The organism is Ohtaekwangia kribbensis, assembly GCF_042676245.1.
Classification (GTDB): Bacteria; Bacteroidota; Bacteroidia; order Cytophagales; family Cyclobacteriaceae; genus Ohtaekwangia; species Ohtaekwangia kribbensis.
On record NZ_JBHTKA010000015.1, the window covers coordinates 173,015 to 230,685 of the forward strand.

Here is a 57,671-nt window from a genome sequence, read left to right on the forward strand (position 1 = left end):
AAATGGAATTGCCCCTATTAATTGGAGGAGCGACTACATCGCGCATTCATACGGCAGTAAAGATCGACCCGGTATATGATGGTCCAGTGGTACACGTCCTTGATGCTTCACGTTCTGTACCTGTGGCGAGTGAGCTGATCAGTGTCGATACACGTGCAGGCTTCAAACTGAAAGTAAAGAATGAATATCAGCAGCTTCGTACCGATCATGAAAACAGAAAAGGTACGAAGAACTATATATCACTGGAAGATGCCCGCAAGAACAAAACCAATATAGATTGGTCGAAGACGATATATACCAGGCCTGCTTTTACCGGTAGAAAAGAGTTTGTGAATTTTCCGCTGGAAGAGTTACGAAAGTACATAGATTGGACTCCGTTCTTCCAGACGTGGATGCTGGCTGGTCGCTATCCGGGTATATTTAAGGATGCTGTTGTAGGTGCCGAGGCTAAGAAACTTTTTGATGACGCCAATAAGATGTTGGACGATATCATCCGGGATAAAAGTCTGCAGGCGAGCGGTGTTATAGCATTCTATCCCGCAGTAAATGCCGGTGATGATGTTGCACTATATGCAGATGAGAAGCAAGCTACACCTTTTGCAACGTTTCATTTTCTGCGGCAGCAAAACAAGAAAGCGCAGAACCTTCCAAACTTTTGTCTTGCAGATTTTATATCTCCGGAGCAGGGTAAAGATTACTTTGGCCTGTTTGCTGTAACCGCAGGACTTGGTCTTGAGAAATTGGTTGACTTCCATAAAGCCAACCAGGATGATTACTCGGAGATCATGGCGAAAGCACTTGCCGACCGACTTGCTGAAGCCTTCGCTGAGTGCTTGCATCAAAAAGTTCGTAAAGAAATTTGGGGTTACGCAAGTGATGAACACTATACGAACGATCAGCTCATTGATGAAGTATACCAGGGTATACGTCCGGCACCAGGCTATCCTGCATGTCCGGATCATACCGAAAAGAAATTACTCTTCGAACTTCTCGATGCAGGTAAAGTAGGCATTCAGCTTACCGAGTCATACGCCATGTACCCGGGCGCAGCCGTAAGCGGATTCTACTTCTCCCATCCCGACTCCAAATATTTCGGTCTCGGCAAAATCGAAAAAGACCAGGTCGAAGACTACGCCAAACGGAAGAACATGCCGCTCCCGGAAGTGGAGAAGTGGCTGGCCCCGAACTTGAGCTACGATGTTTAGTTGTGTTGATGTGTTGAGGTGAAGGAAGGTACTTGATGTTGTGTCTAAATAAATAATAAACGTTATGGGGAAGATTGAAAGGTTTGAGGATTTGAAATGTTGGAAGGCTGCACGGGAGCTGGTAAAGGAAGTATATACTTTGTCGGATACGGGTAAACTTTCAAAGGATTTTGATACGCGAAGTCAATTCAGAAAAGCTGCATTGTCTTCTATGAATAATATAGCAGAGGGATTTGGTCGATTTAGCAGAAAAGATTTTATCCGGTTTCTGGATACAGCCCAGAGTTCCGTACTGGAGGTTCAAAGTATGCTATATGTATTGTCAGATCTTGATTTCCTCTCAATAGATAAAATAGATTTACTGCGAATAAAAACAGATGAAACAAAAAATCTTATACTGGGCTTGATACGATATTTACGGGAATCGGATAAATAGTATATATCTGTAACATCAACACATTAACACCACAACACGCCAACACAGCAAAAAATGAAAGTAGTCGACCACCTGAAAAGCGCTAACGGTAAAACTTTATTTACGATTGAGATTCTGCCTCCGTTGAAAGGAGAGAATATTAAGAACTTGTTTAATAACATTGATCCGTTGATGGAGTTTAAGCCTCCGTTTATTGATGTTACCTATCATCGTGAAGAGTATGTATATAGAAAGAAAGCAGGAGGCTTGCTGGAGAAGATAACCACACGCAAACGTCCGGGAACGGTAGGTATATGTGCGGCTATACAGAACCACTATAAAGTTGATACGGTGCCGCATATTATCTGCGGTGGATTCAGTAAAGAAGAAACTGAAAACGCGTTGATCGATCTTCACTTCCTCGGTGTGGACAATGTACTGTTACTGCAAGGCGATGCTATTAAAAGTGAATCACGTTTTGTGCCCGAACCGGATGGACATCGTTATGCATCCGATCTGCTCGCACAAGTGGTAAACATGAACATGGGGGTATATCTCGATGAAGAACTCACTACGGCAGCGCCTACTAATTTTTGTATTGGTGTAGCGGGCTATCCTGAAAAACATTTTAATGCTCCGAACCTGAAAGCTGATCTCAAGTATCTCAAGTTAAAAGTGGATATGGGAGCGCAGTATATCGTTACGCAAATGTTCTTCGACAATCAGAAATATTTTAACTTTGTAGATAAGTGTCGCGAAGCCGGTATCAATGTGCCGATCATTCCGGGTATAAAACCGCTTACCGGTAAAGCACAGTTAACCGTGCTTCCCAAAACATTTCACATCGACATACCCGAAGAACTTGCCGATGAAGCTGAGAAGTGTAAAGATAACGAAGCTATAAAAGAGGTTGGTATCCAGTGGTGTATTCAGCAATCGAAAGAACTTGTAAGGAAAGGTGTTCCAACATTGCATTTTTATTCCATGGGTAAGTCAGATCCTATTTATAGAATAGCAAAAGAATTATTTTAACTTATATTAGCGGCCTGTTTGTTGGTATGTGCCCTAATGAAGAATCTGATTTCGTTTCTTTTTGTCAGTTTAATTGCGAGTTCGCTTGTAGCAGGCCAACAACACAGGATTGACTCGCTTTTAAAAGTTCTGCCGAAGGTAGAAAACGAGCAACGTGTTGACCTGCTGAATGAACTTGCCTTCCAGTATTCGCTTATATCGGCTAGCGATGCCGAACGATTTGTCAGTGAAGCTTCTTCCGCTGCACAAGCTTCTTCTTATAAAAAAGGTTTAGCGGAATCATTAAAGATCCAGGGTATACTTCACTATGTGCGGAATGAATACTCCGTAGCCGTTGAATATTGTTATCAGGCACTCAAGCTATACGAAGAACTTAACGACATGTCGGGCAAAGCCAAGGTGCTGAATAATCTCTCCATGATTTTCACCCGGCAAAACCAGTTTGATAAAGCACGGGATTTTTCATTGGAGTCTCTTAAGCTAAAACGTTCTATAGGCGATAGCCTGGGCGTTGTAAACTCGCTGTTATCCCTTGCTGAGTATTATCGCAATACCCGCGATTTTACCAAGGCGCTTGACTATTGCAACGAAGCGCTCGATCGTTTAAAAATATTAAAGAACACCTGGGCCACCGGCAATGCATATTCATCCATAGCCGATATATATGCCGACCAGGAGGAGTATAGCAAAGCATCGTTATACTATAAAGATGCAATCCGCTATGCGCGACTCTCCAACGATCACATGCAGGTTGTTGCGGCCAACAACAAACTTGGTCAACTATTCTTGAACTCAGAACAATTTGATTCTGCCTATTATTACCTGCACACTGCTATAGCACTGGCGCGCCAGAAAAGCAGCAGGAGCCAGGAGATGGAAGGACTCAAATTCCTGAGTGTTTACTTTGAACGTATGGGACAGCTTGATTCTGCGCTATACTTTACCAGACAAGTGTCTGCACTGGAACGTGTTATATTCGAGAATGAAAGACGTGAGCAGATTGCTACCATTCAAATGCTGTACGACTATCAGCAGAAAGAACAGGAGCTGGGCTTCCAGCGAAAGATCGTCAAGCGACAATATATAGCAATAGGAGGTGTATCGCTGATCCTGGTGCTATCGGTTCTTCTTGGATTCAAATTCTATGGACTCAATAAGACGAATCATCTTGCTAAAGAGGCGCTCATGAAGCTGAACATCGAGATCAACAAGATGAATGAGAACCTGGAGATGAAAGTTAAAGAACGTACTGAAGAGATTGCACTGCAAAACCAGAAGCTTGTTGAATATGCATTCTTTACCGCGCATGAAGTACGCGGACCGTTAGCCCGCATCCTCGGCCTGGTAGAACTTGCCCGCATCAAAGAACTGAGTGACGATCGCGAAGAGATACTCGAACGCCTGCAGGAAGCAGCACAGGAGTTGGATGAGATCATCCGGATCATCAACCGGAAATTAGAGAGCAGCCGCTCGAAGTAGCATTCCGCTACGCTACAAAAATGTTCGCTAACGAACATACTTTGTACGAATATAGCCCGTTCATCATTTATATATGTGCACTCCGTTGATGGAAACCTTGTTTTCATACTTTGGCATTTCGATCGTATAAGTATAGTACTCGTAAGCCGTGTTGGCAGTTTGTTGTAACAATATTGAAGGTGCGCGATAGGAAGTGAAGCTGCTGCTGCCAAAATAATAATAAGGCTTGTAACCATTTCGATTTAGCACAGTATCGTTTTAAATACTTCCTCCCATGATCAAGAATTACATGACTTCCGTGTGGCGCTATATTTCCCGGAATAAGGCGTTCACCACCATTAATATACTGGGGCTGGCCATCGGTATGATGGCATGTATGCTCATTACTCAGTATGTTATGCACGAGTTCAGTTATGATAACTTCCTCGCCAACAATAACAGGATCTTTCGCGTGCAGCTTGATCGGTACGATCGGGGTGAGCTCTCAACACAATGGGCTTCGGGTTGTGCCGGTATAGGGCCTGACTTGAAAGCCGATTTTCCGGAAGTGGAGTACTATACCCGTCTTACCCAGCGCAATGTCGTGTTCTCGTATGGTGATGTATTCTTCAAGGAAGAAAATTCATACTTCGCATCGGAAGATTTCTTCAAGGTATTTTCCATCAGGCTTATTGAAGGTATAGATTCGGCTGTGCTGAAGGAGCCTTTCAAAGTAGTGGTGTCTCAAACCATGGCGAAGAAATATTTTGGCAACGAGAATCCCATTGGTAAATTTCTAAAGAACAATGGCAAAACTGATTACGAAGTAACCGGTGTATTCGAAGATCTGCCCGCTAACTCGCACATGAAGATTGATGTGCTGATGTCATTTGCTTCACTCCATAAATTATGGAACGACCCGATCACATCCTGGCAATGGGATGGTTTTCTAACCTATATATTGCTGGATGAGCACACCAATGCGAAAGACTTTGAAGCAAAATTACCAGCTTATGTGCAGAAGCGTGCAGGCGAAGAACTGAAGCGTTATAATGCCGGTATGGAGTTTCATTTACAGCCGGTAACGGATATACATCTCGATTCTGATTATATAGGCGAGTTCAAGCGAAACGGAAACCGACAGGCTTCTTACTTCCTCGCTATCGTGGCCGTGCTGATTTTATTTATAGCGTGGATCAATTATATAAATCTGTCTACCGCGAAATCCATTGAGCGTGCTCGCGAGGTAGGCGTGCGTAAAGTAATGGGAGGCTTCCGCTCACAGTTGGTGCAGCAGTTCCTGCTGGAAGCTGTTTTACTAAACGCAGTGGCCGTTATCATTGCTATAGCGCTGGTTGTACTATTAACACCGGCATTCAGCGAAATGACAGGACGTGAGCTGGGCTATATATTGTTCAAGCAAAGAATGTTCTGGCTATGGATAGGACTTCTTATTGCAGGCGGAGCATTGTTGTCTGGACTATATCCGGCATTTGTACTATCTGCTTACAGACCAGTGGAAGTACTGAAAGGCCGCTTCAAGAATACGAACAAAGGTATATTTTTCAGAAAGGGCATGGTGGTAACGCAGTTCATAGCTTCCATTACCTTGATCGTGGGTACATTTACAGTATACCGCCAGATCAGTCACATGCGCGACCAGGCACTCGGTGTAGACATTCAGCAAACGCTGGTGATACACTCCCCGAATGTTGTCGACTCCACATACGAACAGAAATTCCAGGTGTTCAAGAATAAGATCGTGCAATACTCGGAAGTAAGCGGAATGACTGCATCTACTGAAGTACCCGGCCGACAACCCGGATGGAATGCAGGTGGTATACGGAGATTAAGTCAGCGGGAAGATGAAGCAAAGCAATACCGCATCATTCTGTTCGATCACGACTATACCAAGTTCTATGGTGTAGATGTAGCAGCCGGACGTACGTTCTCAGCCGATGTAGCCGATGAAGAGCATTCTGTACTTCTGAATGAATCCGCTTCGCGTAGTTTAGGATTTCAAAAACCGGAAGACGCATTGAACGATCAGATATTCTTCTGGGGCGATACGTTCAAGATCGTAGGTGTAGTAAAAGACTATCACCAGGAATCATTGAAGAAAGCATACGATCCGATGGTGCTGCGCTATGGCAAAGCTCCCGGTGGATTTTATTCAATCAAGTTCAATACTACAAATGTAAAATCATCGCTGGCTAATTTTGAAGACGATTGGAAGCAGCTTTTCCCGGGCAATCCATTTATATACTTCTTCCTCAATGATCACTATAACCAGCAATATGAAGCTGACCAGCAGTTTGGTAAAGTGTTCGGTATATTTTCAGCGCTGGCCATATTTATAGCGTGTCTCGGTTTATTCGGACTATCATCGCTCACGGCTATACAACGCACCAAAGAGATTGGCGTACGCAAGGTATTGGGCGCATCGGTGCCCAGCATACTAACGCTGATCAGCAAAGACTATATTTTACTGCTGGGCATTGCCATTGTCATAGCCACACCGTTGGCGTGGTGGGTAATGGATACGTGGCTGCAGGACTTTGCGTATCGCATTCAATTGGACTGGCTCATCTTTGCACTGCCGAGCCTGGTGGTAATTGCTATAGCGCTCTTTACGGTAAGCATTCATACCCTGCGGGCTGCACGGGTAAATCCTGCCAAGTCGCTGCGATATGAGTAGATTTACAACGGTAGGGGTATCGTCTATCGGTGTATTCGGGGCTTAATATGGCTATCAAGACAGCTTACGGCAATTTTGTTGGCGTACTGGTGTGCCGTATAGAAATTCAGGGTAACAAATTAACCCTGTCGTATGACCATTTCGCAAAACATCGATTTTCGTGAACTTTTGCAATATGTCTACAATTCATTTAATGCCCGCGACATAGATGCAGCGTTAGAGGTTATCCATCCGCACGCAGACTGGGCCAATGCACTCGAGGGCGGCCTCGTGCAGGGGCATACTGGTATTCGGGATTACTGGTCACGCCAGTGGAGCTATATGGATCCACATGTAAAGCCGGTATATTTTGAAGAAGATGACGAAGGGCGCTTTGTTGTGGAAGCCAACCAGATTATCCGCGATCTGAAAGGAAATATAGTTTCGATCAAGAATGTTCAGCATATTTTTCAGATCGAAGAAGGGTTGATCCGGAATATGCGCATCAAGCCTTTGCTATAATTCTTTTCGTAAACATCTATACCCATCGCTATAGATGTTCGTATGATTGTCTTTAAAATCCGATGAGGATAAACGGAGCCCAGTAATAGGGAGCTGCATACTTTTCATTCTTCACCAGCTCCAGCTTTGCTTTGCGCAGACTGGTACAGAATGTAGTATTCTGTTCTTCGAGCAGCTTACGGTAAAAATTCTTCATCAGCTCGGATGTTGACTCATCGGCTACACTCCAGAAGGAGACGATGATGTTTTGCGCACCGGCATATACCAGCGCACGCGATAACCCAATGACACCTTCACCTTTTGATATCTTGCCTAATCCCGTCTGGCATGCAGAAAGTGTAACCAGGTTTGCGTTCAGATCCAGGTTATAGATTTCGCCTGCAAACAGGTTTCCGTCTTCAGAGCCTATATCAGATTGTAAGAATATTCTTGATAGTGCAGGATTACTCTCATCTACCACGCCATGTGTGGCCAGATGTATATAGGTATAGTCCTTTACCTTCCCGGATTTCACCAGCTTCTCGTCAGCCTGATCTTTAATATATAGTCCGTTGGTATAATTTTGAGATGCGAAAAGTCTGGCGATCTCATTTACTTCCGATTCCGTACCCGGTAATTCCGGAAGTCCATCTTTCTCCGGGAATGTTACCGGGGCACATAGCAGTATGGATGGCGTATCGGCAGTCCGTTGTGCGCCTCCTTTCTGAAGTATAAGCCCTGCCGAAAATTCATAGCGTACGGTATAGCGATTGATGAGGTAAGGCAATGCATTATAGCTATCCGTTTCATTGACAGCGTTTGTAAACAAGGCCTCAAAAGGTATAATGCTTAGTCGCCCGGTTGGTAACACCAGCAGATTCTGCACTCCAGACGGCAGGTGTTGGGGAAGGAGCAATGCCGATAGTTTCGCTGCCGATTTAATAAATACCTTTTGGTCATTGAAGAATATACCATTGCGCATGCCGGTTATATACTTGCCGAACTCTGCCGGTAAAGTGTGGTCGATGATGCTATATTTCTTTTGGGTGATCTGGAATATATATAGCCGGTTGTTCTTTTCGTCTATGAAATAACTCAACAATGCTGTGTGTGCATCCAGTTTACTTTGCAATTGCTGAATGGATGGAGAACTGGTGTTGAACTTCAGGTTGAAGTATTCCGGAAATTGATTCTCCAACCGCTTGGTGAATGCTTCATAGCTGCGATTCAGACTGAACGATGTTTCCCGCAGATACTTCTCTTCATCAGCCGCAGGTTTTTGTGCGAGCTTTTGTGCGCACAGGGCGATAGCGGTCTTCAGGTTTTTCTCTTCGTCCAGCAAATCTGTGGGTATACCGGCAAACGATTTGGCATTGGCATCGGATATAGCTTCAAGCAACACAGCTGATTTACTTTTCTCTGCGAAGTAAAAAGCAAGTTCAAAATAAGTTTTCTTTTTCAGGGCAACATTGCCGGCTTCATGCGCAATGCGTACGCCATCGGTATATACTTCATTGGCTATAACCCCCAGCAGAATCTTGTCGCTCTCATTGGTGATTAGCTGGCGCAGCTTATCGATCAATGTATCGCATACCTGCAGTGTTTGTAACGCGAGCGAAAGGTTGGTGAACTTCAGTGTCCGCCCATAGTACTGAGATTCCAGTGCCTGCGCTTTACCCAGTAATGAGTATAGCAGCACGTTACCATCGTAGAAGTTTTTCAGCCGCGGTTGTGTGGTGATATCAGTCGCTTCGTAATCATTTATATTCGCCTGTAATGCCTGCTGATAGTAGTTCAGCGCCTTCTCAAATTCATTCCGCGGTATATGTATACTTGCTACAGCATTTAATACCCGTGCGATCTCCGGATGTTTCTTTCCGTAGCTCTCCTGGTACATACTCAGCGCACGCATGTAGAATGCCTCTGCTGCTTTGGCATCACCAATCTTCAGATAGGTTTCTCCCAGGTTAAAAAGTACAAACGCTTTGGATGGATGGGCTGTGGTATATACCTGTTCCCATATCTTAAGCGCAGATTCAAAGTTGTTCACCGCGTCACCATATAGCTCGAGCTTGCGGTATACAAACCCTATATTAGTATTGGCGATGGCAATTTTAGGATGTTGCTTGCCATGGACTTTTTGATAGATGGCCAGTGCCTTTTCATAATACTCCAGTGCTTTGTCAGGATCGGTGGCGGTAAACGTAAGACCGAGGTCGTTGTAAGATGCTGCGATCAGTTCGTGATTTTCCTTCAACTGCTTTTGTCGCAGCGACAGCGCCATGTTCAGTTGCTCTTCAGCCTGGGTATATTTACCGGTGGCACAATACAGGTTTCCGAGATAGGCGAGGGCTTGCGCGGCTTCGAGTGTTTCTGCTTTGTTACTTTCATCAAACAAGTGTGTTGCTTTCTGCAAGGCATCTTCGGCAACATCATTTCGTCCCTGGTTCATGTAAAGTAAACCATAGGTTGTTTGTGTTATAGCCTGTTGAAATCCCGGTGTAGACGGAGTGTATATACCCGTAAGTATTTTTTCAGCCTGGTCCAGTTTACCGAGACGAATCAGCGCTTCTGCCTTTTTATTTTGCAGCAAGGCCACGGTATGGCTGTCGGAAGTTTTCTGCAGAGCAAGATCAATCTGCTGCAGGGCTTTGTCGTACTCTGCGTTGAGTAAATACTGATCTACCAGCGTAATGCTCTGTGCCTGCGTATAGCACGACAACAGGAGCGGAAAGGAAAGAAGTAACAGGAACCTGCGCATATATCAGAAACGGTGGTAGTAACTTATAGAAGAGACCAGTTCGCGTGTGAGTCCATCCGGATTTACATCGCGATTGGTAATTTTATGACCTACCAGGAGTTTTACACCCGATTGTACATTGAAGTTATAACCGGTGGTAAAGATGCCGGACAATGCAAGGCCATGGGCTTTATCTTGTTTGAACCGATTTCCATTTGCATCGGCAATTTCATCTTTGTTGATGCGATATATAGGCAAGAGCCCAAATGAAAAATTGATCCTTGAAAACCGAAAGTTACGCTCGACACGGAACATGATATCGGTGCCACGCTTCAGCTCTTTTGCCCGCGCATAGTCATGTATATAACCCATGTCTTCAGAACTACCTTCCCACGCTGACCACAGGAACTGGTTGTTGTTCTTGTTGAACGGGTGTTGTATACCGGTAGCGAACAACCACTTTTTACTGATAAGGGATATACCGGTAATAAAATCGTACGTACCCAGACTGGTCTGGTAGTACATCGGTAATGGATATCCATCCACATCTTTATCGGATCGGTTGGTTGGTATTTTGCCCCCGACTGATAAATTGATGTCGTAGTTTTCGGTAGTATATATATTGCGCGTAATGCACAGCGATATATCGCCAAGCCCGGAAGTGTTGGCCAGTGAACCGGATACAGCCTGGTAGGGCAGCTTTACCTGGAAAGATGTTTTACGATTGAGACTGAAGTTCAGGTCGGCCGTTGCAACGTACACAATAGGCGTAAGCGTAGTGGTGCCCCGGTAAAAACTGATCTCCATGGAGCGTAAGCGAAGTTCAATTTTCTTGTTGAAGGGCTGATCGGGTTTCATGGCCCCCATAGTACAGAAGCCGGCATCGCTGCATCCCTGGGAGATGGCGTTGGTGCAGGCGATCAATACCAACAAACAGGCAGGTAGAAGTCTGGGCATCGCAGGTATATATTCTAAAGTAAAGGTACTTTAAAAAACAAAATCCCCGAAGAGTGGTCTCCGGGGAAGTGTAAAGTCTATTGTTACAGTGTCAGAATGAATGTTTCTTGAATGATTACATACCGAGTGACTGGTTCTCGATCGAAGCAAGCTCCAGTACTTTTTCGTATTCAGCCGCTGTGAGGTCGTTGTAAAAATAGTGCACCGGGTCTACCTGGCTGCCGTTGATCAGCACTTCATAGTGCAGGTGAGGAGCCGTTGACAGTCCGGTGTTACCCACATAACCGATAAGGTCACCACGTTTCACGTTCTGGCCGGAGCGAACAGCAAACTCATGCATGTGCGCATAGCGTGTACGATAACCGAAGCCGTGATCAACTTCTACCATCTTTCCATAGCCACTGAATTTCACACTTACTTCAGCGATCGTTCCATCAGCAGTTGCATATATAGGGGTTCCGATAGAAGCAGCGAAGTCAATACCGGTGTGCATTTTCTTAACCTTGTAGATCGGGTGCGTGCGCCATCCGAAACCGGAAGCGAGTGCATGAAGTTGTTTGTTGGATACCGGTTGAATAGCCGGGATGGCAGCATAGAGTTTCTCTTTCTTTTCAGCCAGCTTTACGACTTCATCCTGCGATTTAGATTCGATATATAGTTTTCTGCGAAGCAGGTCTACCTTTTCATTCAGGCCAACCACCATGTCTTCATGATCGATGTTTTTATCGCGGATGTCTTCGTAACGATCGGTACCACCGGCACCGGCATTGCGTATAGCCTTATCGATAGGTTCAGCGCCCAGAACCACACGGTAAATGTTATCATCACGATGTTCTACATCACCGAGTATCTCATTCAGGTTCTTTACGTCCTGGGTAAGCTTGTCGTAGTAGAATTCAAGTTCTTTGATCTCATTTTTAAGGATGAGTTCCTTGGGGGATTCGAAGTAGTTGGTGTAGAGAATGAGGAGACCAACAGCCATCGCTACCGTTAACGAAAGAATGCCGAGGGCATTCATTACAACATCACTTGTTTTAGTTTTTACCCGCTCGTATTTACAGGTTTCGGTGTCGTAGTAATACTTGATCCTGGCCATAGTAAGTTAAAGTAAATCTGTAAATTAAGTACTTTTCGGACGAAAGATCTTAACGACCTCTTCGTTACATTCGATAAACGGTCCTTCCAGCAGATCAATGCAATACGGTATCGCTGGAAAAACAGCATCCAGGCACTGCCGGATTGCTTTTGGTTTCCCCGGTAAATTTACTATTAAGGTCTGGTTTCTGATACCAGCAGTCTGGCGCGAAAGGATTGCCGTGGGTACGTATGTAAGACTTTCAGCACGCATCAACTCTCCAAAGCCAGGCATCATTTTCTCGCATACCGCTTCCGTGGCCTCCGGAGTGACGTCCCGCTTTGCCGGGCCCGTTCCACCTGATGTAATGATCAGGCAACATTTACGGTTATCGGCCATATCAATCATTGTTTTTTCGATGAGATGTTGCTCGTCCGGAATTACCGCGTACTCTTTTTCCCACGGACTCTTCAAGTATTCATTCAGTGTTTCTACAATCGCCTTGCCCGGTATATCTTCATATATACCCTGACTGGCACGATCTGAAACATTTATAATACCGATGCGAATTGGTTTAACGTGGTCCAAGAAGTCAACAATTTTAGAGTTCAGCATTAAATGTACAAAAACCACCCCAACGGTAAAATCTCGTGAGGTGGTTTATAAAGATTACGCTTTGTGCGTTGTAACTATGATTCGTGGCTGCGGATGTGTTCTGATCTTCCTTTCTTGAAGACCTGCCTTCCTTTATTTATACCTTTTCGCAGCTCGCGTTGCTGTTCTTCCGGGAGCTCTAATATATCCTTGCAGGCGTCTGAGCAGCAGTTGTTATACTTCTCTGCACACTCTGTACATTGAATGAATAACAGGTGGCAGCCATCATTTTTGCAGTTGGTGTGATCGTCACAAGGTTTACCACATTGGTGACACACGGCTATAATATCTTCGGTGATCCGTTCACCCAGGCGTTCATCAAACACAAAGTTCTTACCAATGAACTTGTTTTCTATGCCCTGATCTTTTACTTCCTGAGCGTACTTGATTATACCTCCGTTCAGTTGAAAGACATTTTTAAAACCGATGTGTTTCATCCAGGCACTTGCTTTCTCACAACGTATACCACCCGTGCAGTACATCAGCAGGTTCTTGTCTTTCTGATCGCGCATCAGGTCTTCTGCTACCTGGAGCTCTTCACGGAACGTATCTACATCCGGACATATAGCACCTTTGAAATGTCCTACTTCGCTCTCGTAGTGATTGCGCATATCGATGATGATCGTGTTCGGATCTTCTGCGAGCTTGTTAAAGGTCGCAGCATCTACGTGCGTACCGCTGTCGGTTACATCGAATGAACTATCGTCAAGTCCATCGGCAACGATCTTTTTACGCACCAGTATTTTTAGTTTGAAGAACGATTTTCCGTTATCGTCTACAGCAATGTTCAGTCGAACATTATTCAGCCAGTCAACGCTATATAATCTGGTCTTGAATGTGTTGAAATTATGTTCGGGTACACTGATCTGCGCGTTAACGCCCTCGGTAGCTATGTAAATTCTCCCCAGAACTCCCAGTGCATCAAACTCGCGGTAGAGCTGATCGCGGAATTCCTGTGGATTGGTAATGTGATGATACTTGTAAAAGGAAATGGTTACCCTTTTTTCGAGGGTGGAGCGCATCTTCTCCTTGAGAAGACGGCCGTCAACGCGATTGTATAATGCCATGGATTAATTGCAGGTTAATCGTTGGTGCTTCCGAAAAAGCGTGGCAAAAATACAAAGAATTACAATGAGTCAAACTTTGATTTTTAAGTTTCTATATATGTAAACTTTGTACTCCTTTGCGGAGTAGTTTTTTAACGTTGATGGTCAGATTTAGTATTCTGCTGCTAAGAGCAGCCTTTCATTTTTGGGAACAACAAGATGAACATGTGAGAGCGAAAATACGTGGAGGGATTGAGCGCTCACGCGCATAACTTAAATATCAAATTCTTTAAGAAACTGAAAGATGATATTTGGGAATTTAGAACAGAGTATCGCGGTGTTCAATATAGATTACTCGCGTTCTGGGATATATACTTTAGAGGAAACTAAAGATAAACTAATAGGCAAGCGTGGTACAGCCAAGCGTGAAGAATATGAACTTGATTTGAGCATGGATGTCCTATCTGATACGATTAAACGACTTCGTATGGAACGTGATATGACACAAACAGAATTAGGTCAATTGATAGGAGTACAAAAAGCACAGATATCACGACTAGAGAATAGTCCTCAGAATATGACGTTAGGAACAGCGCTTAAACTATTTACAGCACTTCATGCTGAAGTGAAATTCATTGTAAGGCCGGAACGCAAGGTATCCAGAAATCAACAGACTGCTCGACTATAAAAATCTCTTGCACTAAGAAGAAGACACAGGGTTTCGCGGAGGCTTTCCTTCGAAGCATTGTGTCTTCTTCGTGGCCATTGTGCCATAGGATTTTAAACCACGATTAACTATTAACAGATAACGATTCATCTGTTCGCAGTCTTCGGCTGAAGCTTGCCGCGGATCAGTAAATTATACTCCTCGCATGTAAGTATACCTTGCTCGTTGCAATACGGACACGTTTTATACTCGTTGCCGAAAGCACCCCGGTGTATAATAACATGATCGCCCTTGCATGCCGGACAAACAACTTTACCGGCCGGGCCACAGTCAATATCATAATCCATGGACAGTACTTCCTGTACCTTTTCAGCCTGTGTTGATTTCTCTTTCAGATATTCCGTTTCGGCACGTTGCTTCCAGAGTATAGCATCCTGCGAATACTGACCGTTGGTTCCCTTCAGTTGTATATATTTGTTAAGCCAATCTATACTTTGCTTATACTGCTCCATGTAAAACGAGTTCTTGCCAAAGTAATAAGTAAGATCAGAAGGTACGCTCTTCACTGAGCTAAGAACATGGCGGAATATTTTATCCGCACGTTTGTAATCACCATTGTCCATATAGTAAACGCCAGAGTCAAGCTCGCGCATCAGGGCGGCTTTCTTTGCCTGTTCCTGCTGACGTACATATTCATCAGCCTTTTCTTTGTCCTGGGCGTGAAGTGTATGTATACTGCCGATCATGCAGCATACCATCATCATGATACATCCAATAGTCTTTGTAAATCTTCCTTCACCGGGGTAATACTGTATACTCATTATTCGAATCGTTCCTTTTCTAAATTAAGCCACGCCAAAGCAGCGTTGTGAAATATATCTTCTTTTATACTTGTACTCAAATCCATCGCTTCAATAAATGCCCCGATCTTCAGATCACCCAGCGGAAAGGGATAGTCGCTACCCAGTGTAACACGTTTTGATCCCTGCAACTTCAAAACATACTCCAGCATAAACGGATCGTGCGTAACACTATCCACCCAGAATTTGCCGAGGTAATCCTTCGGTGCCACAGCATTGTCAACCGCTACGAGGTCTGGTCTGCACTCAAACCCGTGCTGCAGTCTCCCGATCGTTGGTAAGAACGATCCGCCCGCATGCGCAAAGTTAACCCGAAGCGCAGGGAGTCTCTCAAATATACCGCCAAAAATCATGGAGCTGATCGCACGCGCTGTTTCGGCCGGCATCCCTACAAGCCACGGAAGCCAGTAACGCTGCATACTTTTTTCACCCATCATGTTCCAGGGATGAACCAAAACCGCCATTCCTAACGTTTCGCAAGCTTCAAAGATCGGAAAGAACTGTGACTCGTTCAGGTTCAGGTCGTTAATATTTGAACCGATCTGCACGCCCTGCAAACCCAATTGCTTACAACGCTCCAATTCACGAATCGCGAGCGCGGTGTCCTGCATAGGGATGGTTGCAAGGCCCAAATAGTTTTTCGGATGCTGATCAATTAGTGAAGCAATGTGATCGTTCAGGAATTGTGAAATAGCCAGGCAGTCAACCGGCTTGGCCCAATACGAAAACATAACCGGGATCGTACACACCACCTGCACTTGCGTATGATATTGATTGTACTCTTCGATGCGTAGCACAGCGTTCCAGGCATTTTCTCCGATTTCACGAAAGAACTGGTTGCCACGCATCATGTTGGCAAAACCTTTCCGATGATGCTGCAGGTAAATAAAATCTCCGTAGCCGAACTTGCTGGTCCAATCCGGGAGTCGTTCGGGTATAATATGTGTATGAGAATCTATCTTCAGCATAGGTGGCTTGTGAACAAAGATAGAATCAATTTTTTATCCGCGAGGCCGGCTTCGCGATTTGTGCGAAGGATACGATGAACGTTTTTTCGGAGAGTGTTTCTCTTTCTTCAACTCAATGTAACGCGAGACACTTACGTTAATGAGTGCAAACATATCCCTTCGCTTTCCGGATATATCGTATAGGGTCTGGTAAGCGTTAACACGCTGCATGTATTCATCGGTGCGCGGATCAAAGATTCCGTAGTTCATACGAAAGTCTAGAGACATCATCCAATCGTCTGATACTTCCCAGTCCGAACGAAATCCCAGCAAGGCAAACACCTGGTATGACTTGAAATCCTTTTTATCAGCTATAGTATATTTTGATACCGCGGGACTTATTACGCCATCGTAAACAATGGTATAGTCGGAGGGAAGTATAGGATATACCTGTGTTGGAAATGTGAGTTTGGCTTCTTCATGACTCACGGTTTCTTTACCCTTCATGAGGAATGCAAAACTTCCGCCAGCGGTAAGACTTAATTTAAAAAAAGAGAGATCAATGATGTGCAGTTTAAATGCAGCGGGAAGATTGATGTAGCTCAGATTTATCTTGCGCGTTCCCTGCTGACCGCCAACGGTATTCGTGACATAGAAATTCTGCCCTATATTTACCAGACCGGGGTTGATGAAAAATCCATATCCTTCAAAGTCCAATCCATAGTTCAGGGATACAGGAGCAAACTTGATATCATACCGATCTTTATACCGTGGGTCTTTGCTTATGCCGTTATCCCACGTATAGCTTGATGTCATCCCGGTACCAATACCTAAATAAAGTGTGCGCGTTTGTGCGTGACTGAAAAAAATAGAAAACAGTGCGAATAAAAAAATAGAAAGCCGGATCATTACAATACTTCACGGTTTAGCTACAGGCGGCAAAATAAGCAATTAATGCAGGCGCACACATGCTGGTTTAATTTTAAGCGGGGCCATGTGATAATTATGTCAAAATTGTATTAAATCGCACTCCGTTAATCTAATCCTTGTTACACGAAGGAATATGCGGAACTACTTTCAAGGCCTGAAGCTTCAGGGAAATATTTATGTAGTGTTGGTGCTCAGATTTCTGCTGGCCATGCTCTTGTATACGCTTTGCCGACTCGGCTTTTACGTTTTCAACAAAAGTTATTTCACGGATGTTACTGCAGACGATATGCTGCGCATTTTTGTGGGCGGACTTCGTTTCGATCTCTCGGCCGTACTTTACACCAACGCTTTGGTTATCCTGCTAAGTATAATACCACTGCAGGTTCGATTTCACCCGGTGTATCAGCGTATAGTCATGTGGTTGTTTTACATCTTTAACGGAATAGCCCTGGCGGCCAACGTTTCTGATTTTATATACTTCCGCTTCACCGGCAGACGCACCACGGCCGATGTATTCAAGCAATTTGAGAATGAACAGAACATGGGCAGCCTTTGGTTAAGTTTCCTGATGGACTATTGGTATGCGGTTGTATTTTGGCTTGCGCTTATAGCATTAATGGTTTGGCTATACCGGTGCATCAAACTGCAAGGCCCGATGATTAAAAACAAAATTGTATTTTATGTCGGTGGACTGGTCTTGATGGTGCCCATTATCTACCTGGTGATAGGCGGACTGCGCGGTGGCTTTGCACACAGTACGCGTCCCATTACACTCAGCAACGCGGGTGAGTATGTAAAAGACCCGAAAGCGATAAGCCTCGTGCTCAACACACCGTTTGCCTTGCTGCGCACACTCGGTAAAACCAAGATACAAAAGGCGACTTACTTTACGGATGAACAGCAACTTTCAAACGTATATACCCCCGTACATATACCGGTAGATACGGTCGCGTTCAGACCCGATAATGTGGTAGTAATTATACTTGAAAGTTTCTCGAAGGAGTTCTTCGGTGTATTCAACAAAGAAAAAGAAAATGGAATGTATAAGGGATATACACCTTTTATGGATTCGCTCACACAACACAGTCTTACGTTTCAATATTCATTTGCCAACGGACGTAAATCCATTGATGGTTTGCCTTCGGTGATCAGCAGTATACCATCGTTGGGACTTCCTTACTTCTTGTCTCCGTATTCCGGAAATAAAATAAATAGCCTTGCATCGTTGTTAAAGCCGCAAGGGTATCATACATCTTTCTTTCATGGTGCGCCCAACGGCTCCATGGGTTTTCAGGCTTTTATGAACCTGGCAGGTGTTGACCAATACTATGGCATGACGGAGTATGGTAATGACAATGATTCGGATGGCATGTGGGGAATCTGGGATGACAAGTTCTTTAACTTTTATGCCGATAAGCTGAATGAATTTCAGCAGCCGTTCATGAGCTCCATCTTCTCGGTTTCATCGCACCATCCGTTTAAAGTACCGCAGGAGTTTGAAGGTAAATTTAAAGGCGGTCCGCTGGTGATTCATAAATGCATAGAGTATACTGATTATTCGTTGAAGAAGTTCTTTGAGAAGGCTTCGAAGATGCCTTGGTATAAGAATACACTGTTTGTGATTACGGCTGATCACACCTCATCCGAGATACAGTTTGATGAATCGCGTACAGCCTGGGGGTTGTATTCGGTGCCGGTGATCTTCTTCAAGCCTGATCATAGTCTGAAAGGATACTCGGATCAATTGGTGCAGCAAATTGATATCATGCCTTCTGTGTTAGGACACTTGCATTTCAATACTCCGTACGTAGCGTTTGGCCGTGATATATTTCGCGATGATTCCGTGCCGGCTGTGTTCAACTATAAAGACAACGCTTACCAGCTTTTGGAAGGTGATTACGTAATCCAGTTTGATGGAACCAAAACACTGGCGCTCTATAATTTTAAAACTGATAAGATGCTAACGCAGGATGTTAAAGATACACAGCCCGAAGTAAAGAGCAGGATGGAAGAAAAGATCAAGGCTATCGTTCAGCAATATAATAACCGTCTTGTGGAAGACCGGTTTACGGTGAAGGATATAAGTGCCCGGTAGTTAGCAGCAATTTTGAAGTATATTTCTTAACATGCTATAAATAAACAACCCTCTATAATGAATGCTGAAAAAATAACCTCAAGCCGGTATTATCCTGAAGAAAAACTCATTGTAACGCATATCTCCGGTGATGTTGATAAAACAGATATTGAAACGTGGGAGCAATCTCTGCACGATGCCCTCGCAAAAGTAAACAGCAACGACTCGTTCAAGATTTTCATCAACCTCTATGGTTTTAAAGCGATCGATATAGATGCGCATAAGCGATTCCGGACCATTGTACCACTTACGTTAGCGCAATACGGCTGGAAAGTGGGCTACCTCGATATGTTTGAAGAGGATGCGAAATCAATACAGTATACCAACACCCGGGGAATAAAATGTGTAGGCGCTGTGCACGTTCATCAGGACAAGTCGAAGATAGACGTATACGAAAGTAAATATAGCCGTGAAAACGAGCACTTCTATACCGATCCTGGCCAGGCTGAGCAGTGGATCAGAAGTCTTCGCGTGATGTGATATATACTTTTACGATAATGATAGGGCATTCACTATGGATACCCTATCATAACACTATCGACTGATCGCCAATACATAAAAATGCTTAAGCTGCGATGCCCGACTGTCCGGATCCAGAAAACTTCCTTTCGGCTTTGACACACGGTAATTATATACTTGCCTGGTGATGGTGTAGGGGATATGGCATCGGTCAAGTTCGGCTTTGCCATTTACGCCTGTGCAGATCCATACGGGTTGCCTGATGGTTGAGAGTTTTTGGGCTGATATATCGGCTATTAATGACGCAGAATAAAAATCGAGGCTATTGCTGTGTTCATAATCCTGTAAATAATATAATTTGTTTCGGTCGATGGGCAATTGAAGTATATCTTCAGCCAGCGTTTTACCAGCCTGATGCGTTAGCAATTGCGGATAAAAATGAAAGCTGAGTAACGTATTGCAAAACAGTGCCGTGCAAATGGAAAGCATAACTACACGTTGTTGCAAGGTTGCTTCCTGCTGAAAATGAAAATATAGTATGCCGGGTAACAGCAGCAGGGGAATAACCAGGAAATTCTGCAACGGGAAGACCCAAAGCGTCAGAGCAATCATGCCAATCAAAAGTAACCCTGCCTGAATAATCTGCGTGATGAAAAAATCACGCTGCGGCCGTCTTCGTAATGTACTGGTAAGGTAGCCTGCCAGTAATATTGAAAACAATGGCAACAGTATATTCAGGTAATGCGGCAATTTGAAATTGGACGCTGATATAATTATAAAGATGATGGTGATAGTACCAAATGTGATGAACTCGCGCTGTGAACTATAGCGGAATCTCTTGCGTATAAATTTCTTGAGTCGCTTCCAGTATGCGGCAATGGTAAGCAGACTCCACGGTATAAAAGCCCAGAGAAATGTATGCAGAAAGAAGAACGGATCGCCCTGTGCAACAGCTCCGAATTTTTCACCCTCGAGTCGTTCAATGTTTTGTGACCACAGTATAAATCGAACTCCGGATATAGCCGCGTGACCGCGTACAAACTTTTCAGGATGAAGGTCAAATTGCAAATAGTAACAGTATAGCACCGGGCCGATCAGCATCAATACAAATACCGGTAACAACATCCATTTCCAATGATATAGAATTGTCCAATTACGTTCATATAGTATATGCGTGGCAACGGCAATGCCGGGCATCACGACTCCGATCATGCCTTTGGTAGAGAATCCACAGGCGAGCCCTATACTTGCCAGCATCAGATTTTTCCAGCGGAGTGTTTTTGTAAAAGCAATCAGTTGCCAGATGGAGAATATAACAGACGATGTTAAAATCGCATCCATGCGAACATCGTGGTTAGCGAGTATAAATGAAAATGAGGTGGCGAGTATAAATGCTGCCAGTCTGCCGGTCTCTTTGGAGTATAATAATTTACCGAGCCTATAGGTAGCATAGATGCCCAGTATACTGAAGAGGAGCGAAGGGAATTTATAGGCAAAGGAGTTCACACCAAAGATGTGATAAGACAATGCAGCTAACCAGAAATGCAGATGAGGCTTGTCGAGATAGTCGCGCCCCTGATCGATGAGCGAAACATAATCGCCCGTACAAAACATGTGTAACGCGATGTTAGCATGATGAGCCGCATCGTTATCCATAAGAGGGATAAATAATCCGCGGAGATATACGACACCTAACAACGCACCGGCTAACCGATAGAAATTCTTCGACATTCTTTTCAAATAAGGATGCGTTAAAAATAGTGTTCAGGTATTAATCAAGTATTGTTAAAATGTGAAGTCATTGAACCCATGTTTATACAGGATATTTAGTATGTTTGGAATATCTTGTTGCAGCGATGACAGCAAGGTATACGGAATCGTTTTCATCGCGAAAGACCTAATCAAACTACAAAAGTGTCATACGTTTTAATCTTGGGAGCTACCAGCGATGTAGCCGTTGCCTGTGCGCATGAGTTTGCCGCAAAAGGATATAATCTTTACCTGGCTGGACGCGATATTGATACACTCAATGTCATGGCAGGCGATGCCGCGATCCGTCACCGCATAGAAGCAAAAGCATTGAAGTTCGATGCGCTGCAATCGGAAGCACACCAATCGTTCTATGATTCATTGAGTCCGAAACCCGATGTTACAATTTGTGTATTCGGTTTGCTGGGCGATCAGCAACGTTCGGAGCAGGACTGGGCTGCGAGTGAAAAAGTTATTCATTCCAATTATACCGGTGCTGTCTCTATCCTCAATGCCGTTGCCAACAACTACGAGGCAAACAAAAACGGTGTGATCGTTGGGGTAAGTTCAGTAGCCGGTGAACGAGGCCGCCAGAGTAACTATATATATGGCAGTGCTAAAGCAGGATTCACGGCTTATCTCTCCGGACTCCGAAACAGACTTACCAAAAGTAATGTTCACGTGGTAACAGTAAAGCCGGGTTTCATCAACACGCGTATGACAGAAGGTTTAAAGTTGCCGAAACCACTCACAGCAGAACCCGGGCATTTAAGTAAAGCAATCTTTAAGGCTGTTAAAAAAAAGAAAGATGTGATATATGTACTTCCGGTATGGAGACTGATCATGTTAATCATTCGTAGCATACCGGAAGGTATATTCAAGAAACTGAAACTATAGCGAAGTTCCTATAGTTTGGTTAAACAACGTTAAGCAAGGTTATGATAGACGGCTTGAACGTCATCATCACCTTCCAATACTTCTACCAGTTTTAATACTTCATCCTGCTGCTCTTCGCTCAGTTCTTTGGTAGTGTTGGGTATATATTGAAGCTCAGAACTTTTCGGTTCAAGGTTTTTGGATTCGAGGAACTTCAGCATGTGACCGAACTCCGTGAACTTGGTATAGATTACAATTTCCTCATCGTTGCGTTCTATATCTTCTGCACCGGCATCGATCAGGTCGAGCTCGAGGTCATCCAGGTTTAGCTTGGCTGGTTCGAATTTAAAAACACCTTTGCGTTCGAACAGGAAAGCAACGGAGCCGGAGTTACCCATGCTGCCATTGTTTTTCGAGAAATGGAGACGTACGTTGGCTACCGTGCGTGTAGGGTTATCGGTAGCACATTCTACCATCAGCGGTACACCGTGTGGTGCATAGCCTTCGTAAGTAACTTCCTGAAAATCTTTTTCTTCTTTCGAAGAGGCACGTTTGATGGCGGCTTCCACTTTGTCCTTCGGCATGTTAACACCTTTGGCATTCTGAATGGCCAGACGGAGCTTCGGATTGTTTTCCGGACTAGGACCACCGTTCTTTACGGCAATGGCTATATCTTTTCCTATTCGGGTAAAGGCTTTGGCCATCCGGTCAAAGCGCGCAAACATCTTGTGCTTTCGTTTTTCAAATATGCGGCCCATGGGGTTGTGCTTTTTATAAGGTTGGCAAAATTATACCAGATCAGGAATTAGTCAAATCCGATAGCGGCATAATCATGCCTTAAATAGAAAAATATATAGATAACAGCCTGTTTTCTAGGCAGTAGCACGTTTCGCTTTTTCCCACACCACCGACTGCTTGCCCCGCAGGTAACGGTTCAGTCCGAAGTATACCGACAGGTTCATCACAGCGAAATAGTACGGCACGAAGAAGCCTTTGATGCCGATCTTCTTATCGCGGAGCAGGTATCCAAGAAAGGCAAGTCCATAGAACAACACCTGCAATACCATGGTCAGTTGATAAAAGGGAACGCCATAAAATGCAAGCCATGCATTCGCTATAAAGATGATGGGTAAGAAAAGCGGAGCGAGCGTCCAGCGCATAACACGATGTGAGATATACTGAAAGCTCAGAATGCCATAGCGAAACGGATTAAGAAGATAGGAGAGTTTGGCCATGGCCTGAAAACCTCCGGCCGATATACGCACCTTTCTTTTCCATTCTTCTTTTACGGAAGCAGACGCGGTTTCCATCGCGAAGGCATCGGGTTCATACGCAAAGCGATATCCTTTAGCCGTTATGCGCATGGAGAGATAGAAGTCTTCGATGATCATATTCTCGGCAGGCTCTTCGAACAGCTCGGTGCGTACTGAAAATAATTCACCAGCTGCACCAACAATAGAATATACCTCGGCATCTTTCTTCTTCAGGAACGATTCATATTTCCAGTAAAGTCCTTCGCCTGATCCGGACGCATTGTCCTTATCTTTACTTAAAATTCTTTTCTCACCGGCAACTCCTCCGATAGTCGGATCCTGATAATGTCTCACAATATATTTGATAGCCTCGCGGTTGAGATCGGTGTTCGCATCGCAGAAGATAACGATAGGAGTTTTAACAGATTTCATCACCCTGTTAACGGCATGTATTTTACCTTTTCGTTCGAACGAGTGAAATAATTGAATGGCGGGATATTCTTTTACAATTTCCGGAGTCTGATCGGTAGATCCATCCGTCACAAAAAAAATCTCCAGTTTATTTTCCGGATAGTCCAGTTCGAGCGTATTCTCAATTTTTTTCCTGATGATATCGGCTTCATTATAGGCCGCTATGAGCAGCGTTACATTGGGTAATTGTTCGTCTGGCGCGGAACTTAAAACGTTTGTTCTTTCCCTGAGCTTTGATAAAATGTAAATAATTATGCCATATCCTACATAAGTATACCCAACAACCAATATACCGACCCAAAAGATTACCGAAATGATACCAACCATTGTTTTTAATCAATTAAACCACGAAACTAAGAGTTACAATTAAAATTCAGAGAGGATAGAGATATTATTAATTTAATTATTTTTGTCGGTCTATAGTTGAAATATGCGTTTTTTACGCCAAATATTACTTTGTGTTTTACTGACCCAAGTCGGGCTAGCCTTTGCACAGGTGCCTGTTACTTTGCCAGACTCTGAGGAGATGGACGAAGACGGTGCGCCTATAACCATTCCTGTACTGTCTAATGATATAGACTTGTTAAGTCTGGATCCGGCAACGCTGGATCTTGATCAGTCAACAGATGGTGTTCAATCTTCTATTATTATATCGGGCTGCACGTTGTTAGCGGATGCTTCAGGAGTAGTAACGTTTACACCTGCAGCCAATTTCAATGGCACGATAACAAATTCCTATACGGTTAAAAATAGTCTTGGTATATCTTCTTTACCAACGCTTATTACAATTACAGTTAATGCAGTAAACGATGCACCCGTAGCTGCCAATGATCTGGCCAGCACCAGTGAAGATACTCCGGTATCGTTTAATATAGTAACGAACGATACGGATGATGAATCGATCAACGCCGCCACGGTTGATCTGGATCCTTCAACGAGTGGAAGACAGAGCTCTAATAACATTCCAAATATAGGAGTGTTTACAGTTGATAATGCGGGTGTCGTTACATTTACCCCCTTTGCTGATTACAACGGCTCAGCGTCTGCCCAGTACGTTGTGAATGATAACAACGGAGTAACTTCCAACGAAGCTACTATTACCGTAACGATCACTTCGGTTAACGATCTACCCGTAGCGAATAACGATGGTGCAGGTGTTACCACACCAGAGGACACTCCTGTATCGCTGAATATTATTAACAACGACACCGATGCAGAAGGACCGGTTGTGCCCTCAACCGTTGACCTGAACACAGCGACAACGGATATTGATGCAAGTCATACGAACACAGCTGGTTCCTGGGTAGTAAATACTTCAACCGGAGTTGTTACTTACACACCTGCTTCTGACTACAACGGTACGGCTACACTGACCTATACCGTGCAGGATAACAGCGGAGCTACATCGAATCAGGCCACAATATCAATTACGGTTACGCCTGCCAACGATCTTCCGGTAGCGGGCAACGATAGCGGATTAACAACACCTGAAGAGACTGCACTCGTTATTACTATTTTGTCGAATGATTCTGATCCGGATGGGACTATAGCCGCCAACACGGTAGATCTTGATCCTACCACTCCGGCCATCGATAACACCTATATAAAAGCTGACGGGAACGGAACTTGGAATGTGAATGCATCCGGAGTAGTTACCTATACTCCGAAAGCGGATTTCAACGGACCGGTTTCACTTACCTATACCGTTCAGGATAATAGCGGAGGTACTTCCAATGTGGCAACTATATCTGTGAACGTTACAGCTGCAAACGATGCCCCGGTTGCCAATGGAGACAATGCCACTACCAATGAAGAGACAGCCGTATCATTCAGTGTAACAACCAATGATACCGATATAGACGGCACCATCGCTGCCAATACAGTAGACCTGGATGTAAACACCACAGGTATTCAAAATGCATTTACCACGCCTTCAGTAGGAGCGTGGACGGTGAGTACAACTGGCGTTGTTACGTTTACTCCGGCGCTTAATTTTCAAGGTTCTGCCACACTGCCGTATACAGTAAATGATAACGGAGGCGCTACTTCCAACCAGGCAACTATATCGGTTACCGTAGTGGATGTAAACGATGCTCCAACTGCAGGCAACGATGCCGCAACTACAAATGAAGACACGCCTGTTACTATAACCGTGTTGACAAATGATACCGATGGTGATGGCACCATTGCAGCGAACACGGTTGACCTGAACACAACGTCAGGTGGTATACAGACATCGTATAGTGATGATGATGGCGGCTATACCGTAAGTACATCCGGCATCGTGAGTTTTACACCGGCCTCTAATTTCAACGGCTCCACCACGCATACCTATACCGTTAACGACAATGACGGGGCTACGTCCAATGTCGCTACAATTACCATTACGGTGAATGCAGTAAACGATGCGCCAGTAGCCGTGAATGATGCTGCCACCACTGCAGAAGAAACTTTAGTAACGATAAGTGTTCTGGACAACGATACAGATGCGGACGGAAAAGCAACGATCAATGCTACTTCTGTAGATTTAAACACAGCAACGCCCGGTATACAGAATGCGAACAACGTTTCAGGCGTTGGCGCCTGGACTGTTAATACTTCCGGTGTCGTTTCGTTTACACCCGCCACAAACTATAACGGTACGGCTACACTACAATACCAGGTTAACGACAACAGCGGCGCTACTTCCAATGCTGCTACGATAACCGTTACGGTAAATCCTGCAAACGATGCTCCCGTAGCGGTGAATGACGTAGTGACGACCAATGAAGATACACCCGTAACCAAGAACGTAGTAACCAACGATACCGATGCTGATGGCAACGGTACAATAGCCGTAGGCACGGTTGATCTGGATCCGGCAACTGCCGGCATTCAAACCTCGGCATCCGTAAGTGGAGGAGGAGGGACCATAACCGTAAATGCTTCCGGAGTGATAACGTATACCCCTACCGTTAACTTTTATGGAACAGCTACAGCAAGCTATACTGTGAACGATAATACCGGTGCTACTTCCAATATAGGTACGATCACCATTACAGTAAATCCGTTGAACGATGCACCAATCGCCAACAACGATCTGACCAATGCAGACGAGAATGAAACGGTTACATTTAATGTAGTAGCCAACGATATTGATATTGACGGAACCGTTAACCCGGCAACCGTTGATTTGAATGTAGCACAAGCAGGTATTCAGAATTCAGCTACAGGCACAGGCGGAACGTTTAGCGTGAATGCTACCGGTGAAGTAACGTATACACCTACGCTAAACTATAACGGAACGGCCATGATACAGTATCGTGTCAATGATAACACCGGTACGGCGTCCAACACCGCTACGTTTAGCATCCTGGTTAATTCTGTGAATAGTTTGCCGGTAGCCGTAAATGATGCGATCACGATTAACGAAGATGCTACAGCAACGCTCTCACTGGTAGGGAACGACAGCGATCCGGATGGAACCATCAACGCTGCCACAGTAGATTTGAATACATCATTAGCGGGCATTCAGAATTCATATACCGTTGCATCGCAGGGTGTCTTTTCAGTGAATGGTTCTGGTGTGCTTACCTTCGATCCGGTTGATAATTTTAATGGAACAGCTTCTATTACCTATACCGTTAATGATAACGTAGGAGCAACGTCCAATCATGCTACGATCACAATAACCGTTAATGCTGTGAACGATGCTCCGGTCGCAAACAACGATGTGGCTAATGCTTCAGACGGTGTGGCCGTACAGATCAACGTGGTTGCCAATGACACCGATATAGATGGTACTATAAATGTCGCCACCGTAGATCTGGATGTAGCAGCATCCGGAATTCAGACGACCAAAACAGTTTCCGGTCAGGGCACATGGACGGTGAATACCTCCGGTACCGTAACGTTTACCTCGGTTGCCAACTTTAACAATACAGCTACACTGCAGTATCGCGTAAACGACAACGGAGGGGCTACCTCCAATTCAGGAACAATCTCTGTAACGGTAACGGCAATCAATGATCCTCCGGTAGCAAACAACGATGCCGGTACAGCAACCGAAGACAACGTTTTGAATATAAATGTCATTGCCAATGATACTGATCCGGATGGAAGTATCAACGGATCAACGATCGATCTCAACCCATCATCACCGGGTATACAAAATACCATTACCAATGCGAGCGGTACATTTGCAGCCAGTGTAGCATCGCCCGGTATTGTAATATATACTCCGGCATCGAACTTTACCGGCACAGCTACAGCAACCTATACGGTGAACGACAACGGTGGACTTACTTCCAACAGCGCTACCATTACGATCACCGTAACAGCTTCCAACGATGCACCGGTAGCAGTGAACGATGCCGTAACAACAACAGAAGATACTGCCGTTAAATTTGACGTAACGGCAAATGATACGGATACAGACGGAACCATTGACGGAGCTACTGTCGATCTGAACACAGCGCTGGCCGGTATACAAAACACCAACACTGTAACAGGCGGTACATTTACAGCAAGTGCTACAGGCGAAGTTACCTTTACACCAACTGCGAATTACTACGGGACCGCCGTTGTAAGTTATCGCGTGAACGATGACGCAGGTGCTACCTCGGGAGCTGCCACTATCACCGTAACGATACAAGCCGTTAACGATGACCCGGTGTTTGATGAGATAACACCTAACCCTCAGCGCGTACTACGCAATGGCGCACAGAAGACGATAACCATAACAGGTATCTCTGCAGGACCGGGTGAGACAGAACAGTTATTACTCACGGCTACGTCCGGCAATACAACGGTTATACCGGACCCGGTTGTTACTTATAACGGAACAGGAGCAACCGCTACCTTAAAATATCAACCGGCTGCGAACCAGTCAGGTTCAGCCGAGATCACGGTAAAATTACTTGATCCCGGATTCAAAGAGTTTACCCGAACCTTTACGATTGATGTAGTCGAGGTGAAATTTACTTCCCAGCCGGTAACTGTAGCGGTTGAGGCAGAATTATACCAGTATAATATTACCATTACCGATGTAGTGGATAATCTCACCATTGCTGCCGTGCAGAAACCCTCGTGGGCAACACTCACAATTCCGCCTACCGGAAAGAATGTTGCCGTTCTGAAAGGAACGCCACCTTCAGGTGCACCGGTAAGCAGTGTGGTAAGATTGCAGATCAAAGATGGTACAACCGTGTTGGATGAACAGCAGTTCACGCTCATCGTGAATCGCAGGCCGGTAGCAAGTTCCTATAACCTGGCTATAAATGAAGATATAGCGACACCGCTGGTATCGCAAGACATCGCCAATTCCTATAGCGATCCGGATGGAAATCCGATTGCTGGTATACAGATCACGGGACTTCCCAGGCACGGAAATTTAGTGTTGAACAACGCAACACTGACCCAGGATGCTACAATCCCTTTCGCTTCGGTTTCCAATATTATATATCAGCCTGCACAGGATTATACAGGCCACGACACCATTTACTGGAAAGCAAGCGATGGATTCAGCTATAGCAAGGTCAGTGCATCCATTAATTATACTATAGCCCCTGTAGACGATCCGCCTGTGATTACATTTCTGGAAACTGATTCGCTGGATTATGATTTGGGAAGTGAAGATGCCCAGATCCTCACCGCTTTGTTCGAAGCTAACGATGTAGACTCCGACAGTCTTACCCGTGCTGAAATACGATTCCGCCCGGATGATTTTGAGCCGGAGCACGATCGCCTGCTCTTTACATCGACACCAACCATTACCGGTATATACAATGAAGCAACCGGTGAGTTGCTGCTGACCGGTAAAACGACTATACAGGAATATGTACAAGCCATTCGCACGATACAGTATAATTATATAGACCTGGAAGATATCAACCTGGGAACCAAACGTGTTACCATAGCACTGAGCGATGGTGAAAGTCTGAGCACACCACGCGATCGCTACATCGAACTCATATATACCTTTGAAGGTATCGATATTCCAAACGCATTTACACCCAATGGCGACCACGCCAATGATGTATGGCGTATATCGGCATCCAAAGGTGTGGATCAGTATAACGAAGCCGAGATCAAAATATATAGTAAACGCGGCCAGCTGCTATACCAGAGCGTTGGTTTTGATAAAGCCTGGGATGGCATGTACAACGGTGAAATATTACCAGCCGATACATATTACTATACAATCGATCTGAAGTATAACAAGATTATGTATAAAGGTATAGTTACGATTTTACGATAGCGCGTACCCGATGATGAGACTCTTTACGATAGCATTTATTTTATTGCCTGCCATACCAGCGTTTTGCCAGTATATACCCAACAGCGGTCAGGCGTTTCAGTTTGCGTCAGCCTATAATGCAGCGTTCACAGGGGTGGATGAGTTTGCCGATCTTCGCATCGGTTACCGGTACCAGATGGCCGGCTATGGAACCAACGCTCCCAAGTTTGCAAATATAGTCTTCAACTACAGGCTTAGACAGCCGGCAGATCTGGTTACCAATTCGCTTCGTCCTTCGAAAGGAAATGCATTGGCTTCGGCAGTGCCTGCCAAGAAGCGGATCATTCATGGTATAGGAGCCAATCTATTCAGTGAGAAAGTCGGGTTGATCGATCGCCTCGGAGGAGGAGTATCATACGCGTTTCATTATCCGCTGACACGAAAGCTCAGACTTTCAGCAGGATTCACGGCATTTATCGAGAATACACAGCTGGATGTAAACGGTATATATCTCGGGGAGAATCCCGACCAGGATCCGTTCTACGATCATCTTATGCAGGGAAGTTCAAAACATTCCGAGTTCAGTCTGCGCGGAGGTGTATTGTTGTATAGCAGGAATTTCTATTTTGGCGTGTCATATTTTCCGATCGCGACATCGGTTATTTCAAACTCGGATGCAAACTTCTCTGATCCGTTTTATCAGGGATCTGTTCAAACCGGTTTCGTACTTCCGGTCAATGCCGACCTGGTGCTCAAACCGAGCGTACTCGCCATCGTCCAAACAGACAATCATGTTTTGCTTGACTATAGCGTAAAAGGCTACCTGAAGAACCGTGCATGGTTCGGACTTACCTACCGTGATATTAAAGCCGGTGTTGTATTATTGGGTTTTGATTTTACAAAGACATTGTCCGTTGGTTACTCATACGAAATGTCCATGGGAGATTTCGGAAAGTTCAATGATGGAAGTCACGACCTGGTGCTGGCGTTACGATTAAACAACTTTAAAGGTCTGCGGTCATACACATGGTAAAGTATTGTATTTTTTTGCTCGGTATCTTTTCATGTATACCAGGAGTTGCACAGAGTCTTGAATTTGGCGAAGCAAGCAAGCTGTCGTCCGGTATAAATGCCGAGAGCGAAGATCTCATGCCGTTGCTGTCGCCTGACGGATCAACACTATATTTCACGCGCGTGTTGTCATCACTCAACACCGGTGGACAATATGCAGGATCGGATGCGTGGTACAGCCGATACGATGCTGCCACAGGCTCATGGAGTAAAGCCGATAACAAACTGAAGATAAACAGTAACAACACCGAAGCCGTGATCGGCATTAATGCCAAAGGTGATGTACTTTATCTGCTGAGTACTTCAGCAACCAAAAAGACACAGGGAATTTTCTTCGCCCGAAAGCAAGGTGCTACCTGGAGTAAGCCCGAGCTTATACCGATGCAGGGGTTAGACTCGCAGCAGTTCCTTGGCATATTTGTTTCACCCGATGCGGATGTAATTTTTATTTCTATGCGCGGTGAAGACAGTATAGGTGAAGAGGATTTGTATGTTAGTGTGAAGAACAATAAAGGCGAATGGTCGACACCGAAAAACCTCGGACCTACCATTAACACTTCCGGTTTTGAAATTTCTCCGTATCTCTCACAAGACAAGAAGCAACTATATTTCTCAAGCAATGGCCATGGTGGTTTGGGCGATGCCGACATCTTTGTTTCAGATCGTTTATTTGATTCGTGGGAAGCCTGGTCTGTTCCGAAAAACGTTGAGAAGATTAACTCTAAAAATTTTGATGGATACTTTTCATTCTATGGCGACAGTGTTGCTTATTTTGTGAGCAACCGAAGTGGTTCATCCGCTGATATTTATAGCGTTAAACGCATAAAGCCTGTTCGCGAAGTAGTAACCGATTCACGCAAGTATCTGAGTCGCGCAGAAGTACAAACATTGGGCGGTGCAGTAACAACGGTATATAATTTTACGTTGGCGTCATCAACACTCTCTGAGAAACAAAATCAACAACTCATGCAGTTAGCCCAAACCTTTGCACCAAAAAGCGACATTAAACTTCACTTGATCGCTCATAAATCCAAAGAATCGACATCGCTTGAAATTTATCAGAAAAGATTGTTTACAATACTTGATCAATTGAAGCGGGGAGGCATCGCGGGAGCAAGAATTACATTCGGTATCGATCAGAATGCTGCGACATCGATTTCGGAAGAAGGGCAGGTAGATATTCTTTTCTACAGATAACACAATATGAGATTAACCGTATTAATTTTAGTATTTTTGATCTAACCACGTACAGATGGATTTTTATCTTATTTTAAGAACTCTTCAGCGCAGACTTTGGGTGTTAATTGTGTTTCCTCTCATTGCCGTTGCCTGTGCTGTTTTTTTTGTGCTGCGGATGGATAAGATTTATAGTTCCTATGCACATCTTGCTACTGGCTTTACGGCTGACGATGCGGTAAGACTAAATGATCAATCATCTAATTCTTTTGAAGTCAATACACGCTTTACGAACGTAATTGAGTCCATGCACTCCATGCCGGTGCTGAGTCTGGTTTCGTATAAGCTCATGCTTCATGATCTTGAAAATGAGACACCTTTCAGAAAGATTGAAGATAACAAAGCGCTTGACTTTCCGCTTACCGAATCATTTCTGACCAAAGCGAAAGAAGCATTCAAGAGTCAGGCTGCCGAAGCTAAACCAATCAACACTTCCGATCCGTTTGGCTATCAGCTCTACGAACTTTTAAAAGCGTATGGCTACGATTATGAGTCGTTGTCCGAAGACTTTAACATCAAGCGTTTAACAACGTCTGATTTTATCTCGGTAGATTTCAGTTCCGAGAATCCATTTCTTTCAGCGATGGCCGTGAATACACTCTGTCAGGAATTTATACGCTACAACAAAGTATTGAAAGGTGATCGCTCATCGGAGTCTATCGACTTTCTCGAAACTCTTGTACGCGATAAGAAGCGTGTGCTCGATGAGAAAGAAGCTTTGCTGAATGATTTCAAAGTAAACAACAACGTGTTCAACTACGGTGCGGAAAGCGAAAGCAAGATCGCACAGATAACTGAATACGAGATGAACAAAGAACGCGAAGAGAAAAACATCAACGCATTGAGACTTTCACTCGCACAGCTCAACGAGAAAATACAAAGTGGTGCAGGTCTTAATCAACAGGAAGTTATACAGATCAATCAACGCATTATCGATCTGCGCAGACGCATCACAGACATTACCAACACTGGAACCGAGGCCGAGAAAGCAACGCTTGGTCGTTTGAGAGATGAACTGCAGCTTGAAGCCAGTCGCCTGGATCTTCTTAATCAGGCAAAAGAACAGGATCAACTGGTTGATCTGACGAAAGAGCGGGATAAAGTAAAACTGGACCTGGAGATAGCACAATCAAATCTCGCATCCGCAGATCTCGCACTCCGCAGATTGAAATATGATGTATCAGGTTTTGCTACCAAAGAAGCCAAGATATCAGAACTGCAACGCGATGTACAGGTTGCTTCTGATGAATACCTGGATGCACAGGATAAATTAAACTCATCACGCAACAAGGCACTCGGAGTAGGCAGCTCATTGCGTCAGATACTCGAAGCACAACCAAGCCTTGAACCCGAACCATCAAAAGGTATACTGATCGTGGCACTGGCTGGTATAGGTTCATTTGTAATTTGTATTGTGGTGTTGTTGCTCATTGAGTTTGCAGACATGAGTATTCGCATACCGATACGCCTGGAGCGCCTCACCGGACTTTCTACCATCGGTTCACTGAACCAGATCAAGATAAAAGGATTTGATCTTCGTAAGACGTTTGCTGCGAAAGCAACCGATCGCGAGTCTACTACATTTGTACACTTCCTGCGGAAGCTTCGCTATGAAATTCAGAAGTCTGACAAGAAGGTATTCCTGGTATCCAGTACACAGCCGTATGTAGGTAAATCGTTTATTATCATTTGCCTCTCGTATACACTGAGCCTGGTAAACAAAAAGATACTGATCATTGATACCAACTTCAAACGCAACTCGCTTACGAAGTTGTTGTTGCCTGCACCGGACAATCGTAAACTGTTGAAGCGTGGTGTAGATGAAAAAGCATTGTTGCTCAACGGAAAGAATGGTGAAGCACAGGAAACCAACGGTACGACAAGTGAACCAGCCGGAGAAGACAATCACAACATTATTTATAAAACAGAATTCAAAGGTGTTGATATCATCGGAAATATAGGGGGCACGGATTCACCTTCGGAGATATTGGCGGGTCGTGACTTTAAAGAAATGATTGCCAACCTGTCGGAGCAGTATGACTATATATTTCTCGAAGGTCCTTCGATCAACGAGTATTCAGACTCCAAGGAACTGATCGACTATGTAGATAAAGTTATCGCTGTATTTGATGCCAATACAAACCTCAATCCACTCGATAGAGAATCCATCACATATCTGAAGTCAATCAAAGAGAAATACCTGGGCTCTGTTTTGAATAAAGTACAACTTAAAGATCTCTCGGTTTAGTATCGCTGGTAAATTACTATGGGCAAAAACTCGTATTGGCTTAAATCTGGTTTTTACTCCATGGGTTACAGGCTGGCTGTGCTGATCTTTGGATTCGGGAGTTTCTACTTTCTGATCCGGTATTTCACCAAAGCCGAGTTTGGCGCATGGGCACTCTTCATCAGTATCACCACCATCATTGAGATGTCGCGGAATGGCTTGATCCAGAACGCGGTGATCAAACTCATTCACAACAGTCATCCCGATGAAGTAGGAAAGATCGTTCTCTCTTCTTTCATCATTAACATTGTATACTCGGCACTCATCTACGGAGTGCTGGCAGGTTTCTCCGGTGTCATCAGCGATATGTTTCACATCGCAGATATAGGGCCGATGTTCGTGTACTACGGTATAACGATACTGCTGCTGATTCCTTTCTCGCAGTTCAACTATATACAGCAATCAAAGTTCAGCTTCAGCGGAATTTTCTGGAGTACCGTGTTTCGCCAGGGAAGTTTCTTTCTCGCGGTGCTAACCATCTGCATGCTGAATATAAAAATAACATTGATCGACCTTGTGTTGATACAGTCAGGCTGTACGTTTTTAGGATTGATCTGCGCGTACTTCTCAGCGCGAAAGTATATACAGATTACATTTGAATGGGACGGTACCATCATTAAGAAAGTATTGAGCTTTGGTAAGTATGTAATGGGTACCAACATCAGTTCGCTGGTGTTTAAAACGGTGGATCAATTCTCGGTAGGATATTTTCTGAATACAAACATTGTGGCGCTCTATAACTCTGCCATACGGGTTTCCAACCTCATCGAATATCCGAGCACGTCCGTTGCCGAAGTAGTATATCCGCAGAGTGCTTTTCGTACGAGCAGCGAAGGCGACCATGCCGCGAAAACACTTTATGAAAAATCGGTGGGCCTTACGCTGGCGCTTACATTGCCGGTAGTTTTAGGCACCGTTATACTCGCAGACTATATCATCTTCATCATTGCCGGCCCTGAGTATCATGAGGCTGCCAATATATTACGCGTCACCATTCTGTATGGAATCTTTACTCCGTTCAGTCGTCAGTTCGGTACGGTAATGGATTCTTCCGGGAGACCCAATCTGAATTTTATACTCAACTTTTCCAGTGTATTTGTAAATATAGCGAGCAACTACTTCTTCATTCAGGAGTATGGTATGCTGGGCGCAGCGTTCGGCACACTGTTCTCCAACATTCTGATGTTTATAGCAGGTAACATCATGCTACGCAGAATATTCAAGATCGAATTGCAGCAGGTATTTTACTACATGTTCTTTTACTATGGCGTTGGGTTCGATTTTCTTCAAAAGAAACTAAAAACGAAATTACAAGGGCGATGATCGAGGGAACAGATATAGTCATGCTGGCGCTGGCGCGATGGGATGGACCTTATGCATCAACAGCGTTCTCATTAGCACAAGAGTTATCCAAGAACAACCGTGTATTCTATATCGACAATCCGTTTACACTGAAGGATGTCGCCACCAATCTTCATAAGCCGCAGATACAGTCACGGCTTACACCGTTGTTTACCGGGCAGCACATTGGCAAGCAGATCTATGCCAATAATCCTAATCTTATTAACCTGCGCACAAAAGCAGTTATACCGATCAACTTTATACCGTACGGAAAATTATATAGCTCGCTCTCCCGTGTAAACAACCACGTGGTTAACCAGGCGCTGCGTTCGGCTATCAAACGGTATAATATATCTCGCTTCATCTTTATCAATTCGTTCAATCCGTTTTACCTGCAGGATGTTACTGAATTTAACCCGGAGTTGACAGTATATCATTGTGTAGATAATATAGCAGAATCAAAATATATAGGGAAGCACGGTAAAGTGCTGGAAGCGGATGCCATGCGTGAATACGATGTAACGATCACCACATCCAAGAAGCTTCATGAAATGGCCCTGCGACATGCGAGCAACGTACACTGTTTGCCAAACGCTGCTGACTTCGGTCATTTCCAAAAAGCGGTGTATGAACCCTTTTTACGTCCCGTTGAACTGAAAGGGCTGGAGTCTAAAAAAATAATTGGCTATATTGGACATGTGGACTTTCGTATTGACTACGAATTGCTCAACACGTTGTCGCGTACGCATGCCGATAAAATTATTCTGATGGTAGGCCCGGAGCATGAAGCCGACAAGGATAAGCTGGAACGGTTTCCCAACGTGATCTCTACCGGAAAGAAACCATTTAGCGATTTGCCGGCATACCTCAAGTATATAGATTGCGCGATTATACCGTTTCTGAGAAATGATCTGACGGCCAGTATATATCCATTAAAACTCAATGAATACCTGGCGGCCGGAAAGCCTATTGTTACAACGGGCTTTTCTCCGGATCTCGAAGACTTCGGTAACACCATACGGGTTGAGAATACCATTGAGGGTTTTGTGAAGGCTGTAGGAGAGGAGATTGCCACCGATGCTGAATCGAAACAGGAGCAGCGTATGGACATGGCCAGTCACAATACCTGGGCTGCACGTGTTGAAAAATTCTGGGAGATTGTAACACCGTTAATAGAAAATAAAAAGGTTTATGGATAACGTGAACGAGACTGACAACGAGAATACCGAGTTCAACATTCCGGTTCACCATCGGATCATGGAATGGCTGTTGATCATCATGAGCATTGCCGTGAATGTTATTTTCTTTTCAATCATTATATTCTAGGCGTGCAGGAGAAGAAAGACTATATCCTGGATTTTACGGCTGATCCTACGCTGAAGGAGCGGAAGGCTACCATAACGCCCCGTCCTTCAAAAGGACTCTTGCAGTCACCGTGGATATATGTATTGCTGCTGATCATGTCAGTAGGCATTGGTTTCTCATTTTCAATTTTCGGGCCGGTCTTTGGGTTCCTGGTGATCGGTATGGCTATCGGTATACCTACCGTGCTATACTCGCTGGTAAATCTGAAATTCGGTATAGTTGTATTGCTGATCATATCGTATTTCCTGCAGGGACTTAACCGCGTGTCATCCGGTGTACCACTCGGTATCGTATTGGATGTGTTTCTCGTGGTGATGCTCATCGGATTACTGATTCGTAAATGGCAGGCAGGTGATTATAATCTCGCGAAAGGACCGATCAGTTATGTAGTATGGGCGTGGATTATTTACAACGTATTGGAGTTCTTCAACCCGGTTGCCAATACACAAGCATGGATATTTGTAATTCGTGGTATAGCGATCCTGATGATATTCTACTTCATCATTCTCTATGCGATCGACAGTATGTCTTTCTTCAAAGTACTGCTGAACATGTGGATCGTGTTGTCACTCATCTGCGGACTATATGGATTGTTCCAGGAGTTTCATGGTCTGTTACCATTTGAGAAAAGCTGGGTGGCAGCTGATGAGTTCCGCTATAAACTGATCTTCAACTGGGGGCGCTATCGCATCTTCTCGTTCCTCAACGACCCTACGGTGTTCGGTGTACTCATGTCATTCTCAGGTTTACTCTGCATTACTTTACTCACAGGTCCTTTCAAATTCTTATACAAAATATTTCTCGGGTTCAGTGCCATGGTTATGTTGCTGGCCATGGTATATGCCGGTACACGTACTGCGTATGCCATGTTACCTGCAGGATTTATATTCTATGCACTGCTTACCTTTCAAACCAGAACGCTGGCCTTTGCAGCCTTTGGATTAGCAGTGGGAGCCGCGATCATCTTTTCGGATATCCGTAGCGTTGGTCCGTTCCTGAGTACCAATAGTCTGGAACGTATCCGTTCGGCCTTCAAGCCGAGTGAAGATCCGTCCTTCCAGGTGCGCGAGCGAAGCCAGGCGTTTATCAAGCCCTACATTCATGCGCACCCGTTCGGTGCCGGGTTAGGAAGTATAGGTATATGGGGACAGCGTTTTAACCCGGGGTCGCCACTTTCCAGTTTTGCTCCTGACAGTGGTTTTGTGCGTGTAGCCGTGGAGTTAGGCTGGGTAGGTCTGTTGCTGTATTGCGCCTTCTTTGCCGTTATATTGATCGTAGGCATACGAAACTATTACCGGATGCGATCACCCGAGCTAAAAGCCTATATGGCAGCCCTGGTGGCCGTTGTATTCAGTATCGTGATCGGTAACTATCCGCAGCAGGTATTGATACAGGTGCCCAACGTGCTGGTCTTCTATGCGATTATGGCCATGATTGTGCGGCTTCGCGAACTTGATAAAGTAACTACTATACAACAGAATAACCCATATGAAAATTTTTAAAACGGTGCTCTTTATTCTTGTGCCATTGATTGCCACCGCGCAGACAGTTGACTATAATAAAATTGTTATCCCGGAGCGCATTACCGCTGTTACGTTCGATGAACGTTTGGTGCAGCTTGCCTGGAAGAACCACCCCTCCAACAAGATTGTGCAACAGAATGTAGAGATCGCCAAGAAGGAAAGAAACTTGGCACGCTGGTCATGGCTGGATAATATATATGCCGTGGGTAACTTGAATGAATTTACCATTGAGCCGAACAGCAACGACCGCTCAACATTTTATCCGCGCTATAACTTTGGTGTGAGATTTAGCCTCGGAACATTCGTAGCTACACCGCTTGAGACAAAAATAGCGAATGATAAAAGCGTCAATGCCGTGCACATGGTGAACCAGCAGAAACTGGTGATCCGCGAAGAAGTACTGGTAAGTCTTGAGAAACTGAAAGAAGCCTATAAGATCATCAAGCTGCGTCAGTTCGTGAAAGAAGAATTTTACCAGATGTATAAAGAAGCAGAAAAGAAATTCCAGACGAACGAAGTAAACCTGGAGCGCCTGCGTGCATCCTTACAAGAATACTATAGCCGCTCGGAAGATCTTATTACAGCGCAGTCTACCTTCAATCAGGAAAAGATAAACCTTGAAGCAATAATCGGTATAAAGCTCGAAGACGTAGAAGGATATTCAGGCTTCCTGGCCAAACTAGACGAAGAATCCAAACAAGATTTTTAATATAGGGAATCGGAGAGGGATAAGGGACAAGGTATGTTTCAATTTTTAAAAAACCTTCCTGCGACATTAACGCGGGTAACTTCGGGTGGTCGGGTAATCAAGGAAATTGACGGGCTTCGATTCCTGGCTATATTTCCGGTAGTGGTTCAGCACCTGAGTGAACGCTTTGAACGCTATACAGCCATACAATTTACTCCCGGAAGTGAGTATCAGTTTACACACTTTGTAACCAACCGCGGATTTATAGGAGTATATATATTCTTTGCCATCAGTGGATTTATACTCGGCCTTCCGTTTGCCGCGCATAGCCTGCACCAGGGCAAGAAGGTGGAATTGAAAAGTTATTTCTGGCGCAGGATTACCCGGCTGGAGCCTCCGTATATTATCGTGATGACCATCTTTGCCGTAGCGGTCGTGCTGATGGGTTTTTATACCTTCCAGGATATTATACCACATTACTTCTCGAGTATATTTTACCTGCATAACATCCTGTACAAAGGCTGGACGTTTATTAACCCGCCTGTGTGGACACTGGAGATTGAAGTACAGTTTTATATTCTGGCACCGTTCCTGGCCATGTTGCTGTTTAAGCCTAAATCTGCTGTACTGCGCAGATCATTGCTGATCGGATTTATAGCCGTTATCATGCTGCTGCAACAGCACTACCAGATTCTGCACCAGTTTACCAAACTTACTATTTTAGGACACCTGCAGTTCTTCCTGCTCGGCTTCATCTTTGCCGATCTGTACCTGAACGAATGGAGAGAAGGTATCCGTAAGCATACCCTCTACAACTACACCGCTATACTCAGCTTCATAGCAATGATTTTAGTATGGAGCTGGAATCAGGAGCTGATCAACCGCATCGGGTTCATAACCTGTCTCTTTGTGCTGTTCTATTCAGTGTTCAGAGCTACGTGGGTAAACCGACTCATTACCTTGCCCTGGATCACCGCGATTGGTGGCATGTGCTATAGTATATACTTGTTGCACTTGCCTTTTATCGAGTTCCTTATCCGGGTAACCAAGAACATCCAGGTAACGAGTTCGTTTACTATTAACTATATCTTCCAGTTTATAATTATTGCACCGATTCTGCTGGCCGTGAGCATAGGTTTTTACCTGCTGGTAGAAAAACCATGCATGTATAAAGACTGGCCGCAGCGCTTGTGGAAGAATATACAGACACGCTTTGCCGTTACGAGCAGAGAAGAGGCTCAGTAAAAAATACTAAGCCGGTTTTCTGCCGATTACCTGGATGGCGTTTCCGGTGTTCTTTGGGAAGTATAGCATGGAATCCATCAATACAAAGGCTTTGCAGAGCGGCAAACACATCAGCTGAACTGCAGAGCCTCCTTTTTTACTGAGGAAGCCAATCTCCCAACCGGCACGTGATAACAGACCATCCGTTGCCGAACTATAGACAACATCAAAACCTTCTTCGTGGAAACGGTTCTTCAATCCTTTCAGATCATATATCTGTCCTACGTGGGCATCGTCAACCCAGTGCTGGTGGTCTTCAAAAAATGAATCCGGTAGAATAGTATTCTGCTTCAGGTTAGGAATTTTTACAAGCAGGTAGCCACCGGGTTTTAACCGCTCGTAGCAATCGTGAAAAGGCATTTCGTCTTTGGGTATATGCTCGAATACATCTACCGCAAAAATGAAATCGAATTTTTCCTGCGCATCCAGTTGGTCGATCTTGTCCGGAAATATAGTCACGTTATTTACATGGAGCTTGTCCACGACCTGGTTTAGTCTCTCAACCCGTTCGGGTAAAATTTCGATGGCCGTAAATTGAGTTTCCGGTAGCGACTCGGCCATCATAAAGGTAAATTCTCCGAGGCCGGCACCGAGGTCGGCTACATTTTTGAACGATGCCAATGGCAGCATGTTCAACAACCTGATGAAAACACGTGAGCGTGCATAATTACCAATGTTGGTATAACCGAAAATGTTGTGAACCATTTTCGAGATAAAAGGTGACCGTCTCATTCGATCACTGCAAATGTACTGAGTCTTTCCATAGTGGAAATGCATGGTATAGAGGGGTTAGGATCTTTTGGAATTGTATAGCGAATGCTATACTTTTTTTTGACACAAAGGCGTTCACTATTGCACATGGCGAACATGCAATACATGCAGACGAGAGCTCATGCCCGACACGCTTTATTGCTGTATGTATAGCAGCAACGGGTGTTGAGATTCAGTTACAACGGTGGGGATCCGTATCGATCGTCCGGCAATGAAAGGTGTATAGGGGTATATATATACTTCGCTAGCCCGATATTCGTTTGGCTGCGTTGTACAGGATTGGCGGTGTTATCTGTTTGACAATTTCCTTAACTGAAATTTTCGAATGGTCAACCTGAGGTCTGGCCTTAAAGATTGTAGAGTGCTTTTCAAGACCACCGTTAATTTCGTAGGCAGGACGACCATTGGTATAATAATATAGTGCAAGCGACTTGCGACTTCTTCCTTGTGGACACTTCAATGCATCGGGGTGACCATGATAAGAAAAATCGGTTGTGGTAAAAATGGCCATGCGGTTAAATAAAGGCAGTATTTTTTTTACACTATGTTTCATCTCGGTGTCCCATAGTTCAAAATGACCGCCCCATTCCTCATGCCAGTCTTTATTGAGATATACCAGTACATTCAATCTTCGGTCGAGGTTGGTAAGTTTGTTCTTGTTAAAGTCAGCATGGATCTTCAGCAAACCACCGGGCATGATCTGGTGACAGCCGCCACCATCGAAGTATGGATCGGGGATAAGTGCATCGATGCCAGTAAGTATTGATAAAAATTCAAGGAAAGGTTGCGAGTTCAGAAAGTGCATGAACTCTTTAGTCTCATCACCAAAACGATATTCACCTTTGGAAGCAAGCTTCACCTGATTGTAGTCGTCAAATTTTAGATCGGGTTTCTTGCTCATGTCCGGAAACTCATCCAGGACTTCAGACAATCGGTGTGTGTTAAAAAAGTTGTCAAAGTAAATGTTGGGGAACGGGGCAGCAGTTTGATACTCTTCGCTTTTGTTTCTGGCGAGCTCATGAAGCTCTTCAACGGACAAGTTAATGAATTTCATAGAGGTGGGGTTTTGATTAGGATTTTATTCAAAAACGCGCTCGGGTATATTAGTTTTCCCTCGCAACATGCTTTACTTTAGGGGAAGTATTAACGTAATGAATGTACAGAAAACGTTTGATATATTTTGATATATAGCCTGGAAAAATTATCACATAATGATGTTACGAAGACTCCTGCTAGCCATTACATTCCTGACTATACCTGTCATCGCAACTATATATATACCGGTAGATGAATTTCTGGTGGCTGGTATTGCGAGTGTTGCGGTGCCGTTCTTTTTAGCTTGTTGCTGTATAGCACTGGTATACTTCCTGATAAAGCGAAGCCGGTGGGTGTGGCTGCCGGCCGGTGTATTGTTACTCTTTCTGGTATTGGTACATGGCATATTTTCTATAGGTATATGGAAGGGAACAAAAGGACAGAAGCCTGATGCACGAATCATTTCCTATAATGTAAAGGCATTGGGCTACTATACCCGGGGCAGTAATTACCAGCAGAATTTTGCAGCGCTATCTTCCTGGCTCGAGCGCGAACAGCCGGATATAGTTTGTCTCCAGGAAACAGTACCTACACATTTCAGCCGGGTCTTGCCTTCATACCATCGCTATTTCTCCGGGAAGGAAACAAGGGAAAAAGACAGTTTGGGACTATTTATCATTTCGAGATTTCCGATTGTAGCATCGGGTAAACTTGAATTTGCCTTTAACTCTTTTAACCGGCTTATATGGGCTGATGTCGTGGTCAACAACGATACGGTCAAGATCATCAATGTCCATTTAAAGTCCTATAATTTTGATAAGACTTCTCGTTTAAACAAGTATAAGAGTATACGGTCTGCATTGATTGCACGGAGTTACCATGCCAAGCTCATCCGCAAGTTTATAGAGCGGTCGTATTATAAAGTAATACTGTGCGGAGATTTCAATGAAACTCCGCACAGTTATGTTTACCAGACACTTTCTGAATCGATGAACAATGCGTATGAAGAAGCTGGCTTTGGGTATTCATATTCCTACCGTTTTATAGGCATGCCCGTGCGGATCGATCATATTTTTGCCGACCCCGCCATTGCGTTCGAGCACTACCGAACGCACTATGAAGTTACTTGGTCTGATCACTTTCCGATTGAGACAAGTATTGTCTTGCCAGCTTCGGATTGATATATACTTCGATCGTTGAATCTTCCAGCTTACGCGGGGCGAGAAATGTATTGTTGCGTATATAGTGCTTTCTCAACTCATCACGTACTTTGTAGGGATAGAATTCCGTGAGACTTGGAATATCTTCGAAAAGCACCAGGTCGTAATAACCACTGCGTACCCGTTCGTTGATCTGGTCGATCTCTTTCTGAAACATACCGATATTAACATGGAACCACAGCGGGTGTTGTGTTAATGGTGTATAGCCAAACTCTTTTGCCAGGAATGTGATCTCCGACATGTTAAGCACCTTGAGATCTTTGTTGTGGATGAACGGAAGCTTCGCGAGACTGTCCACTCCGGCAATCGTACTTTCCGGCAGCATGATGTGCTTGAGTGATTTATAGTTCGAAGTGGTTTTCCATGGTGTAGCGTGTTGAGGCGCATTACCGGCTGCAATCAATTTTTTGCTGTGCAGGTGGAATATATCTGCTACATACTTCCAGTAACCGGCCGAGTAAATTACCATGATGAATAATAGTATAGCTGCGGCAGGCTTGAGTTCGGAACTCCAGCGTTGCCACGGGAAGAAACTCATAATGCACGCAAAACCAAATACATGATAGTACGTCATGTGGTCAGTAGGCAAGGGGCTCGTCATTTTGGTAACGATCGACTGCAGAATGAGACACACGCTGATGGCAGCGAATGTAAACTGGTTTTGATCTTCGAAGAACTGCCTGAACGATTTGAAAGTAGAGATCAGCAGGATGAGAATAAGCGCGAGGTAAATCTTCTCCACCATCGATCCTTCCAGGAATGTATTCAGTAACAGAATAACATCGAGACGCGAGCTGTGTGGTGGCTGTCCGTAATTAAACCAGTAGAAGAAGTCAAAACCAATAAACGGTATTACGGCCAGTAGGCTTACCGTTGCAACAGATACCAGGTATATGGCCGTTGGCAGTTTCTCTTTCACCATAATAGCACGGTATACCAGCAGGAAGAGGCAGAGTAAAATACAGATGGCACCAACATCCTGCTTGGTGAAGAATGTTACTACCGAGAAGATACCGGCCAGTGCAACCCAAACGGTTTTTGATCGGGTACTCTCTGCATTGAAAGACTGTGTGAGAAAGAATATAGCAACCAACTCATAGACAACGACCGAGTGATTATACCACGGCCAGAAATTATATACTATATACGTTAAGCAGAATACCAGTATGCTGAGTGTTACAGCATAAGGCTTCAGCCTGAGGTTATATAGTATACCGCGAAGCGAAAGCATACTAATGAGGTTGATGAACACCTGCGCCTTCACCAATGATAAAAATGTAGGGCCAAACAACTTGAAGAACAATGCTGGTATAAGCCAGTAACATATTCCCATGGGTAGTCCAAAATCTTCATAAGGAACCTGACCAATGGAAAGCCTGTAAGCGCCTTCCCATGATAAAAAGATGTTAACGCGGTAGGGAAGTTTAATGAATAGAGGGAGTACGAGGAATGGAACGCAGATCGCTAGATCAACGAACCGGGGGAGTCTTTTTTGCACAATTTTTTAAGATTAAAACCATTCAAAGATAATGTTTTAACCATTTGCAGGGGAGAGTAATAATAATAATTTTACACAACCAAAAGTTAGTATAATGCGCTTCTTCTACCTGCTACGGATCCATCACTGGATCAAGAACTCTTTCGTCTTCATACCTGCTTTTTTTGCAGGGCGTTTGTTGGAAATAGAAATCCTCGAGTTGTTGGCTCAGGGTTTCTTATGTTTCAGTCTCATGGCATCTGCAATTTATATTCTCAATGACTATCGGGATATAGAAGCCGACAAAGTACATCCTGTAAAGAAACAGCGCCCGTTGGCGTCCGGTAAAGTATCGCCAGCGTTAGCGCTGGTAATTATGGCGGTGTTGTTTATTGTCTCATTGGGTTGGTCGTATAGCCTGTCCGATACTTCAACGTTTGCAATACTGGTATTGGTGTATGGTGTGATTAATATAGGTTACTCACTTGGCTTGAAGAACCTTTCGCTGGTCGATATATTTCTGGTGTCCTCAGGCTTCCTGATCCGCGCGGTGGCAGGAGGTGTGTTGATCGGAGTAGTCATTTCACAATGGCTTATCATCATGGTGTTCCTATTGTCTATATTCCTCGCGTTTGCCAAACGCAGAGACGATCTCGTGCTCGCACAAACATCCGGTACAGCACTGCGTGCTTCCGTGAAACAGTATAACATTGAGTTTATCAATACGTGTTTGGCCTTGATATCGGGTATTATCATGGTGTCCTATATCATGTACACGATTTCAGAAGAAGTGGTGGATCGTATTGATCGCGACTATTTGTATATCACAGCACTGTTTGTATTCGCAGGTCTTTTGCGGTATCTGCAGATCACCCTCGTGAATAACGATAGCGGATCGCCAACGAAGATTCTCCTTACCGATCGATTCATTCAGTGTACCATCGTTGGGTTTATCATCACGTTCCTGGTAATTCTTTATATATCAAAGAACACGTACGCATAGTTAAAAACATATTTCCCGCTTGCAGTATAGTTTATGAATAAAAAACCGGCTCTCGCATTATTTGATTTTGATGGTACCATCACTACACGCGACACGCTGTTTGAGTTTATACTCTATTGCAAAGGACGCAGTCGGTTCTTCTCCGGGTTTGCGTTCTTGTCACCGGTACTGGTGCTGTTCAAGGCTGGAGTAATTTCCAATTCACGCGCGAAGCAGATTGTACTGTCTCATTTCTTCAAAGGTGTAAGCATCGAAAAGTTCAATAACGATTGTCTTGCTTTCGCGAATGAACGTGTACCATCACTCATTCGCCCGAAGGCACTGGAAGAGATACGACAACATAAAGCCAACGGGCATACAGTAATTATTGTATCGGCATCTCCGGAGAACTGGGTAAGACCCTGGGCCGAGAGCCTGCAGGTTGAATGTATTGCTACGCGCATGGAAGTAGCCGATGGTAAAATTACCGGCATGTTCGAAGGCATGAACTGCCACGGAGAGGAGAAGGTACTTCGTATTAAAAATTACCTCGACCCCCGGGAGTATACTTTGATTTATACGTATGGCGATACCAAGGGCGACAGGCCTATGCTCGCCCTCGGCACACATTCACATTATAAACCTTTCAGGCAGTAAAGCGAATACTCGAGAACGGGTTCGAGCATCCGGTTTTATAGGGATTGAAGAAACCTATATACGTTACCGGCTGCGAGGAGTCCATTTTATTCAGGAAGAAATCGGTTGAGAGTAAAAACTGTCCGGTAATAACACTCCGGTTCTGTACGTACTTGTGATGGTATGCTACTTTCAACCCAAGCGAAGAAAGGAAGTGCTGCACACAGATGAACATCTTCTTGGAAAACGAGAACCGGTCCCAGAAGAATTCTTTTTTAGCATCAGTCATAAATCGATCAATAGCCTCTCCGTTGAGCTTCAGTGCTTCGGTATCAACAACAATCATTCTTCGTACAACGCGATCAAACTTCAACAGGAAATAGGCAGCTATAGCAGCCACAACAGTCAAAGCAGAAAATCGAATAAAGGATCGTCTGTTCATGATTGTACAAGTTTATCGGCAGCCCGTAACGAAAGTGCTGCCAGGGTTATCGTTGGGTTTGATGGTGTAATGGTAGGGAAGGCGCTTCCACCCAATACCAACAGGTTTCTATATTGATGATGACGCAGGTCTTTATCGACTACACCGGTAGCCGCATCGTTGCCCATGCGTGCTGTGCCGAGGATGTGAGCTTCCGAAGGTTGGTACTTATCATCCAGGTAAATGTTCTCAATCGGCAGTGATCCGAATATTTTGCCGATGTTGTTTTTCAGGTAATCATACCCCTTTACAACGTAGTCGCTATGCGCTTTATAGGTTACTGCAGGAATCAGCGGATCGGCTGAGCGTTCCACCCGGTTGTCGGCCTGCGGTATATCTTCAAATACAAACTTGAACTTGGCAATGTTTCTCCACTTGCCGGCCTCGTGTCGGATGAAGACATCGTTGTGACTTTCAATAATACAGGCAGCACGTTCTTTCCGGAATGCACCATCGTATAGCATAAATCCGTTTGCTGTAATGATGGAGCTTCCGCCTACATTCTGAAAATCTTTCAGATCAAAGTATCCGTAGTAGCCTACCTGTTCCGAAAGGTTACGACCTGTATGCACATTAGTATCGCCTGAGTTTAAAAGTATATGTGCATTAAAGATCGCGTTGGCTCCGAGCGCAACCAGGTCTGCTGTTGCTTTCTTATCCTGGTTGTTGTGCCGGTATTGAACACCCGTTGCTATATTGTTTTGAGTGTCCACTTGTATAACCTGCGCCTGGTATATGATCTCTACACGCGGGTCGCTATATACTATATTCTTTAAGCCGTTCTCGATGGTAAACTTGGCTTCCACCGGACACAGGTGACAGATGGCACTCGTGCAGCATTTGTTTCGTTTGTTGGATATACTGCTTCGCGCGGTGGGCTGACTGATATACTGATCGCCATAGGCTTTCTGCAAAACTTTATCTACCGTACTCAATTCATGTGCTGGCTGCGGATATTTTCTAGACATCGGGTAAGGCGTTATATCCGGGCCTGATGTGGACATGATATCTTCCACCTCGCAGTAGTATAACTCTATATCACTATAGGTTAGCGGCCAGTCTTCACCAACGTTGTATTTTGATTTCATTTCGAAATCGTTGGGCATGAAGCGCGGTGTACATCCTGTCCAGCAATTGGAACTGCCACCAAAACTAGGATCAAAGATCCACGATTTTTCAGGCGTGTTATTCCTGAATGTGTTGCCGCCGTTTCCACCACTCACATAGCTCACTTTTCCCAGCGGTCTTGAGCGGGCATCCTGAAGTCTTTTCTGATGCGGAATAAATTCACCACGTTCCAGCACGAGTACACGTATATTCTGTGAAGACTTTTCAAGAAACTTCTTCAGGAAAAAAGAAGAAGCGAACCCGGTGCCAACGAGTATTAAATTATAATGCATGGTAACATGTTGGTAAAGTGTTAAAATAGCATAAGAATTTCAATAAATTGCAAGGTAACAATTTAACTCCCGTCATGAATCTTGTAAGCCCTCGACTCGACAAATTGATCTGGTTCTTTTTCTTTTTCATCATGAGTTTATACGTGTTGTATGAACATGCCACTAGTTGTCTTGCGATTGATCTGGCTACACAGATCACACGTCATAAAAATATTATCGCTGGCAATTCCGAGTTTTATAATCCCTGGCAATACAGGATACTATCTCCATACCTGCTCGAATCAATCATACAGGTATACAATAAAGTGCTGCCTGGTAAATACGAAATAGTGCCTTATCTGTTTTTAAGATTTATACAAAATATGCTGATTTTTTATATCAGCTTCTACTACTACCGCGCACTGCAAATTAAAAATCCGATTGTGATCTTTGCCGGTCTTATGCTGTTATGCTATACCATCAGCAACAGTGTTTTTCAATCCGATCTTTCATTCAACACATACTTCGATATCATTTTCTATTTGCTGGCAGCATTGGTTATTCTGCACGAGCGTTTTTACTGGATCATCCCGATCACGTTTCTGGCAGCACTAAACCGTGAGACCAGCGGCTTTATTCCGTTTATGGTGGTTGTTCCTTTTCTGCTCGCCAACCGCCAACTGCTTACCAGAGAAAAGTGGATCATCTCCGTGGCATCGCTTGCGTTGTTTGCCGTTGTATTTATAGCGATACGACTATATTTCGGATTCCGGGAAGCAGAAGGTATACACGGTATGCGAAGTCCGATGGCTTATCTGAAATTCAACCTCACATTCTTCCGAATGTATCCTCAATTGATCGGTACATTGGGATTGATTCCATTCATCACGATCTTCGGCTTTCGGCGTCTACCCGTACCGTTGAAGAGCTGGTGCCTGCTTATTGTTCCCTTCTGGCTCCTGATTCACCTGGTGAAGAGCACCGCGATGGAGTCAAGACTCTTCCTGGTGCCGCAAGCGCTGATCTTTATACCTGCTATGCTTTGGCTGATGGAAGACTTTTACCGGAATCACTCGCCTGGTAAAGAATCAGTCGCGAACGTATAAAGGATTTGATTTACTTCATCGGGTCTTTCAAAGTGCGGCATGTGGCCGGCATCTTTGATAGCACGATGTTGAAGCGATGAAGTAAACGATTGGTAGATCGCGACATTTCCCTGTGGGAAGTAAGGGTCGCGGTCACCGTACACCAGGAGTATATTCTGTTTAAGATTCTTGAGCAGCTCTGTATTTCGCTGATTCAACGTGTGCATCCATGTAGAGTGATTCACACGCTTGTATCCTTCAAACTCCATAAAGTACTCCAGACGCTTGCTGTATCTTTCGAAAAGTTTCTGATCAACAAATTCCTTTCGTTGGTTTTCAACCGCACGTGGATACCAGTAAAAGGTCATTAACATATTTGATACTACCGGCAATTTCAGTAACAGGTTCGGCTTGTAATCTCCGGTTGTAGCCGGATCGAGGAACACGATCCGGTTTACACGATCCGGGTATAGTTTGGTATATTCCAGTGCGATCATCGCACCCATCGACATGGAGATAATGGTAAAGGGTTGGATAATCTTCAGTGTATCCAGTAACTGAGAAAGTTGATCAACCATCAGTTTGGGAGTATAATCAACATTCGGTCGGTCGGTATAGCCACGTCCGTATAGATCGTATGAGAGTGTTCGGTATCCTTTCTGTTGAAAGAACGGTATATTGTTGGCCCATACTTCCTGGCCGGTTATACCGCCACCGTGTATAAATACAATCAACTCCGCTGTATCACTTCCTTCCAGTTCATAATGTACAATGCCGTGATCGAGTTCTATAAATTTACCGGGCGCTGATGAACGATCTTCGTTCGTTAAATTTTTTGTCTCTTGCGAAAGGGACATAATAAAATAGGATAGTACTACAAGTACTATCCCACCAATAAAAATTGCTAACAGGGTCTTTTTCATAGAGAGGTAGAGGGTAACAAGTTTATACTATACTAACTCTTCTTGATCACCTTGAGTTTAGTTGCACCAACAATAACAATGTATGCACCTTGAGGAAGGCCGGCCAGATCCAATGTTATACTCTCATCAGATGCTGCTATAGCACGCTCCGCTACAGTATCGCCTACCACGTTTGTAACTTTTACAGACGTTGCGTTGGTTCCTTTCAGGTTCACTACCAGTTTATCGGTAAACGGATTCGGAGAAGCGGAGAGTGCATTCTGTGATGAGGTTTCGTTTCCGGTAGGGGATACGTTGACGCCATCGGAGAATCTCGCACAGCTTCCGTTCGTAACGGATACGGAATATATACCATACGAAGCCGGGTATATATCAAACTGGTTCTGTCCTTCCAATAAAGCACCATCCAGGTACCACTGGTAGGTATAGTTTGTTTTATATTCAGTTGAAAGTTTATTCGCAGCAGCAGTAACAACGGGTTGTGTCAGTGCATCGACTGTTACGTTGATTGCTTCAGCAACTTTTGCTGTAGCGCAATTCGCGTAGCTGTAGCCGGCTTTGATATCTACCTGGAATGTACCGGCACCAAGTGCTTCTTTACCAAGTGCGAGTTGCAGTGTACCACCGGTTGAAAGTACTTTCTCTGAAAGTTCAGTTGTTCCGATAAAGGCCTGATACTCTACATCGGCAACTGTATTTTCAATTGTGATGACCGGAGTACTTTCACAAACGCTGGCTGCAGAAATCGCCTGTGGCTGTATTGCTGCAATTTCAGGTTTAGTCAATACCAGGGAGAAACGTGTGCCTTTTGAAAGCGAGCTCTCGGTAATGGCAAAGCTATAGATCTGGCCACCGGTTATCTCAGTTTCCGTTCCGGTAAAGGAATCTTTCAGATATACCTTGGTTACATCCGGGTTGATGTCGCCAAATTTCAAAGAGTAATTTCCTTTCGCTGCATTTTCAATATTCAACGCAACAGTCTGCTGACAGAAGTTGTTGGATACAGTGTTAATCACGAGTGACTTTCCATCTTCTGATTTCGAAGAGAAGTTGAAGTATGTATTGTTTTGCTTCAGTGCATCTTCATTCTTGCTGAAGGTATTAACACCGGTTGTCTTGGCAACAATATAGGTCTCATCGATGAACGTACCGTTGGTCATGGTAATTTCGATAGCTTCTGAAGTTTTACCTTCGCGATAGAAGGCACCATCGGAGGTAAATTTAGCATTCTCCGTAATTGTGAGTGACGGTGTTGCCGATGTAGTCTGTACCCAGAACGCCTGGCCCGGAGCGATGATACCATTATCAAGGTTTCCGGTTGTTCCATTCCATACGCGCCACCTGTATTGTGTACCGAAGTTTTCGCGTACACTTACCGTTGCACTTACATCCGTCATGGTAGACCATTTGCCATCGGCTGAACTTCCGGTCCATTGGATAGGAGCCGGATATGGATTACCCAACATGTTCCAACCGTTGTCTTGTCCTAATGTACCACCGGTCAACGTAAATATGAATGACCCCTGGTATGGAGCTCCGGTTGCTTCCCATGTCGTTGCGTTGGTTGCTTCGCGAACGAAGATTGAATAACCTTTACCGATGCGCAAAGTGTCCTGGTTTGTTCCGTTGTTAGGAGGGAAGTTTGCATATCCACCAGTTGTTTCGTTGTGACTGAACATCGATGCATTGGTGAGCAGACCTGTTCCGGTGCTGGCACCTGTAAACACACCTGTTACCGGTATATATTTCTGGATATCGGCTACTTTAAAGTTTTTGATCGGTGAAGCTATATAGCGATATATACGGCCTTCGCCTTCCATATAGCGTTGGTAAGTGATGTCGCCAGTAATTTTGGCACCGCCCAGGAGTGGACCTATGCGCGCACTACCGTTGGCATCAGAGATCAATACCATGTTTCCGTTATAGGTGTTGAGTTCTCCTCTGGTAAGGGTAACCAGGTCGTATGCTTTGATAAGACTCAGCAAGTTGATCTTCGCAGTACCGGTAGAAGAAAGTGTGAGGTTGGTAATCTTGTTATCGGTTTCGCTGAAGAGCAGGTTTGATGATGTTGTTGATGTTGTGCTCAACGTAAGGTCACCACCGTTCATCGCAATTATACCTGTCTCACTGTTCGGGTTCACGGCTACATTTCCGTTCAACACGAGGTTGTTATTGTCGAGTTGAAGCGTAGAACCTGTTTGAAGTATAAGATTACCACCGTTGCTGTTTCCTATATTCAGATTTACAGCGTTATCAGTTCCATTGTTGATGGTCAAGGCATCACCGTAATCCAACGTAAGTTGATACAGGCTCAGATCTTCATCAGGATTCATGGTGATGATGTGATTTTTACCACCTGTGAAAATCAGAGAATATAATTGATTGCCGGTTAATGAACTGCCTGCTCCGAGGTACGACAGGTTTCCATTAATCGATACGATTGAACGGTTCGGTTCATTACCCTGTATAATTACCTGGTCGGCTACGGTAAGATTTCCTTTCACTTCGATTGAGCTCAACGGAAGTGACTTGGTTGAAAGCGGTGTGTTGAGATTCAGGTTACCATACGAAGCTACGGGCACTACACCGTCAACATTGAAGTTTACAGTAGATGTAGTTGCCAATACTCCGAAGGACGGAATCGTAGTGTTGTTCAGATTGATGGTTGCATTATCTTTTGCTTCCAGTTTACCGGTGAGCGCAGCGTTTACATCTAATGTTAAACCAGTACCCACGATAATTTTTGAGCCTGTTCCCGTTACGGCCCATGCTGCACTCAGTGGCACAACGCCTGAACGGTTCTGTATGTTATAGGTTTGATAACCGGTAGTAAAGTTTGCCGGAGCAGTACCCGTACCGTTGGTGTTGGTTCCCCATGTACTCAGATCCTGTAAATTACCCGTAGCTTTCGAGTAGTATGTTACAGGTGTAGCGCTGGTGCGGAAGAGCTTCGAGTTTGGTATAGTTTGTTTTCCTAAACCTGTACCTGATCCCGGAGGGTCGTACTGTACCGTCATGGTCTGTGCCAAACTATTGGCATAGAAGTACTCGATGCGTATAGCATGTTTACCGGTAGTAGTAATGCTTACAGTTTTGCTCTTCTCAGTCGGAGCAGACTTCAGGCCATCGTTATCCACCTGGAGAACACCATCCAGATACAGGCGGCTACCGTCATCAGAACGTGTATAGAATATATAGTTACCGGTCTGATCGATCTGGATATAGCCTTCGTATACAAAAACAAATTTGATGTTTCGGTTTCGCACGGTTATATCAACGTTGCTTACAGTACCTTGTTTAACCGGTGTTTGTGTTGATGCAAAGTAACTGGCCAGTGTAAATGTAGTCGGTACGGTGAGTGGTTCGTAGTAAGAATAGTTCAAACCATTCTGTGGCGACAACGTTGTTCCCTGAAGAGCTTCACCCGGGAAGTCGGAGAAGTTACCACGTGAATCTACAGCACGTACGTTTAAGAAGTATGTAGTATTGGCAGCCAGGTTTGTAAAGGTATAGCTCGTGGTGGTAACATTTCCGTTTACGAGGTTAGAGCCTTCATATACTTCATATTTAGCAACGCGGTCGTTATCGGTTGATGCATCCCACGATATAGAGATCTGTGTATCGGTAATGTTCGTAATGGTTACATTGCCCGGTACACTTGGCTTGATAAGATCGTTTGGTAAAGTGATTGATCTCTCGGTTGCAAATCTTCCATCGCCTGATCCTACAGCACGTACACGGTAGAAGTAACGTGCCATCGGACGTAAACCTTTATCATTATACGAAGTTGAATTGGCAGGAACGATCGCTACCATTTTGTAGGGTTCGCTGGTATAGCCGTTCGCGTTGTTACGGTTTCTCCAGATCTCGAAGTATTCTTCGTTTGTGGAGTTATCTGTCCAGGAGATTTTTACTTCTGTTTCCGATACAGATGTAATGCCGTTAGTTGCAACGGTAGGAGCCGTTGGTATAACGTGCGGGTTAATATAGCTTACGGTTACAGGCGCAGAGAGTAAACTTAAACAGCCTGAGCTCTCGCGTACTTTTACAGCGTAGCTGCCAGCCTCTGCCGTTGTACCAGCTGTACCGGAAGCATTCAGAAAGTATGCGATTTTAGTTCTTGTAGTAGTGGTATCAAATGGAGTTCCATCTTTAAACCAGTAGTATGTCGAGAATCCTTCCTGTGCGGTAAGTTTCAGGGTATCATTCTTGGCTCCGTTGAAATCGATCGGAAGAACGCGTGTACCTGTGTTGGCGAGCGTAGGAGAGAAAGTTGATGCAGATTTAGGAGTTATGTTAACCGGATAAGACTCTGCCCATTTACCATTACGTCTCTGGAATTTGACGGTATATATACCGGTTTGATTCAAGGTATAGAAACGCGTAGTGGCAGCGGGGATATCCACTCCGTTGTATGTCCATTGATAGGCGAGGAAACCATCGGAGAAACCGAGCTTGATGGAACCGTTCTCACAAAGTTCAGTCGCGCCACCAAATACATATATATTCTTTTTGTTCTGTGCTTTTATCCACGGGAAGAAGTCGTTCTCTGCGTATGCTGTTGTCCATGTACCGTGCCCTAATGTCGGGTACAAAGTATAGATCGGAGCAGCGCCTTTGCTTTTCAACAGGTCGATGATATCCTGTGCAGCCTGTGGTCTCGGGTTGGTATCGGTACCACCCTGGAACAACCATATAGGCATGGTTACCAGTATATCTGACATTGCTTCATTATTGGTTCCTACACCAGACATTGGCAACATTGCCGCGAAGAGATCAGGTCGTTTTGCAGCAGCATCCCACGAACCTTTTCCTCCGTTGGAAAGTCCGTGTACAATAACACGATCCTGGTCAACATTATAGGTCTTGATGAAATACTCTACAATGCCGATGGCCATGCGCATGTTGTCCGCCAGGTTACCATCTTCCCAACCGTTTTGCCAGCTACCACTGTGACTCACTTGTGGCATGATGACAATACCGGGGAATGACTTCGGATCGCTGGCTGATTTTACAATAGCGGCAGCGTGCGAGGGACCAGCATGTGCAGTGTTAGTACTGTTATTATCATACTGCGGGTCATCAGGAGTATAGTCATAGCGACCTGCCCATGAACGACCGGATTCACCGGCACCATGCAGCATGAGTATCAAGGGATACTTGGTAAGTGTATCCTTCTTGTTATACCCATTCGGGAACATTACTCTGAAATTCAAAAACTCTTCAACGACAGCGCCATTACTTTTCCAGTAAGTATACTCACGAAACCGAGCTTCGTTTGTAAAACTTGCCATCTTGTAATAGTGACTGAGCTGATTGTTTCGAAGTGTATACCCACTATCATAGTGGATAACCGATTGAGCAAAAACAGGAGTGGAGAGCGCGGCAATAACATACACCATTGCCACCGCAAGAGACTTAGGTAAGGACATAGAGAATAAAGCCATTAAACAGTTATAGACCTACAAAAGTAACGATATATAACTGATGTAATAAAAAAGTAACTTTTTATTTTTTTAAACTGTTCGTGCTTTCGTGTATTTATCTATATACTTGATTTTTAGATTAATCAAACGTGTGAAATAAAAAACGCTGCCGTGTGAGGGCAGCGTTTCTTTAAAATAGACGGGATGAAAAATCAATTTTTCTTTATAAATCTTATTCTCTTCGAGTCAACTCCCAGGATATAGGCACCGTCTTTCAGATCAGAAACTTCGATGTTCCGGATGTCTTGCGATCCGTTAACATGAACCTTCTTGATCGGGTTACCGATCTGATCGTAGATGGTGATTGTTTGTGCCGAGAAGTTTGTGAGATCAACGGATAGGGTACTGGAAACCGGGTTCGGATATAGCGATATACTTCCTTCGCTGGCTACGCGAGCACCGCTACCGCCATTACCCAGGAATAATTTATTGTTTGGTATAGTTTGCTTCGGTGCGCTTCCTACAGGGTCATACTGTACTGTAAGTACTTCGCCACCTCCGTTTTCGAAGAAAGTAACTTTTATGGCATGACGACCAGTTGTAGCAAAGTTGTAGTTACCGCTGCGTTCCACTGTTCCGTGCAAACCATCGTTATCAACTACCATGGTACCGTTGATATAGAGTCGGCTACCATCATCCGAAGATGTATAGAAGGTATAAGAACCTACTTGGTCGATCTGGATATAGCCATCGAATGAGAATACAAATAAGTCATTCTGATTTCGTACGCTTATATCAAAGTTACTTACGATACCAGTTTTGGCTGGCGTTTCGCCAAAGTTAAATGCAGCTAAGCTTGATAATGAGCTTTCAGATTCCCAATAGGTATAGGCAAGGCCGGCTTCCGGTGTAGTGAATTCAACGGAGCCTGCTGCTGATACATTGTTGCCGGCATCTACTGCTTTTACTTCTGCGGTATAAGTAGCACCTGGTGTCAGGCTGGTCAATACAAAAGAAGTTGATGCCGATGTACCTACCTGCGCTGAGTTCAGGAACACCTGGTAGCTAACTACCTGGTCGTTGTCAGTAGAAGCTGTCCACGAAAGTGTAGCTTGTGTACCAACGGAGTTGCTGATGG

General features: G+C 44.4%; 43 protein-coding genes and 1 pseudogene (2 of these 44 running past the window's edge). 25 read left to right on the plus strand and 19 right to left on the minus strand.

The genetic code is table 11. The features are described from left to right. The 6 genes from metH to ACFQ21_RS27595 all read left to right on the plus strand — a co-directional run. Nucleotides 1–1,205 carry the 3' end of a methionine synthase gene (metH, locus tag ACFQ21_RS27570; RefSeq protein WP_377585323.1) on the plus strand. It extends 1,471 nt beyond the left edge of the window, so the window shows 1,205 of its 2,676 coding nt (coding positions 1,472–2,676); its start codon lies off the left edge, out of view; its stop codon occupies nt 1,203–1,205. A gap of 64 nt (nt 1,206–1,269) precedes the next feature. Next, a complete protein-coding gene (locus tag ACFQ21_RS27575; protein WP_377585325.1) occupies nt 1,270–1,641 on the plus strand; it encodes a four helix bundle protein in 372 nt (123 codons plus the stop codon). 54 nt (nt 1,642–1,695) lie between these two features. Further along, nucleotides 1,696–2,652: a methylenetetrahydrofolate reductase [NAD(P)H] gene (gene metF / locus ACFQ21_RS27580; RefSeq protein ID WP_377585327.1), complete on the plus strand. Its 957-nt coding sequence runs from the start codon at nt 1,696–1,698 to the stop codon at nt 2,650–2,652. A gap of 36 nt (nt 2,653–2,688) precedes the next feature. Next, on the plus strand, nt 2,689–4,131 hold the full coding sequence (locus ACFQ21_RS27585) for a tetratricopeptide repeat protein (protein ID WP_377585329.1): 1,443 nt from the start codon (nt 2,689–2,691) through the stop codon (nt 4,129–4,131). 274 nt (nt 4,132–4,405) lie between these two features. Beyond that, a complete protein-coding gene (locus tag ACFQ21_RS27590) occupies nt 4,406–6,808 on the plus strand; it encodes an ABC transporter permease (protein WP_377585332.1) in 2,403 nt (800 codons plus the stop codon). A gap of 132 nt (nt 6,809–6,940) precedes the next feature. Then, the gene (locus tag ACFQ21_RS27595) at nt 6,941–7,309 is read left to right on the plus strand and encodes a nuclear transport factor 2 family protein (RefSeq protein ID WP_377585334.1); all 369 of its coding nucleotides are present in this window, start codon (nt 6,941–6,943) and stop codon (nt 7,307–7,309) included. A gap of 52 nt (nt 7,310–7,361) precedes the next feature. Here ACFQ21_RS27595 and ACFQ21_RS27600 read toward each other — a convergent pair whose 3' ends face one another. The 5 genes from ACFQ21_RS27600 to trhO all read right to left on the minus strand — a co-directional run bounded on the left by ACFQ21_RS27600 (nt 7,362) and on the right by trhO (nt 13,781). Continuing rightward, nucleotides 7,362–10,049, minus strand: a complete 2,688-nt coding sequence (locus ACFQ21_RS27600) for a CHAT domain-containing protein (protein ID WP_377585336.1) — start codon at nt 10,047–10,049, stop codon at nt 7,362–7,364. Nucleotides 10,050–10,052: 3 nt separating this feature from the next. Continuing rightward, nucleotides 10,053–10,985 carry a hypothetical protein gene (locus tag ACFQ21_RS27605; protein ID WP_377585338.1) on the minus strand — a complete coding sequence of 311 codons (933 nt, stop codon included), beginning with the start codon at nt 10,983–10,985 and terminating at the stop codon, nt 10,053–10,055. 115 nt (nt 10,986–11,100) lie between these two features. Beyond that, on the minus strand, nt 11,101–12,081 hold the full coding sequence (locus ACFQ21_RS27610; protein ID WP_377585341.1) for a M23 family metallopeptidase: 981 nt from the start codon (nt 12,079–12,081) through the stop codon (nt 11,101–11,103). A gap of 24 nt (nt 12,082–12,105) precedes the next feature. Continuing rightward, entirely contained in the window at nt 12,106–12,648 is a 543-nt protein-coding gene (gene mog, locus ACFQ21_RS27615; RefSeq protein ID WP_377585344.1) for a molybdopterin adenylyltransferase, read from the minus strand. A 101-nt stretch (nt 12,649–12,749) separates the two neighbouring features. Further along, entirely contained in the window at nt 12,750–13,781 is a 1,032-nt protein-coding gene (trhO, locus tag ACFQ21_RS27620; protein ID WP_377585346.1) for an oxygen-dependent tRNA uridine(34) hydroxylase TrhO, read from the minus strand. 222 nt (nt 13,782–14,003) lie between these two features. Between trhO and ACFQ21_RS27625 the strand changes: the two genes are divergently transcribed. Then, entirely contained in the window at nt 14,004–14,150 is a 147-nt protein-coding gene (locus ACFQ21_RS27625) for a hypothetical protein (RefSeq protein ID WP_377585349.1), read from the plus strand. Next, nucleotides 14,098–14,448, plus strand: a complete 351-nt coding sequence (locus ACFQ21_RS27630; RefSeq protein ID WP_377585351.1) for a helix-turn-helix transcriptional regulator — start codon at nt 14,098–14,100, stop codon at nt 14,446–14,448. Before ACFQ21_RS27625 ends, ACFQ21_RS27630 begins: the two co-directional genes overlap by 53 nt. A 125-nt stretch (nt 14,449–14,573) precedes the next feature. Here ACFQ21_RS27630 and ACFQ21_RS27635 read toward each other — a convergent pair whose 3' ends face one another. Genes ACFQ21_RS27635 through ACFQ21_RS27645 form a run of 3 tightly spaced genes read right to left on the minus strand, consistent with a single transcriptional unit; the run spans nt 14,574 to nt 17,143 of the window. Further along, complete coding sequence (locus tag ACFQ21_RS27635; protein WP_377585353.1) at nt 14,574–15,248, minus strand: hypothetical protein; 675 nt, start codon at nt 15,246–15,248, stop codon at nt 14,574–14,576. Continuing rightward, nucleotides 15,248–16,255: an amidohydrolase family protein gene (locus tag ACFQ21_RS27640; RefSeq protein WP_377585355.1), complete on the minus strand. Its 1,008-nt coding sequence runs from the start codon at nt 16,253–16,255 to the stop codon at nt 15,248–15,250. The genes ACFQ21_RS27635 and ACFQ21_RS27640 overlap by 1 nt, the downstream gene beginning before the upstream one ends. Before the next feature lie 33 nt (nt 16,256–16,288). Then, nucleotides 16,289–17,143, minus strand: a complete 855-nt coding sequence (locus ACFQ21_RS27645) for an outer membrane beta-barrel protein (RefSeq protein WP_377585358.1) — start codon at nt 17,141–17,143, stop codon at nt 16,289–16,291. Nucleotides 17,144–17,297: 154 nt separating this feature from the next. Between ACFQ21_RS27645 and ACFQ21_RS27650 the strand changes: the two genes are divergently transcribed. Together ACFQ21_RS27650 and ACFQ21_RS27655 are read left to right on the plus strand one after the other, a co-directional pair. After that, nucleotides 17,298–19,259: an LTA synthase family protein gene (locus tag ACFQ21_RS27650; protein ID WP_377585360.1), complete on the plus strand. Its 1,962-nt coding sequence runs from the start codon at nt 17,298–17,300 to the stop codon at nt 19,257–19,259. Nucleotides 19,260–19,316: 57 nt separating this feature from the next. Then, a complete protein-coding gene (locus ACFQ21_RS27655; RefSeq protein WP_377585363.1) occupies nt 19,317–19,778 on the plus strand; it encodes a hypothetical protein in 462 nt (153 codons plus the stop codon). Nucleotides 19,779–19,832: 54 nt separating this feature from the next. On the opposite strand, the gene ACFQ21_RS27660 is transcribed toward ACFQ21_RS27655, so the two are convergent. After that, nucleotides 19,833–21,488, minus strand: coding sequence for an ArnT family glycosyltransferase (locus tag ACFQ21_RS27660; RefSeq protein WP_377585366.1), 1,656 nt, complete (start codon nt 21,486–21,488; stop codon nt 19,833–19,835). Between the two features lie 183 nt (nt 21,489–21,671). Between ACFQ21_RS27660 and ACFQ21_RS27665 the strand changes: the two genes are divergently transcribed. After that, nucleotides 21,672–22,403, plus strand: coding sequence for an SDR family oxidoreductase (locus tag ACFQ21_RS27665; RefSeq protein WP_377585369.1), 732 nt, complete (start codon nt 21,672–21,674; stop codon nt 22,401–22,403). 29 nt (nt 22,404–22,432) lie between these two features. Here ACFQ21_RS27665 and ACFQ21_RS27670 read toward each other — a convergent pair whose 3' ends face one another. Together ACFQ21_RS27670 and ACFQ21_RS27675 are read right to left on the minus strand one after the other, a co-directional pair. Beyond that, a complete protein-coding gene (locus ACFQ21_RS27670) occupies nt 22,433–23,140 on the minus strand; it encodes a YebC/PmpR family DNA-binding transcriptional regulator (protein WP_377585372.1) in 708 nt (235 codons plus the stop codon). Nucleotides 23,141–23,254: 114 nt separating this feature from the next. Then, entirely contained in the window at nt 23,255–24,433 is a 1,179-nt protein-coding gene (locus ACFQ21_RS27675) for a glycosyltransferase family 2 protein (RefSeq protein WP_377585375.1), read from the minus strand. Nucleotides 24,434–24,536: 103 nt separating this feature from the next. Between ACFQ21_RS27675 and ACFQ21_RS27680 the strand changes: the two genes are divergently transcribed. The 10 genes from ACFQ21_RS27680 to ACFQ21_RS27725 are packed head-to-tail and all read left to right on the plus strand — an operon-like array spanning nt 24,537 to nt 41,079. Then, on the plus strand, nt 24,537–30,344 hold the full coding sequence (locus tag ACFQ21_RS27680; protein ID WP_377585378.1) for a tandem-95 repeat protein: 5,808 nt from the start codon (nt 24,537–24,539) through the stop codon (nt 30,342–30,344). Between the two features lie 10 nt (nt 30,345–30,354). Next, nucleotides 30,355–31,356, plus strand: a complete 1,002-nt coding sequence (locus ACFQ21_RS27685) for a PorP/SprF family type IX secretion system membrane protein (protein WP_377585381.1) — start codon at nt 30,355–30,357, stop codon at nt 31,354–31,356. Continuing rightward, nucleotides 31,350–32,591 carry a hypothetical protein gene (locus tag ACFQ21_RS27690; protein WP_377585383.1) on the plus strand — a complete coding sequence of 414 codons (1,242 nt, stop codon included), beginning with the start codon at nt 31,350–31,352 and terminating at the stop codon, nt 32,589–32,591. Before ACFQ21_RS27685 ends, ACFQ21_RS27690 begins: the two co-directional genes overlap by 7 nt. Nucleotides 32,592–32,646: 55 nt before the next feature. Continuing rightward, nucleotides 32,647–34,878, plus strand: a complete 2,232-nt coding sequence (locus ACFQ21_RS27695) for an exopolysaccharide transport family protein (RefSeq protein ID WP_377585386.1) — start codon at nt 32,647–32,649, stop codon at nt 34,876–34,878. An 18-nt stretch (nt 34,879–34,896) separates the two neighbouring features. Further along, on the plus strand, nt 34,897–36,240 hold the full coding sequence (locus ACFQ21_RS27700; RefSeq protein ID WP_377585389.1) for a flippase: 1,344 nt from the start codon (nt 34,897–34,899) through the stop codon (nt 36,238–36,240). Next, complete coding sequence (locus ACFQ21_RS27705) at nt 36,237–37,457, plus strand: glycosyltransferase (RefSeq protein ID WP_377585392.1); 1,221 nt, start codon at nt 36,237–36,239, stop codon at nt 37,455–37,457. Before ACFQ21_RS27700 ends, ACFQ21_RS27705 begins: the two co-directional genes overlap by 4 nt. After that, on the plus strand, nt 37,450–37,584 hold the full coding sequence (locus ACFQ21_RS27710) for a hypothetical protein (RefSeq protein WP_377585395.1): 135 nt from the start codon (nt 37,450–37,452) through the stop codon (nt 37,582–37,584). The genes ACFQ21_RS27705 and ACFQ21_RS27710 overlap by 8 nt, the downstream gene beginning before the upstream one ends. Before the next feature lie 2 nt (nt 37,585–37,586). Further along, nucleotides 37,587–39,125, plus strand: a complete 1,539-nt coding sequence (locus tag ACFQ21_RS27715) for an O-antigen ligase family protein (protein ID WP_377585397.1) — start codon at nt 37,587–37,589, stop codon at nt 39,123–39,125. Next, nucleotides 39,112–39,855, plus strand: coding sequence for a TolC family protein (locus ACFQ21_RS27720; RefSeq protein WP_377585399.1), 744 nt, complete (start codon nt 39,112–39,114; stop codon nt 39,853–39,855). Before ACFQ21_RS27715 ends, ACFQ21_RS27720 begins: the two co-directional genes overlap by 14 nt. A 33-nt stretch (nt 39,856–39,888) precedes the next feature. Beyond that, nucleotides 39,889–41,079 (plus strand): acyltransferase family protein, encoded by a 1,191-nt coding sequence (locus tag ACFQ21_RS27725; RefSeq protein ID WP_377585402.1) that lies wholly within the window; start codon nt 39,889–39,891, stop codon nt 41,077–41,079. A gap of 6 nt (nt 41,080–41,085) precedes the next feature. Here ACFQ21_RS27725 and ACFQ21_RS27730 read toward each other — a convergent pair whose 3' ends face one another. After that, nucleotides 41,086–41,823: a class I SAM-dependent methyltransferase gene (locus ACFQ21_RS27730; protein WP_377585405.1), complete on the minus strand. Its 738-nt coding sequence runs from the start codon at nt 41,821–41,823 to the stop codon at nt 41,086–41,088. A 310-nt stretch (nt 41,824–42,133) separates the two neighbouring features. Next, nucleotides 42,134–42,943: a 2OG-Fe(II) oxygenase gene (locus ACFQ21_RS27735; protein ID WP_377585408.1), complete on the minus strand. Its 810-nt coding sequence runs from the start codon at nt 42,941–42,943 to the stop codon at nt 42,134–42,136. A gap of 157 nt (nt 42,944–43,100) precedes the next feature. On the opposite strand from ACFQ21_RS27735, the gene ACFQ21_RS27740 reads away from it, so the two are divergent. Beyond that, the gene (locus ACFQ21_RS27740; protein WP_377585411.1) at nt 43,101–44,105 is read left to right on the plus strand and encodes an endonuclease/exonuclease/phosphatase family protein; all 1,005 of its coding nucleotides are present in this window, start codon (nt 43,101–43,103) and stop codon (nt 44,103–44,105) included. On the opposite strand, the gene ACFQ21_RS27745 is transcribed toward ACFQ21_RS27740, so the two are convergent. Beyond that, nucleotides 44,047–45,642: a hypothetical protein gene (locus ACFQ21_RS27745; protein WP_377585414.1), complete on the minus strand. Its 1,596-nt coding sequence runs from the start codon at nt 45,640–45,642 to the stop codon at nt 44,047–44,049. The two genes, ACFQ21_RS27740 and ACFQ21_RS27745, sit on opposite strands and share 59 nt — an antisense overlap. Nucleotides 45,643–45,721: 79 nt before the next feature. On the opposite strand from ACFQ21_RS27745, the pseudogene ACFQ21_RS27750 reads away from it, so the two are divergent. Further along, nucleotides 45,722–46,624: pseudogene (locus tag ACFQ21_RS27750) on the plus strand (UbiA prenyltransferase family protein); the annotation flags it as partial. A gap of 33 nt (nt 46,625–46,657) precedes the next feature. Next, nucleotides 46,658–47,260, plus strand: a complete 603-nt coding sequence (locus tag ACFQ21_RS27755; protein WP_377585416.1) for an HAD family hydrolase — start codon at nt 46,658–46,660, stop codon at nt 47,258–47,260. On the opposite strand, the gene ACFQ21_RS27760 is transcribed toward ACFQ21_RS27755, so the two are convergent. Further along, a complete protein-coding gene (locus ACFQ21_RS27760; protein ID WP_377585418.1) occupies nt 47,250–47,681 on the minus strand; it encodes a hypothetical protein in 432 nt (143 codons plus the stop codon). The two genes, ACFQ21_RS27755 and ACFQ21_RS27760, sit on opposite strands and share 11 nt — an antisense overlap. Continuing rightward, nucleotides 47,678–49,120 carry a GMC oxidoreductase gene (locus ACFQ21_RS27765; RefSeq protein WP_377585420.1) on the minus strand — a complete coding sequence of 481 codons (1,443 nt, stop codon included), beginning with the start codon at nt 49,118–49,120 and terminating at the stop codon, nt 47,678–47,680. The genes ACFQ21_RS27760 and ACFQ21_RS27765 overlap by 4 nt, the downstream gene beginning before the upstream one ends. Nucleotides 49,121–49,194: 74 nt before the next feature. On the opposite strand from ACFQ21_RS27765, the gene ACFQ21_RS27770 reads away from it, so the two are divergent. Beyond that, nucleotides 49,195–50,205: a hypothetical protein gene (locus ACFQ21_RS27770; RefSeq protein WP_377585422.1), complete on the plus strand. Its 1,011-nt coding sequence runs from the start codon at nt 49,195–49,197 to the stop codon at nt 50,203–50,205. Here the strand turns inward: ACFQ21_RS27770 and ACFQ21_RS27775 are convergent. The 3 genes from ACFQ21_RS27775 to ACFQ21_RS27785 all read right to left on the minus strand — a co-directional run. After that, nucleotides 50,169–51,041 (minus strand): alpha/beta fold hydrolase, encoded by an 873-nt coding sequence (locus ACFQ21_RS27775; RefSeq protein WP_377585425.1) that lies wholly within the window; start codon nt 51,039–51,041, stop codon nt 50,169–50,171. The genes ACFQ21_RS27770 and ACFQ21_RS27775 overlap by 37 nt on opposite strands. Before the next feature lie 98 nt (nt 51,042–51,139). Next, nucleotides 51,140–56,539: a fibronectin type III domain-containing protein gene (locus ACFQ21_RS27780; RefSeq protein WP_377585428.1), complete on the minus strand. Its 5,400-nt coding sequence runs from the start codon at nt 56,537–56,539 to the stop codon at nt 51,140–51,142. Nucleotides 56,540–56,745: 206 nt separating this feature from the next. Continuing rightward, a protein-coding gene (locus ACFQ21_RS27785) for a PA14 domain-containing protein (protein ID WP_377585431.1) crosses the window boundary here: on the minus strand, nt 56,746–57,671 show its final stretch. 1,744 nt of this gene lie beyond the right edge of the window; only the last 926 of its 2,670 coding nucleotides appear in the window; its start codon lies off the right edge, out of view; its stop codon occupies nt 56,746–56,748.

Coding starts and splice junctions, on each gene's coding strand:
- ACFQ21_RS27595 (WP_377585334.1), top strand. CDS start 6,941: ATGACCATTTCGCAAAACATCGATTTTCGTGAACTTTTGCAATATGTC.
- ACFQ21_RS27760 (WP_377585418.1), bottom strand. CDS start 47,681: ATGAACAGACGATCCTTTATTCGATTTTCTGCTTTGACTGTTGTGGCT.
- ACFQ21_RS27765 (WP_377585420.1), bottom strand. CDS start 49,120: ATGCATTATAATTTAATACTCGTTGGCACCGGGTTCGCTTCTTCTTTT.
- ACFQ21_RS27600 (WP_377585336.1), bottom strand. CDS start 10,049: ATGCGCAGGTTCCTGTTACTTCTTTCCTTTCCGCTCCTGTTGTCGTGC.
- ACFQ21_RS27660 (WP_377585366.1), bottom strand. CDS start 21,488: ATGTCGAAGAATTTCTATCGGTTAGCCGGTGCGTTGTTAGGTGTCGTA.
- metF (WP_377585327.1), top strand. CDS start 1,696: ATGAAAGTAGTCGACCACCTGAAAAGCGCTAACGGTAAAACTTTATTT.
- ACFQ21_RS27645 (WP_377585358.1), bottom strand. CDS start 17,143: ATGATCCGGCTTTCTATTTTTTTATTCGCACTGTTTTCTATTTTTTTC.
- ACFQ21_RS27605 (WP_377585338.1), bottom strand. CDS start 10,985: ATGCCCAGACTTCTACCTGCCTGTTTGTTGGTATTGATCGCCTGCACC.
- ACFQ21_RS27705 (WP_377585392.1), top strand. CDS start 36,237: ATGATCGAGGGAACAGATATAGTCATGCTGGCGCTGGCGCGATGGGAT.
- ACFQ21_RS27710 (WP_377585395.1), top strand. CDS start 37,450: ATGGATAACGTGAACGAGACTGACAACGAGAATACCGAGTTCAACATT.
- ACFQ21_RS27680 (WP_377585378.1), top strand. CDS start 24,537: ATGCGTTTTTTACGCCAAATATTACTTTGTGTTTTACTGACCCAAGTC.
- ACFQ21_RS27775 (WP_377585425.1), bottom strand. CDS start 51,041: ATGTCCCTTTCGCAAGAGACAAAAAATTTAACGAACGAAGATCGTTCA.
- trhO (WP_377585346.1), bottom strand. CDS start 13,781: ATGGCATTATACAATCGCGTTGACGGCCGTCTTCTCAAGGAGAAGATG.
- ACFQ21_RS27700 (WP_377585389.1), top strand. CDS start 34,897: ATGGGCAAAAACTCGTATTGGCTTAAATCTGGTTTTTACTCCATGGGT.
- ACFQ21_RS27685 (WP_377585381.1), top strand. CDS start 30,355: ATGATGAGACTCTTTACGATAGCATTTATTTTATTGCCTGCCATACCA.
- ACFQ21_RS27780 (WP_377585428.1), bottom strand. CDS start 56,539: ATGTCCTTACCTAAGTCTCTTGCGGTGGCAATGGTGTATGTTATTGCC.
- ACFQ21_RS27610 (WP_377585341.1), bottom strand. CDS start 12,081: ATGGCCAGGATCAAGTATTACTACGACACCGAAACCTGTAAATACGAG.
- ACFQ21_RS27590 (WP_377585332.1), top strand. CDS start 4,406: ATGATCAAGAATTACATGACTTCCGTGTGGCGCTATATTTCCCGGAAT.
- ACFQ21_RS27725 (WP_377585402.1), top strand. CDS start 39,889: ATGTTTCAATTTTTAAAAAACCTTCCTGCGACATTAACGCGGGTAACT.
- ACFQ21_RS27650 (WP_377585360.1), top strand. CDS start 17,298: ATGCGGAACTACTTTCAAGGCCTGAAGCTTCAGGGAAATATTTATGTA.
- ACFQ21_RS27730 (WP_377585405.1), bottom strand. CDS start 41,823: ATGGTTCACAACATTTTCGGTTATACCAACATTGGTAATTATGCACGC.
- ACFQ21_RS27695 (WP_377585386.1), top strand. CDS start 32,647: ATGGATTTTTATCTTATTTTAAGAACTCTTCAGCGCAGACTTTGGGTG.
- ACFQ21_RS27585 (WP_377585329.1), top strand. CDS start 2,689: ATGAAGAATCTGATTTCGTTTCTTTTTGTCAGTTTAATTGCGAGTTCG.
- ACFQ21_RS27755 (WP_377585416.1), top strand. CDS start 46,658: ATGAATAAAAAACCGGCTCTCGCATTATTTGATTTTGATGGTACCATC.
- ACFQ21_RS27640 (WP_377585355.1), bottom strand. CDS start 16,255: ATGCTGAAGATAGATTCTCATACACATATTATACCCGAACGACTCCCG.
- ACFQ21_RS27575 (WP_377585325.1), top strand. CDS start 1,270: ATGGGGAAGATTGAAAGGTTTGAGGATTTGAAATGTTGGAAGGCTGCA.
- ACFQ21_RS27675 (WP_377585375.1), bottom strand. CDS start 24,433: ATGGTTGGTATCATTTCGGTAATCTTTTGGGTCGGTATATTGGTTGTT.
- ACFQ21_RS27655 (WP_377585363.1), top strand. CDS start 19,317: ATGAATGCTGAAAAAATAACCTCAAGCCGGTATTATCCTGAAGAAAAA.
- ACFQ21_RS27735 (WP_377585408.1), bottom strand. CDS start 42,943: ATGAAATTCATTAACTTGTCCGTTGAAGAGCTTCATGAGCTCGCCAGA.
- ACFQ21_RS27690 (WP_377585383.1), top strand. CDS start 31,350: ATGGTAAAGTATTGTATTTTTTTGCTCGGTATCTTTTCATGTATACCA.
- ACFQ21_RS27670 (WP_377585372.1), bottom strand. CDS start 23,140: ATGGGCCGCATATTTGAAAAACGAAAGCACAAGATGTTTGCGCGCTTT.
- ACFQ21_RS27770 (WP_377585422.1), top strand. CDS start 49,195: ATGAATCTTGTAAGCCCTCGACTCGACAAATTGATCTGGTTCTTTTTC.
- ACFQ21_RS27720 (WP_377585399.1), top strand. CDS start 39,112: ATGAAAATTTTTAAAACGGTGCTCTTTATTCTTGTGCCATTGATTGCC.
- ACFQ21_RS27740 (WP_377585411.1), top strand. CDS start 43,101: ATGATGTTACGAAGACTCCTGCTAGCCATTACATTCCTGACTATACCT.
- ACFQ21_RS27635 (WP_377585353.1), bottom strand. CDS start 15,248: ATGAGTATACAGTATTACCCCGGTGAAGGAAGATTTACAAAGACTATT.